The sequence below is a fragment of the Verrucosispora sp. ts21 genome (assembly GCF_002879555.1).
GTDB lineage: Bacteria > Actinomycetota > Actinomycetes > Mycobacteriales > Micromonosporaceae > Micromonospora > Micromonospora gifhornensis.
Window position 1 is genome coordinate 1 of record NZ_PNOZ01000037.1, and the last position, 57,671, is coordinate 57,671.

The 57,671-nt window shown below is 70.4% G+C and carries 52 protein-coding genes, 1 tRNA gene and 1 pseudogene (1 of these 54 running past the window's edge); 39 read left to right on the forward strand and 15 right to left on the reverse strand.

Annotated features, from left to right (window positions below; translation table 11 throughout):
* Positions 1-285: 285 nt before the first annotated feature.
* On the reverse strand, positions 286-942 hold the full coding sequence (locus tag C1A38_RS17170; RefSeq protein ID WP_102658876.1) for a 4'-phosphopantetheinyl transferase family protein: 657 nt from the start codon (positions 940-942) through the stop codon (positions 286-288).
* Between the two features lie 271 nt (positions 943-1,213).
* Here C1A38_RS17170 and C1A38_RS17175 point away from each other — a divergent pair, with 271 nt between their 5' ends.
* Entirely contained in the window at positions 1,214-1,486 is a 273-nt protein-coding gene (locus C1A38_RS17175) for a hypothetical protein (protein ID WP_102658827.1), read from the forward strand.
* A gap of 359 nt (positions 1,487-1,845) precedes the next feature.
* Here C1A38_RS17175 and C1A38_RS17180 read toward each other — a convergent pair whose 3' ends face one another.
* The gene (locus C1A38_RS17180) at positions 1,846-3,543 is read right to left on the reverse strand and encodes a dolichyl-phosphate-mannose--protein mannosyltransferase (RefSeq protein WP_377680264.1); all 1,698 of its coding nucleotides are present in this window, start codon (positions 3,541-3,543) and stop codon (positions 1,846-1,848) included.
* Between the two features lie 66 nt (positions 3,544-3,609).
* Here C1A38_RS17180 and rsmI point away from each other — a divergent pair, with 66 nt between their 5' ends.
* The gene (gene rsmI / locus C1A38_RS17185; protein WP_373306839.1) at positions 3,610-4,479 is read left to right on the forward strand and encodes a 16S rRNA (cytidine(1402)-2'-O)-methyltransferase; all 870 of its coding nucleotides are present in this window, start codon (positions 3,610-3,612) and stop codon (positions 4,477-4,479) included.
* 59 nt (positions 4,480-4,538) lie between these two features.
* Here rsmI and C1A38_RS17190 read toward each other — a convergent pair whose 3' ends face one another.
* On the reverse strand, positions 4,539-5,465 hold the full coding sequence (locus tag C1A38_RS17190; RefSeq protein ID WP_233196876.1) for a hypothetical protein: 927 nt from the start codon (positions 5,463-5,465) through the stop codon (positions 4,539-4,541).
* A 150-nt stretch (positions 5,466-5,615) separates the two neighbouring features.
* Here C1A38_RS17190 and metG point away from each other — a divergent pair, with 150 nt between their 5' ends.
* Positions 5,616-7,418: a methionine--tRNA ligase gene (gene metG, locus C1A38_RS17195; protein WP_102658831.1), complete on the forward strand. Its 1,803-nt coding sequence runs from the start codon at positions 5,616-5,618 to the stop codon at positions 7,416-7,418.
* Positions 7,419-7,473: 55 nt separating this feature from the next.
* On the opposite strand, the gene C1A38_RS17200 is transcribed toward metG, so the two are convergent.
* The 3 genes from C1A38_RS17200 to C1A38_RS31405 form a co-directional block, all read right to left on the reverse strand.
* A complete protein-coding gene (locus C1A38_RS17200; RefSeq protein ID WP_102658832.1) occupies positions 7,474-8,325 on the reverse strand; it encodes an alpha/beta fold hydrolase in 852 nt (283 codons plus the stop codon).
* A 99-nt stretch (positions 8,326-8,424) separates the two neighbouring features.
* Positions 8,425-8,709, reverse strand: coding sequence for a hypothetical protein (locus C1A38_RS17205; protein WP_233196877.1), 285 nt, complete (start codon positions 8,707-8,709; stop codon positions 8,425-8,427).
* Entirely contained in the window at positions 8,670-8,918 is a 249-nt protein-coding gene (locus tag C1A38_RS31405) for a hypothetical protein (protein WP_199180235.1), read from the reverse strand. Before C1A38_RS31405 ends, C1A38_RS17205 begins: the two co-directional genes overlap by 40 nt.
* A 169-nt stretch (positions 8,919-9,087) precedes the next feature.
* Between C1A38_RS31405 and C1A38_RS17210 the strand changes: the two genes are divergently transcribed.
* From C1A38_RS17210 to C1A38_RS17235, 6 genes are all read left to right on the forward strand, one after another.
* On the forward strand, positions 9,088-9,990 hold the full coding sequence (locus C1A38_RS17210) for a TatD family hydrolase (protein WP_102658833.1): 903 nt from the start codon (positions 9,088-9,090) through the stop codon (positions 9,988-9,990).
* Between the two features lie 79 nt (positions 9,991-10,069).
* Positions 10,070-10,942: a 16S rRNA (adenine(1518)-N(6)/adenine(1519)-N(6))-dimethyltransferase RsmA gene (gene rsmA, locus C1A38_RS17215; RefSeq protein WP_102658834.1), complete on the forward strand. Its 873-nt coding sequence runs from the start codon at positions 10,070-10,072 to the stop codon at positions 10,940-10,942.
* A gap of 96 nt (positions 10,943-11,038) precedes the next feature.
* On the forward strand, positions 11,039-11,989 hold the full coding sequence (locus C1A38_RS17220) for a 4-(cytidine 5'-diphospho)-2-C-methyl-D-erythritol kinase (protein ID WP_102658835.1): 951 nt from the start codon (positions 11,039-11,041) through the stop codon (positions 11,987-11,989).
* Positions 11,990-12,305: 316 nt separating this feature from the next.
* On the forward strand, positions 12,306-14,102 hold the full coding sequence (locus tag C1A38_RS17225; RefSeq protein ID WP_102658836.1) for an ABC-F family ATP-binding cassette domain-containing protein: 1,797 nt from the start codon (positions 12,306-12,308) through the stop codon (positions 14,100-14,102).
* A gap of 140 nt (positions 14,103-14,242) precedes the next feature.
* A complete protein-coding gene (locus tag C1A38_RS17230) occupies positions 14,243-14,698 on the forward strand; it encodes a DUF4383 domain-containing protein (protein WP_102658837.1) in 456 nt (151 codons plus the stop codon).
* A gap of 212 nt (positions 14,699-14,910) precedes the next feature.
* A complete protein-coding gene (locus C1A38_RS17235; RefSeq protein WP_102658877.1) occupies positions 14,911-15,390 on the forward strand; it encodes a DUF4383 domain-containing protein in 480 nt (159 codons plus the stop codon).
* A gap of 60 nt (positions 15,391-15,450) precedes the next feature.
* Here C1A38_RS17235 and C1A38_RS17240 read toward each other — a convergent pair whose 3' ends face one another.
* Positions 15,451-16,134: a TetR/AcrR family transcriptional regulator gene (locus C1A38_RS17240; RefSeq protein WP_102658878.1), complete on the reverse strand. Its 684-nt coding sequence runs from the start codon at positions 16,132-16,134 to the stop codon at positions 15,451-15,453.
* A gap of 114 nt (positions 16,135-16,248) precedes the next feature.
* Complete coding sequence (locus C1A38_RS17245; protein ID WP_102658838.1) at positions 16,249-17,202, reverse strand: acyl-CoA desaturase; 954 nt, start codon at positions 17,200-17,202, stop codon at positions 16,249-16,251.
* A 128-nt stretch (positions 17,203-17,330) separates the two neighbouring features.
* Here C1A38_RS17245 and C1A38_RS17250 point away from each other — a divergent pair, with 128 nt between their 5' ends.
* The 9 genes from C1A38_RS17250 (at position 17,331) to cysN (ending at position 25,893) form a co-directional block, all read left to right on the forward strand.
* Positions 17,331-18,173, forward strand: a complete 843-nt coding sequence (locus C1A38_RS17250) for a helix-turn-helix domain-containing protein (protein WP_102658839.1) — start codon at positions 17,331-17,333, stop codon at positions 18,171-18,173.
* A 37-nt stretch (positions 18,174-18,210) separates the two neighbouring features.
* Positions 18,211-18,282, forward strand: a tRNA-Gln gene (locus C1A38_RS17255).
* Between the two features lie 101 nt (positions 18,283-18,383).
* Positions 18,384-19,910, forward strand: a complete 1,527-nt coding sequence (gene glmU, locus C1A38_RS17260; RefSeq protein WP_502696942.1) for a bifunctional UDP-N-acetylglucosamine diphosphorylase/glucosamine-1-phosphate N-acetyltransferase GlmU — start codon at positions 18,384-18,386, stop codon at positions 19,908-19,910.
* Between the two features lie 63 nt (positions 19,911-19,973).
* The gene (locus C1A38_RS17265; RefSeq protein WP_013731491.1) at positions 19,974-20,954 is read left to right on the forward strand and encodes a ribose-phosphate diphosphokinase; all 981 of its coding nucleotides are present in this window, start codon (positions 19,974-19,976) and stop codon (positions 20,952-20,954) included.
* Positions 20,955-21,259: 305 nt separating this feature from the next.
* Positions 21,260-21,967 (forward strand): 50S ribosomal protein L25/general stress protein Ctc, encoded by a 708-nt coding sequence (locus tag C1A38_RS17270; RefSeq protein ID WP_102658841.1) that lies wholly within the window; start codon positions 21,260-21,262, stop codon positions 21,965-21,967.
* A 110-nt stretch (positions 21,968-22,077) separates the two neighbouring features.
* The gene (gene pth / locus C1A38_RS17275; protein WP_102658842.1) at positions 22,078-22,668 is read left to right on the forward strand and encodes an aminoacyl-tRNA hydrolase; all 591 of its coding nucleotides are present in this window, start codon (positions 22,078-22,080) and stop codon (positions 22,666-22,668) included.
* Between the two features lie 113 nt (positions 22,669-22,781).
* Entirely contained in the window at positions 22,782-23,585 is an 804-nt protein-coding gene (locus tag C1A38_RS17280; RefSeq protein WP_102658879.1) for an inositol monophosphatase family protein, read from the forward strand.
* 74 nt (positions 23,586-23,659) lie between these two features.
* On the forward strand, positions 23,660-24,571 hold the full coding sequence (gene cysD, locus C1A38_RS17285) for a sulfate adenylyltransferase subunit CysD (protein WP_102658843.1): 912 nt from the start codon (positions 23,660-23,662) through the stop codon (positions 24,569-24,571).
* Entirely contained in the window at positions 24,571-25,893 is a 1,323-nt protein-coding gene (cysN, locus tag C1A38_RS17290) for a sulfate adenylyltransferase subunit CysN (protein ID WP_102658844.1), read from the forward strand. The genes cysD and cysN overlap by 1 nt, the downstream gene beginning before the upstream one ends.
* 672 nt (positions 25,894-26,565) lie before the next feature.
* Here the strand turns inward: cysN and galK are convergent.
* Positions 26,566-27,720 carry a galactokinase gene (galK, locus tag C1A38_RS17295; protein ID WP_102658845.1) on the reverse strand — a complete coding sequence of 385 codons (1,155 nt, stop codon included), beginning with the start codon at positions 27,718-27,720 and terminating at the stop codon, positions 26,566-26,568.
* On the reverse strand, positions 27,717-28,736 hold the full coding sequence (gene galE / locus C1A38_RS17300) for a UDP-glucose 4-epimerase GalE (RefSeq protein WP_102658846.1): 1,020 nt from the start codon (positions 28,734-28,736) through the stop codon (positions 27,717-27,719). Before galE ends, galK begins: the two co-directional genes overlap by 4 nt.
* Positions 28,737-28,782: 46 nt before the next feature.
* Here galE and C1A38_RS17305 point away from each other — a divergent pair, with 46 nt between their 5' ends.
* Genes C1A38_RS17305 through C1A38_RS17325 form a run of 5 tightly spaced genes read left to right on the forward strand, consistent with a single transcriptional unit; the run spans position 28,783 to position 32,905 of the window.
* The gene (locus C1A38_RS17305) at positions 28,783-29,775 is read left to right on the forward strand and encodes a hemolysin family protein (protein WP_233196878.1); all 993 of its coding nucleotides are present in this window, start codon (positions 28,783-28,785) and stop codon (positions 29,773-29,775) included.
* A 33-nt stretch (positions 29,776-29,808) separates the two neighbouring features.
* Positions 29,809-30,834, forward strand: coding sequence for a tryptophan--tRNA ligase (gene trpS / locus C1A38_RS17310; RefSeq protein ID WP_102658848.1), 1,026 nt, complete (start codon positions 29,809-29,811; stop codon positions 30,832-30,834).
* Between the two features lie 35 nt (positions 30,835-30,869).
* Positions 30,870-31,439, forward strand: a complete 570-nt coding sequence (locus C1A38_RS17315) for a 2'-5' RNA ligase family protein (protein ID WP_102658849.1) — start codon at positions 30,870-30,872, stop codon at positions 31,437-31,439.
* 57 nt (positions 31,440-31,496) lie between these two features.
* Positions 31,497-32,417, forward strand: coding sequence for a YihY/virulence factor BrkB family protein (locus C1A38_RS17320; RefSeq protein WP_102658850.1), 921 nt, complete (start codon positions 31,497-31,499; stop codon positions 32,415-32,417).
* A 56-nt stretch (positions 32,418-32,473) separates the two neighbouring features.
* Positions 32,474-32,905 carry a hypothetical protein gene (locus tag C1A38_RS17325; RefSeq protein WP_102658851.1) on the forward strand — a complete coding sequence of 144 codons (432 nt, stop codon included), beginning with the start codon at positions 32,474-32,476 and terminating at the stop codon, positions 32,903-32,905.
* A 129-nt stretch (positions 32,906-33,034) separates the two neighbouring features.
* Here the strand turns inward: C1A38_RS17325 and C1A38_RS17330 are convergent, their stop codons facing one another.
* Positions 33,035-34,666 (reverse strand): glycoside hydrolase family 13 protein, encoded by a 1,632-nt coding sequence (locus C1A38_RS17330; RefSeq protein WP_102658852.1) that lies wholly within the window; start codon positions 34,664-34,666, stop codon positions 33,035-33,037.
* Positions 34,667-34,816: 150 nt separating this feature from the next.
* Positions 34,817-35,896, reverse strand: coding sequence for a LacI family DNA-binding transcriptional regulator (locus C1A38_RS17335; protein WP_199180233.1), 1,080 nt, complete (start codon positions 35,894-35,896; stop codon positions 34,817-34,819).
* Positions 35,897-36,214: 318 nt separating this feature from the next.
* Here C1A38_RS17335 and C1A38_RS17340 point away from each other — a divergent pair, with 318 nt between their 5' ends.
* From C1A38_RS17340 to C1A38_RS17390, 11 genes are all read left to right on the forward strand, one after another.
* On the forward strand, positions 36,215-37,516 hold the full coding sequence (locus C1A38_RS17340; protein WP_102658853.1) for an extracellular solute-binding protein: 1,302 nt from the start codon (positions 36,215-36,217) through the stop codon (positions 37,514-37,516).
* A gap of 141 nt (positions 37,517-37,657) precedes the next feature.
* On the forward strand, positions 37,658-38,674 hold the full coding sequence (locus tag C1A38_RS17345; protein ID WP_102658854.1) for a carbohydrate ABC transporter permease: 1,017 nt from the start codon (positions 37,658-37,660) through the stop codon (positions 38,672-38,674).
* Positions 38,674-39,528 (forward strand): sugar ABC transporter permease, encoded by an 855-nt coding sequence (locus C1A38_RS17350; protein ID WP_102658855.1) that lies wholly within the window; start codon positions 38,674-38,676, stop codon positions 39,526-39,528. The genes C1A38_RS17345 and C1A38_RS17350 overlap by 1 nt, the downstream gene beginning before the upstream one ends.
* A 47-nt stretch (positions 39,529-39,575) precedes the next feature.
* A complete protein-coding gene (locus C1A38_RS17355; protein ID WP_102658856.1) occupies positions 39,576-39,917 on the forward strand; it encodes a hypothetical protein in 342 nt (113 codons plus the stop codon).
* Positions 39,918-40,579: 662 nt separating this feature from the next.
* Positions 40,580-41,647, forward strand: a complete 1,068-nt coding sequence (locus C1A38_RS17360; RefSeq protein WP_102658857.1) for a BMP family lipoprotein — start codon at positions 40,580-40,582, stop codon at positions 41,645-41,647.
* Between the two features lie 249 nt (positions 41,648-41,896).
* Positions 41,897-43,423, forward strand: a complete 1,527-nt coding sequence (locus C1A38_RS17365) for an ABC transporter ATP-binding protein (protein ID WP_353505519.1) — start codon at positions 41,897-41,899, stop codon at positions 43,421-43,423.
* Positions 43,420-44,742: an ABC transporter permease gene (locus C1A38_RS17370; protein WP_102658859.1), complete on the forward strand. Its 1,323-nt coding sequence runs from the start codon at positions 43,420-43,422 to the stop codon at positions 44,740-44,742. The genes C1A38_RS17365 and C1A38_RS17370 overlap by 4 nt, the downstream gene beginning before the upstream one ends.
* A 3-nt stretch (positions 44,743-44,745) precedes the next feature.
* On the forward strand, positions 44,746-46,026 hold the full coding sequence (locus C1A38_RS17375; RefSeq protein ID WP_102658860.1) for an ABC transporter permease: 1,281 nt from the start codon (positions 44,746-44,748) through the stop codon (positions 46,024-46,026).
* A gap of 16 nt (positions 46,027-46,042) precedes the next feature.
* Complete coding sequence (locus tag C1A38_RS17380) at positions 46,043-46,747, forward strand: cytidine deaminase (RefSeq protein WP_102658861.1); 705 nt, start codon at positions 46,043-46,045, stop codon at positions 46,745-46,747.
* Positions 46,748-46,882: 135 nt separating this feature from the next.
* Entirely contained in the window at positions 46,883-48,163 is a 1,281-nt protein-coding gene (locus tag C1A38_RS17385; protein ID WP_102658862.1) for a thymidine phosphorylase, read from the forward strand.
* A gap of 108 nt (positions 48,164-48,271) precedes the next feature.
* Positions 48,272-48,952 (forward strand): DUF4272 domain-containing protein, encoded by a 681-nt coding sequence (locus C1A38_RS17390; protein WP_102658863.1) that lies wholly within the window; start codon positions 48,272-48,274, stop codon positions 48,950-48,952.
* A 22-nt stretch (positions 48,953-48,974) separates the two neighbouring features.
* Here the strand turns inward: C1A38_RS17390 and C1A38_RS17395 are convergent, their stop codons facing one another.
* Positions 48,975-49,961, reverse strand: coding sequence for a putative RNA methyltransferase (locus tag C1A38_RS17395; protein WP_102658864.1), 987 nt, complete (start codon positions 49,959-49,961; stop codon positions 48,975-48,977).
* A 59-nt stretch (positions 49,962-50,020) separates the two neighbouring features.
* Between C1A38_RS17395 and C1A38_RS17400 the strand changes: the two genes are divergently transcribed.
* The gene (locus tag C1A38_RS17400; RefSeq protein ID WP_102658865.1) at positions 50,021-51,100 is read left to right on the forward strand and encodes an adenosine deaminase; all 1,080 of its coding nucleotides are present in this window, start codon (positions 50,021-50,023) and stop codon (positions 51,098-51,100) included.
* 19 nt (positions 51,101-51,119) lie between these two features.
* Here the strand turns inward: C1A38_RS17400 and C1A38_RS17405 are convergent, their stop codons facing one another.
* Positions 51,120-51,725: a uridine kinase family protein gene (locus C1A38_RS17405; RefSeq protein WP_102658866.1), complete on the reverse strand. Its 606-nt coding sequence runs from the start codon at positions 51,723-51,725 to the stop codon at positions 51,120-51,122.
* Between the two features lie 193 nt (positions 51,726-51,918).
* On the opposite strand from C1A38_RS17405, the gene C1A38_RS17410 reads away from it, so the two are divergent.
* From C1A38_RS17410 to C1A38_RS17425, 4 genes are all read left to right on the forward strand, one after another.
* Entirely contained in the window at positions 51,919-55,362 is a 3,444-nt protein-coding gene (locus C1A38_RS17410) for a sensor histidine kinase (RefSeq protein ID WP_102658867.1), read from the forward strand.
* Positions 55,359-55,763, forward strand: coding sequence for a roadblock/LC7 domain-containing protein (locus C1A38_RS17415; protein WP_013731521.1), 405 nt, complete (start codon positions 55,359-55,361; stop codon positions 55,761-55,763). The genes C1A38_RS17410 and C1A38_RS17415 overlap by 4 nt, the downstream gene beginning before the upstream one ends.
* 100 nt (positions 55,764-55,863) lie before the next feature.
* Entirely contained in the window at positions 55,864-56,238 is a 375-nt protein-coding gene (locus C1A38_RS17420) for a DUF742 domain-containing protein (protein WP_013731522.1), read from the forward strand.
* Position 56,239: 1 nt separating this feature from the next.
* The gene (locus tag C1A38_RS17425; protein ID WP_013731523.1) at positions 56,240-56,833 is read left to right on the forward strand and encodes a GTP-binding protein; all 594 of its coding nucleotides are present in this window, start codon (positions 56,240-56,242) and stop codon (positions 56,831-56,833) included.
* Positions 56,834-57,669: 836 nt separating this feature from the next.
* Here C1A38_RS17425 and C1A38_RS17430 read toward each other — a convergent pair.
* A pseudogene (locus C1A38_RS17430) lies at positions 57,670-57,671 on the reverse strand (transposase); its annotated part runs 1,819 nt beyond the window's last position; the annotation flags it as partial.

Here is a 57,671-nt window from a genome sequence, read left to right on the forward strand (position 1 = left end):
GCTCGGCGGCTGCGGGGTCGGCCACGAGCCGCCCGGGTCGGCCGGTGGGGGAGGCGACCAGGTGCCGTCCTGCGGCGCGCCGCCCGTCGACCCGGCCGCAGGCGGTGGTGCCCACGGGTCGCTGGGCTGGGGTTGGTAGGGGTCCTGCGGTCCACCTGGGGGCTGGGGGTAGCTCACCGTACTCCTCGGGCACCTGATACCGACGTGAACCGCTTGACGCTACCGCGTACCGGCAACACCGATCGGCCAGCGTCATCGTCCGATCGGCGGCTGCCGGGCGGAGTCCTAGCGTGGCGGCAGGACCGCAGCGGTACGGACCAGATTCGCGTCCACCGCGAAGCGTCCGGTGATCACCGAGGGCGGGTGGGTGGACCCGGCGGCGTCGATCCGGGCCGGTGCGATCCGGGCGGTGAACGTCGCGGTGGCCGGATCCAGCTCCACAAGCGCGTCGTGAAAACCGAGCCAGTCGCCGACGATCGGATGCCAGATCTTGTAGACGGTCTCCTTGGCGCTGAACACCACCGTCGACCAGGCGACGCCGGAGGGCAGCCTGTCGTGTTGCTCCTCCTCCTCGGGCAGGCAGATCAGCCGGCTCACCTCCGCACCGAGCACTCGGTGCTGCTCGGCGTCCATGCCGACCGCCCGGATCTCGCTGGTGCGTCCCACTGCGGCGGCGCAGTAGCCCCTGGTGTGGGTGATGGTGCCGACGGTGCCCGGCGGCCAGACCGGCGACCGGTCGGCGCCGGCGGGGACGGCGACGGCGGGCAGGCCCAGCATGGCCATGGCCCGACGGGCACAGACCCGGCCGGCGGTGAAGTCGCGGCGGCGGCTGTCCACCGCCCGTTCGCCGAGGCAGGCGGCCTCCACGGCGTACAGCTCGCCGGTCCAGTCAGCGGGCTCGGCGACCGCCACCGCGACGGCCGGAGGCAACAGATCACGCACCGCCGACTCCCGATCGCAGGGATCGACCCGTCCGCCCGGTAGCATCGGCGGGCGCTGATTCGTCGATCGGGTGCGGGCAGCGGTGATGGTGGGTGGCGGCCATGGCTCGTGAACGTACCGCAACGATGTAACGCCGCAGCGTTCCCAGGCGCTGTTGGTTCTGCGCGGGGATCACGGTTGCGGTCGATGATCGACGGCGGGTTCGCCTGCCGTCCGAGACGAGGCGGAAGGGAGCGCGATGACGGGTGTTGCGGATCGCTCGGATGTCGGGGTGACTCAGGCGGACACCGGCGCGGTCGCGGTGGTGCCGGACGAGCACGCCCCGCTGACACCCGACTGGACGTGCGGCACCTGTGGCGCGCAATGGCCGTGTGAGTCGAAGCGGGACCAACTGCTCTCCGAGTACGTGACCGATCGCGCGATGCTCAGCGTCTACCTGGGTGCCTGTCTGGCCGCCGCCGCCGAGGACCTGCACCTGTCCGGGTCGACCTCCCTGCAGGATCGCTTCCTCGGTTGGTTGCCCCGCCGCCCCAGACGGTTCTGAAAGTTGATCGCCGCCCCGGTGTGATCAGTGACGCACCGGTCACCGCGGGAAGTTTGGGGCGCCATCGCCGTCTCGTCGGAAAACTGACCCGTGCCGCCCCGTTGTGCCGCTGGTCATGGGTGGTTAAGCTGCTGGTGCGCGCCCCAATCGCCCGCTTCCCCCGTGGCAGGCGATCGGGGCGCGTCCTATTTCCTGCTCAGGCACGACCTGCCTCCGCAAGCCGCGAGGGCTCCGGACGACTGCACCGGCCTGCACGCCAGACGTGCAGGCCTTTTGCGTAGGGCCTCCTCATGCCGATGGCGGCGGACCGGGTCCACGCCGGGAGTCCCGGACACCGGCCCGGGACTCCGCTCACGCGGTCAGATCCAGCGATTGCCCAGCCACATCCGCGCCGACCACTCGGCGTACGGGATGTTCAGGCCCACGAAGATCGGATAGAAGTACGCGAAGCAGATCACCACGAGCGCCACGTAGGCCCCGGCGATCACCGTGCCGATCATCCGGCGATCTCGGCTCGCCTCGGCGTCGGCGCCGTCGACGGGCAGAGTCCCGCTCATTCCGGCCGGTGACGCGATCGCGCCCAGCACGTAGACCACCGCCAGGACGAGGAACGGCACGGCCGGTGCGGCGTAGAAGAAGAACATCGTCCGGCCGTCGAGGGCGAACCAGAACCAGGGCAGCAGCCCGGCGGCCACGGTCAGCAGGATCGCGCCGGCCCGCCAGTCCCGCCTGGCCAGACCCAGCCAGACCAGCGCCACCAGCGCCGGTAGGAACGACCACCACAGCAGTGGCGTACCGAGCAGCAGAATCTCCTCGGCGCATCCTGCTGCTGCCCCGCAGCCACCCTGGGGCTGCACCCAGTGGAACGCCACCGGCCGGCCCAACAGCAGCCACTGCCACGGCCACGACTGGTACTTGTGCGGGTCGTCGAGCTGGCTGTGGAAGCCCAGCGCGGCCTGGTGGTACTGCACCAGGTTCCACAGCGGGCCGATGATCGGGGTGTCGCTGAGCCCGGCCTGCGGATAGCGCTCGGCGAGCCGGTAGTAGCCCTCATTGCTGAGCAGCCAACCCGACCAGCTGACCACGTAGGTGACCGCCATCAGCACACCGGCGAGCACCATCCAGGGAAAACCGTCGAGCATGGTGGCCCGCCAGGGCCGCGGCACCCCGGCCGAGCGGCGGGCACCGACGTCCCACAGCAGCATCAGCAGGGCGAACACCGGCACGAAGAACAGCGCACTCCACTTCACCGCGAACGCGCAGCCGAGCAGCACCCCGGTCGCCAGCCGCCACCACGGCCAGTTCCGCCAGCCACCCGGCGGTCGGCCGGCGCGGCCCCGCAGGGTCGGGTCGAGCCCGGCCTCCAGCGCCCGGGCCCACCGTCGGCGGGTGGCGTCCCGGTCGAGCACCAGCGCGCCGAACGCGGCGAGCACGAAGAAGAGCAGGAAGATGTCGAGCAACGCGGTACGCGACAACACCAGGTGGTACCCGTCGACCGCGAGCAGCAGACCGGCGGCGCAGCCGAGCACCGTGGAGCCGAACAGGCGGCGGCCGATGCGGATCAGCAGCAGCACCGACAGGGTGCCGATGAGCGCCGCCGAGAAGCGCCAGCCGAACTCGGGCGCGGTGGTGAACAGCTGGCCGGGCACCGAGATGCCGTGCTCGGCGTCGGAGTAGCCGAAGGCCCACTCGCCCAGGCCGATCAACCACTTGCCGAGCGGCGGGTGGACCACGTACGACGGGCCGCCGTCCTTGTAGTTCCACTCCACGCCCTTGTCGACAAGGGCCCAGGCGTCCCGCGCGTAGTAGATCTCGTCGAAGATCTTGCCTGGCGGGTGGCTGAGGTTGGCGAACCTGAGGATCGCCGCGATCGCCACCACCACCGCCGTGGCCAGCCAGGACCGGCTGTCCAACCGGGTCTCGACGGTGGCCAGCCGGCGACGGACCATCGCCGGTACGCCGCTGTCGGTCCGATCGGTCGAACCGGTCGTGGCGGATCCGGCATCCGGCTGCGGCTGGTCGGCGCTCGCACTGTGTGCTGTCGACGCACTCGTCACCCGGCGATCGTAGGCTGCCAACGGGGTCGGTGGCGTACATCGTCCCCGAATCCGGTACGACCGTCGATGAAGGAGCGCGCAAACGTGGGTGAAATGTCCGACCTGGGGCGCCTGATTCTGCTCGGGGCTCCCCTCGGCAACCCCGCCGACGCCTCCGCCCGCCTGCGCGACGTGCTCGCCACCGCCGACGTGGTCGCCGCCGAGGACACCCGCCGACTGGGCCGACTGGCCCGCGACCTGGACGTGACGGTCGCCGGGCGGATCATTTCCTACTTCGAGGGCAACGAGGAGCGTCGTACCCCCGAACTGGTCGACGAGCTGACCGCCGGAAGGGTCGTCGCCCTGGTCACCGACGGTGGGATGCCGAGCGTCTCCGATCCCGGTTACCGGCTGGTCCGGGCCGCCCTGGAGGCCGGGATCCCGGTCACCGCCGCGCCCGGGCCGAGCGCGGTGACGACCGCGCTGGCGCTGTCCGGGCTGCCCTCCGACCGGTTCTGCTTCGAAGGGTTCCTGCCCCGCAGTCCGAGCGGTCGTCGGTCCCGGCTGCGTGCCCTGGCCGACGAGGAACGGACCCTTGTCATCTTCGAGGCACCGCACCGGGTCACCGCCGCCCTCGCCGATCTGGCCGACACGTTCGGCGCCGACCGGCCCGCCGCGCTGTGCCGGGAGCTGACCAAGACGTACGAGGAGGTGGTGCGCCGGCCGCTGGGAGAGCTGGCCCGGTGGGCGGCCGAGGGTGACCCGCGTGGCGAGATCACCCTCGTGGTGGCCGGTGCCCCGGCGACACCCGCGACCCGCCCCGACGACGACACGCTGCGCGCCGCGGTGGCCGAACGGGAAGCTGCCGGCCTGACCCGCCGCGATGCGATCACCGAGGTGGCGAGCACCTTCGGCCTGCGCCGACGCGACGTCTACACAATCGTGCACCAGGTGTAAGGAAGGGCCCCTTGTTAACGCCTCAGGTATAGGAAGGGCCCCCTGTTAACGGGCCAGATTCACCAGGCGGCGACGAGGAAGCCAATGGTGATCACCAGTGGGCCGGTGAACGCGGCGGCCACCGCCCAGCGTCGGTCCACCGGGTCGGAGAACCGGGTCGCACCGGTCCACCGGGCGATGCCGGCGGCACAGCCCAGCACCCCCAGCAGGCCGAGCAGCCAGCGCAGGTGGGCACCGACGCCCCCGTCGGCGTACGCGATGTCGGCGGTCGGGCCGGTGACCCGGGCGGGCAGCACCGCGCCCGCGGTGGCCCGCCGCTCGGGCACCCCGCTGACCCGGATGCCGTAGCTGCGGAACCGATCCTCGGCAGCGGCGAAGTTGCCCCGGCAGCGCTGGGACAAGCCGCCGCCGGTGCAGTCGGTCACCACCACGCTGCCCGAGGTGGCATGCCCGACCGCGAGCCAGAGCGGGCCGGCGCTGACCCAGGCGAAGAAGGCCGTGGCCAGGCTCAACCCGACAAGTGCGGCCAACCCGGCCAGCGGGTCCGGTGGACGGTTGGACCGTTTCCGGCCACGCCGCAGCGGCCAGGTGGGTCGCCACCAGGTGCGGGAGGTGCGCGACGCGTCCTGCCGTACCGGTGTGCCGTCCCAGTGCACCTGCTCGATCGGCGCCCAGAACGCCTCCTCCGTACCGTCGTCGGTCCGGCGGCCCCGACGCCCGGCGGACCGCAACGGCACCCGACGCGGCAGCGCGTCGACCGGCGCTCCGGTGGTGGGTTCCACCTCCACCCCGGGCGGCGCGGGGTCGGTGGGCGTCGCGCCGTCGGGCGGCACCGTCCGTGGTTGCGGTGCCACCGCAGACGTACGCGCGGCCGCCGGCACCTCCGACCACGGAGTACGCGCACCTGTGCCCGGATCGGGCCGGGCGTCCGTGGGAAGGCCGTCGTCGTGGTCGCGGGCGGCTCTGCTGCCAGTCACGCGGTTCATTTGACACTGGCACAACTGTCACAGAGGGCAGCTCAGGCAGCGTGTCGGCGACAAATCGGACGACTGGCCGGGTCGAAGTGGTCCGCTTCATCGACCCGGCACCCCCATTGGTTCGCGGCCACCCTCGACGGGTCACTAGGCTTGCTCGTCATGAGTCACGTTCTCGCGGCAGTGGCCTGGCCGTACGCCAACGGCCCCCGCCATATCGGCCACGTCTCCGGTTTCGGCGTTCCCTCCGACGTCTTCTCCCGGTACATGCGGATGGCCGGTCACGACGTGCTCATGGTCTCCGGCACCGACGAGCACGGCACGCCCATCCAGGTGCAGGCCGACGCCGAGGGGTTGACCCCGCGGGAACTGGCCGACCGGTACAACCGGGTGATCGTGGAGGACCTGCACGGCCTCGGTCTCTCCTACGACCTGTTCACCCGCACCACCACCCGCAACCACTACGCGGTGGTGCAGGAGTTGTTCGAGGGGATGTACCGCAACGGCTACATCGTGCCGAAGACCACGATGGGAGCGATCTCCCCGTCGACCGGCCGGACCCTGCCCGACCGGTACATCGAGGGCACCTGCCCGATCTGCGGCTACAGCAGCGCCCGCGGCGACCAGTGCGACAACTGCGGCAACCAGCTCGACCCGATCGACCTGATCGACCCCAAGTCGAAGATCAACGGGGAGACGCCCAAGTTCGTCGAGACCGAGCACTTCTTCCTCGACCTGCCGGCCCTGGCCGACGTGCTCCGCCAGTGGCTGGACACCCGGGAGGGCTGGCGTCCCAACGTGCTGCGGTTCTCCAAGAACCTGCTGGCCGACCTGCAGCCCCGGGCCATCACCCGTGACCTGGAATGGGGCGTACCGATCCCGCTCGACGACTGGCGGGAGCGCACCGACAAGCGGATCTACGTCTGGTTCGACGCGGTGATCGGCTACCTCTCCGCCTCCATCGAGTGGGCCCGCCGCTCCGGCGACCCGGAAGCCTGGCGCAGGTGGTGGTCCACCGACGGGGCCGGGAAGGACGCCCAGGCGTACTACTTCATGGGCAAGGACAACATCGTCTTCCACTCGGTCATCTGGCCGGCGCTGCTCGCCGGCTACTCCGGCGAGGGCAGCAGGGACGGCGAGCCCGGCCAGCTCGGGCGACTCAACCTGCCCACCGAGGTGGTATCCAGCGAGTTCCTGACCATGGAGGGACGCAAGTTCTCCTCCTCCCGCCGGGTCGTCATCTACGTGCGGGACTTCCTCGAACGCTACGACGCCGACGCGCTGCGCTACTTCATCGCCGTCGCCGGGCCGGAGAGCAACGACACCGACTTCACCTGGGCCGAGTTCCTCCGCCGCAACAACGACGAACTGGTCGCCGGGTGGGGCAACCTGGTCAACCGGTCGATCTCGATGGCGGCGAAGAACTTCGGCCAGATTCCGGCGGTCGACCCGAACGGGCTCACCGAGGCCGACGAGGCGCTGCTCGCGGTGGCCCGCGCCGGCTTCACCACGGTCGGTGACCTGATCGCCCGGCACCGGCAGAAGCAGGCCATCGGCGAGGCGATGAAGGTGGTCGCCGAGGCCAACAAGTACCTCTCCGACCAGGCGCCGTGGAAGCTCAAGGACGAGGCGGACAAGCCCCGGATGGGCACCATCCTGCACGTCGCCCTTCAGGTGGTCAGCGACGCCAACACGCTGCTCACCCCGTTCCTGCCGCACTCCGCGCAGAAGGTCCACGAGCTGCTCGGCGGCACCGGGGTGCACGCCCCGATGCCGGTCATCGAGCAGGTCGAGGACCTCGACGGCGGGCCGGCGTACCCGGTGCTGACCGGCGACTACACGCAGGGCGCGCGGTGGGAGTCCGTACCCCTGGAGGTGGGGCGACCGCTCGCGGCGCCCAAGCCGATCTTCCGCAAGCTCGACCCGTCGATCGTGGACGAGGAACTGGCCCGACTCGAGGGCTGAACGGCGCGACGGGCGCGACCCCCGCACCGGGGTCGCGCCCGCGTCCGTGGTGCGGTCAGGCCCGGGCCATCGCCGGCGCCCCGATGAACTCCATGATCGCCTTGAGCACGTCGTCGGCGTTCGTCCACGGAGTGCCGTGCGGCGCGCCCTTGAGGGTGACCAGCCGGCTGTCCGACAGCATCGGCTGCAACCGCTGGCCGGTCTTCGGGTACGGCAACACCATGTCCTTGTCGCCCTGCACGATCAGCACCGGTACGTCGATGCGGGACACGTCGCCCCGGAAATCGGTGCCCCAGGCGTCCACGCTGTCGTGCGTGCCGATCGCCGAGGCCCGCGCGCCGATCTCCCAGTGCGCCCGGTACGCCTCCTCGCTGACCAGCTTGCCCCGGTTCTCGTCGTAGTTGAAGAAGTTGTTGCAGAACTGGGTGAGGTAGGCGAACCGGTCGTCAATGATCGCCTGCTTGAAGCCTTCGAACAGGTTCGGGTCGACACCCTCCGGGTTGTCCGGCGCCTGCTTCAGGTACGGCGCCAGGGGTGCCAGCAGCACCGCCCGGTCCACCCGGTCCGAGCCGTACGCGCCCAGGTAACGGGTCACCTCGCCGGTGCCCATCGAATGGCCGACCAGGATCGTGTTACGCAGATCCAGTTCGGTCATCAGCACGTCGAGATCGGCGGAGAAGGTGTCGTAGTCGTACCCGAGGGCCGGCTGCGCCGAATTGCCGAAACCACGGCGGTCGTACGTGATCACCCGGTACCCGGCCGCGAGCAGCGGCCCGGAGATCTTCTCCCAGGTCGCCCCGTTGAACGGGAACCCGTGGATCAGCACGATCGGCTGACCGGAACCGTGATCCTCGTAGTACAGGTCGATGGGTGCGGAGTTCTCCGTACCGACGGTGATGAAGGGCATCTCACTCTCCTGCGGTCGGACGACATGGTCACCCGCCGCATTCCCGAGCCACCGGCTGATATGCGTGACCCCGGCCCAGACCCGGCGGTGTCCGGTTCGTCAGAGGACGTACGGATGATCGACCACCCGGTCGTCGGTGACCTCGTTGCCGGGCACCCAGGTCTCGTAGACACCCCGTTCGTGACACTGCGCACCGGTCACGTCCACCGCGTCCGGATTCGGATGCCGCAGCCGCAACCGCAGCCACTCCGCCTCCTCGCCGAGCACCAGGCAGGGCACGCCGCGCCAGGTCGCCTGCCGCAGCAGGCGGGACACCCCGTCGACCGGGTAGTGGGCGGCCCGGGTCAGCGCCAACACCCGGAACCCGCCCGGCCGATCCGCCACCGCAGCGCGTACGTCACCTCCGCCGCGTCCCGGCCACCCCCGCCATCGGTACGCAACATCGTGGTGGCCGCAGCGGCACCAGCAGCGGCGCCTCCGGCTCCTCCGCCGGCTCGGTCGGGCAAGTGCACCGCACCGACCTCGGTGACGTGCACGAACCGCCGCCACGGCAACGCCGAGTTGGATCGGGGCACCCACTGGAAACCCGGCACCGCCGTACGCCACCCGCAGCCCGGTCTGCTCCGGCGCCGCGCCCTCGGCGCGAGGGGTGATGCTCACGGCCTCACCTCGCTTCCTGCGGTCACCGCCGCGACGGTAGGACCGCCTGGCGTAGTCGAGGTGAACACCGGGTGGCGGACGGGTGGACCGACCGCGTGTGTGATGCTGTCGCTGATGAGCCAGCCGACCGAGTCCCGCAGCCAGCGCGCCGCGCGCCGCGCCGGTGAGTTCCCGCCCGCACCCGAACCGTTGCCCCGGCCGGTGCTCGACAGCCACACCCACCTGGACATCACCGTCAGCGAGGTCGGGGTGCCGGGTGCCGGTGACGCCGCCGACCCGGTCACCGCGGCGATCGACGTGGCCACCGCCGTGGGCGTCGACCGGCTGGTCCAGGTCGGCGTCGACGTGGAATCCTCCCGCTGGGGCGCCGACGTGGCCGACCGGCATCCCGCCGTACTGGCCACCGTGGCGCTGCACCCCAACGAGGCGCCCCGGCTGGCCGACCTCGACGCCGCGCTGCGGGAGATCGAGTCGCTGGCCGCCCGGGGCCGGGTACGCGGCGTCGGCGAAACCGGAATGGACTTCTTCCGCACCGGCGACGACGGCCGCGCCGCCCAGGAGGAGAGCTTCCGGGCCCACATCGCCATCGCCAAGCGGTACGCCAAGACCCTTGTCATCCACGACCGCGACGCCCACGCCGACGTGCTGCGCATCCTCGACGACGAGGGCGCACCCGACACTGTGGTGATGCACTGCTTCTCCGGCGACGCGCAGTTCGCCGCCGAGTGCGTCCGCCGCGGATACCTGCTCAGCTTCGCCGGGACGGTCACCTTCGCCAGCGCCGGATCGCTGCGTGAGGCCGCCGCGCTGACCCCGCTGGACCAGATCCTCGTCGAGACCGACGCGCCGTACCTCACCCCGATGCCGTACCGGGGGCGGCCGAACGCGTCGTACCTCATCCCGCTGACCGTGCGGGCCCTGGCCGACGCCACCGGCGCCGACCTCGACGACCTCTGCGCCGCGATCTCCGCCACCGGCGAGCGGGCCTTCGGCCCCTGGCGCTGATCGCTGACGTTAAGAAGGGGCCCTTGCTATACACGAGGCGTTAAAAGAGGGCCCTTCCTTACCCGTAGGCTGTCGGGCTATGGCCGCAGACCTGCTCGGACCGGCGGAGATCCGGGACCTCGCCGCCCGGCTCGGTGTCGCTCCCACCAAGCGGCTCGGGCAGAACTTCGTGCACGACCCGAACACCGTGCGCCGGATCGTCACCACCGCCGGGCTCACCGGCGACGACGTGGCGCTGGAGGTGGGACCGGGGCTCGGCTCGCTGACCCTCGCCCTGCTGCCCGTCGCCGCCCACGTACACGCCGTGGAGATCGATCCGACGCTGGCCGCGGCGTTGCCCGACACCGCCGCCCGGCACGCCGGCCCGCACGCCGCGCGGCTCACCGTGCACCACGCCGACGCGCTGCGGATCACCGGCGCCGAACTGGCCGACCCGGCACCCACCGCGCTGGTGGCGAACCTGCCCTACAACGTCGCCGTACCGGTGGTGCTGCACCTGCTGGCCGTACTGCCCAGCCTCCGCCACGGACTGGTCATGGTGCAGAAGGAGGTCGCCGACCGGCTCGTCGCCGGCCCCGGCTCCAAGGTGTACGGCATCCCGTCGGTCAAACTCGCCTGGTACGCCCACGCCCGCGCCGCCGGCAAGGTGCCACCCAACGTGTTCTGGCCGGTGCCCAACGTCGACTCCGGTCTGGTCGCCTTCACCCGCCGCGAACCACCCCGCACTGACGTACCCCGGGAACAGGTCTTCGCCGTGGTGGACGCGGCGTTCGCGCAGCGCCGCAAGACACTGCGGGCCGCTCTGGCCGGCTGGGCCGGCGGCGCCGACCGGGCCGCCGCGGCGCTCACCGCAGCCGGGGTCGACCCCGGCGCACGGGGGGAGTCACTCACCGTCGAGCAGTTCGCCGCGGTGGCCGCGTCGGCCCGAGGCGGTACGTCCGCAGCGCAGTAGGCTGACGCGGACGCGGGACCGGCCGCCTGACACCGTCGAGGAGCTGATCGTGGAGAAGTCGTTCGACATCCCGTCGTGCGGACGGGGTGGCATCCGGTGACCGAGGCCTGGCGACCGGGGGACGACGACGAACGGCGCGGGGCCACCGGACCGGTCCGGGTCCGGGTGCCCGCCAAGGTCAACCTGCACCTGGGGGTCGGACCGTTGCGGCGGGACGGCTACCACGAGCTGAACACCGTCTACCACGCGATCTCGATCTACGACGAGCTGACCGCGCGGCGCGGCGACACCCTCACCCTCACCATGGAGGGCGAAGGCACCGGGGAACTCGCCCTCGACGACTCGAACCTGGTCATCCGGGCCGCCCACGCGCTCGCCGGATACGCCGGTGTGATGCCGCACGCCCGCCTGCACCTGCGCAAACAGATCCCCCTCGCCGGCGGCCTCGCCGGAGGCAGCGCGGACGCCGCCGCCACGCTGGTGGCCTGCGACGCGCTCTGGGGCACCGGCCTGTCCCGCGACGAACTGGCCGGCATCGCCGCCGACCTCGGCTCGGACGTGCCGTTCCTGATCCACGGCGGCACCGCCCTCGGCACCGGCCGGGGCGAGGCGATCAGCCCCGTCCTGGCCCGCCCCACCTCCTGGCACTGGGTGGTGGCCATCGCCGACGGCGGCCTGTCCACCCCCCAGGCGTACCGCGAACTCGACCGGCTGCGGGAGACCGGGGCCGCGGGACCGGCGCTCGGCAGCACCGACGCCCTGCTTGGCGCGTTGCGCCAGCGCGACCCCCGGGTGCTGGCCCGGACCCTCGGCAACGACCTGCAGGACGCCGCCCTGTCCCTGCGCCCCTCCCTGGCGGCCACCCTGAAGGCCGGGGAGGCGGCCGGCGCCCTGGCCGGCATCGTCTCCGGCTCCGGCCCCACCTGCGTCTTCCTCACCGCCGATGCGGCCGACGCCGAGCGGGTCGCCGCCGAGTTGGCCGCGGCCGAGGTGTGCCGGCAGGTCCGCACCGCTCACGGCCCGGTCCACGGCGCCCGCATCACCTGACCACCACGCCCGCTGGTCGCCCAGACCGGTCCGACCATCACGCCCGCTGGCCGCCAGACCGCCCCGACCACCGCGCCGCCTTTGGCAAGATCGCGCTCGATCCGGGATCGAGTGGCCTTATCGCGGGCACTGAGCCACTCGATCCCAGATCGAGCGTGACCTTGGCTGTGTTCCCTGGCTGCGCAGGCTGTGTTCCCTGGCTGCGCGGGCGACGGGGCGCTGCCGGCAGGCGGAGCGCTGCTCCGCGTACCCTGAAAGCCAGGCGTCCCCAGGTGCCCGCCGGCACCGGGACGCCTTGATCATGAGAGGTGGGTTCGTGGCCAACATCGTCAACCTGGACCGGGTGTCCAAGGGCTACGGCGCCGCCGGGCCGCTGCTCACCGACGTCTCGCTCGGCCTCGACGACGCCGACCGGATCGGCGTGGTCGGGCTCAACGGCGCCGGTAAGTCGACGCTGCTGCGGCTGCTCACCCGCGCCGAGGAACCCGACGACGGCCGCGTCACCCACCGCCGTGACCTGCGGGTCGCCTGGCTGCCCCAGAACCTCACCCTCAGCCCCGACGCCACCGTCCGCGACGTCGTGCTCGGCACCGAATGGCTCGCCGAGAGCATGGGCGCCGAGCACGAATGGGCCGGCGACGCGGGCGTACGCGCCATTCTCGACGGGCTCGGCATGCCCTACCTCGGCCTCGACACCCCGGTCGGACCGATGTCCGGCGGCGAACGCCGCCGCGTCGCGCTGGCCGCCCTGCTGGTCCGCGAAGCCGACCTGCTCATCCTCGACGAGCCCACCAACCACCTCGACGTGGGCGGCGTCGACTGGCTGGCCCGGCACCTGCTCGGCCGCAAGGGCGCCCTCGTCGTGGTCACCCACGACCGCTGGTTCCTCGACGCGGTCTGCACCACCACCTGGGAAGTGGCCGACCAGACCGTCCGCGCCTACGAGGGCGGCTACGCGGCCTGGACCCTGGCCCGCGTCGAACGCGAACGGGTCGCCGCCGCCACCGAGGCCCGCCGGCAGAACCTGCTCCGCAAGGAGATCGCCTGGCTGCGCCGAGGCGCACCGGCCCGGACCTCCAAGCCGAAGTTCCGCATCGACGCGGCAAACGCGCTCATCGCCGACGTGCCACCCCCGCGCGACACCACCTCCCTGCAACGCCTGGCCACCGCCCGGCTCGGCAAGCAGGTGTACGACCTGGAGCACGTCCGACTGCACGCCGGCCCCAAGACCATCCTCGAAGACGCCACCTGGCAGGTCGGCCCCGGCGACCGGGTCGCCATCCTCGGCGCGAACGGCGCCGGCAAGACCACGCTGCTGCGGATGCTCGCCGGCATCACCCACCCCGACGGCGGTCGGCTGATCACCGGCTCCACCGTACGGCCCGCGTTCCTCTCCCAGGAACTGCGCGAACTCCCCAGCGAGCTGCGCGTCCTCGAAGCCGTCGAGGAGGTCGCCCGGCGGGTACGCCTCGGCGACCGGGAGATCTCCGCAGCCCAACTCGCCGAGGTCTTCGGCTTCGACGACCGGCGGCTATGGACCCCCGTCGGCGACCTGTCCGGTGGTGAGCGTCGCCGGTTGCAGATGCTGCGCCTGCTCGCCGGCGAACCGAACGTGCTGCTACTCGACGAGCCCACAAACGACCTCGACACCGACACCCTCGCCGCCCTGGAGGACCTGCTCGACTCCTGGCCCGGAACCATCGTGGTGGCCAGCCACGACCGCTACCTCATCGAGCGGGTGGCCGACACGGCGTACGGGATGTTCGGCGACGGGCGGCTGGTGCACCTGCCCGGCGGTGTCGAGGAGTACCTCAGCCGAGCCGCCAACCGGCCCGGCCTCAACGCCGCACCGACCACCGCCGCGGCCACCGCCGCCACCAGCGGGATGAGCGCCGCCGAGGCCCGACAGGCCCGCAAGGAACTGACCCGGTTGGAACGGCAGGTCAGCAAGCTGGAGCAGAAGGAAGCCACGCTGCTCGACCAGCTCGCCGCCAACGCCACCGACTACAACAAGGTCGCCGAGCTGGACGCCCAGCTCAACCAGGTACGGGCGGAACGGGAGCAGATCGAGGAGACCTGGCTCGCCCTGGCCGACGAGATCCCCGCCGGCTGAACTGATTGCCCCTCCTCGACGATGCGCCGACGCCGGGCGGCGACGTCCCGACCTGCCGGGGACCCCGTGTGCGGCGTCACACCGTGGGGTACGGGACAATCCCCGGAAGACCCTGACCCAACGGCGTTGGAGACACAGAAATGGCCCACACCCCCGTCAACCACCCCGCGCGGCCGATCTACCGGGCGCTCGGCGGGCTGATCGGTCTGTACCTGGTGCTCTTCGGTCTGCTCGGCTTCTTCGCCAGCACCGGCGACCCGTTCTTCGGTCAGGGCGACACTCAGGTGCTCGGGCAGGGGACCAACCTCGGCTTCTCGCTGCTGAGCATCGTGATCGGCGCCGTCGTGCTGGCCGGTACGGCCATCGGCCGCAACCTGGACGTGCTGATCAACCAGTGGAGCGCGTACCTGATCATGGTGGTGAGCCTGGGCGGGCTCGCCTTCCTGCGTACCGACGCCAACATCTTCAACCTCAGCGTGGCCACCGTCATCGTGCTCATGCTCCTCAGCCTCGCGCTGCTGATGTCCGGCATGTACAGCAAGGTCGGCACGGACGAGGAGCACGAGGCCTGGCAGAAGGCTCGGCTCGTGCTCTGAGCTGGTTGCGGTGGGGTTTCGCCAGCGCCCGACCCGCTCCGGGCGGCCAGGCTTGATCCCTGCGCGGGTCGGGCTCCGGCGAAACCCTTCGTGGTTGCGCATCGTTCTGGCTGCACGGCCGGAGTGTGGGTGATCCTTGGGGGAACGGCTGACGCCGGTGGGGGTGGTGGGGGACAATTGTCCGGATTGTTCCCGGTGGCGTGGAGGGGTCGATGCCACACTTTCCCATCAACCATCCGGCGCGGCCGATCTACCGGGTGCTGTCCGGCCTGATCGGGCTCTACATCCTGGCGTTCGGCGTCTGGGGCACCGTGTCGACCTGGGGTGAACCGCTGTTCGCCCGCGACGGGAGTTGGGCCCTCGGACTCCGGACCAACCTGGCCTTCTCGCTGGCCTCGGTGATCTTCGGAGCCGTGCTCATCGTCGGCGCGTCCCGGCGCGGCAACCTGGGCCACTACATGAACCTGACCGCCGGAGTCGTCTTCCTGGTCACCAGCATCCTGATGATGTCGTTCCTGCAGACCCGCGCCAACTTCCTGAACTTCTCGATGTCGACGGTGGTCGTGTCGATGCTCTTCGGGCTGATCCTGCTCGGCACCGGCCTCTACGACAAGGTGGGCCCACCCGAGCACGCCGAGGCCGAGCGGGAGCGCCGCTACCACCCCGTCGCCGAGATCCACCGCCGCCGCTGACCCCCCGACGAGCAACGGCTGGCGATCAACCGCTTGCGGCGATCGACCAGCCTGCGGTGATCAGCGGCCGGCGGTGATCAACCCCGGCTTCGCCTCCAGATGCGACAGGCCGTTCCAGGACAGGTTCACCAGGTGCGCGGCCACCGTCTCCTTGCGTGGCTTGCGTACCTCCAACCACCAGCGGCCGGTCAACGCGACCATGCCCACCAGCGCCTGCGCGTACAACTCGGCAAGCTTCGGGTCGTACCCCCGGCTGGAGAACTCCGCGCCCAGGATGTGCTCCACCTGGTGCGCCACGTCGTTCATCACGCTGCTGAAATTGCCGCTCGCGGAGAGCACCGGCGACTCCCGCACCAGCACCCGGAACCCGCTCGTCTCCTCCTCGATGTAGCCGAGCAGCGCCAACGCCGCCTGCTCCAGCAACTCGCGCGGATGGCCGGCGGTCAACGCGGTGGTGATCCGATCCAGCAGGGCGCGGACCTCCCGGTCCACCACCACCGCGTAGAGCCCTTCCTTGCCGCCGAAGTGCTCGTAGACAACCGGCTTGGAGACCTTGGCGCGCGATGCCACCTCCTCGATGGAGGTGGCATCGAAGCCGCGCTCGGCGAAGATCTGCCGGCCGATCGAGATCAGCTGTTCGCGACGTTGAGCAGCCGACATGCGTACCCGTGGGGTCGGCTTGGCCGACGCGGTGCGCACGGTACGACGCCGCTTGTCGCTTCCCTCGCTGGGAACCTCGGCCATCGCGTCACCTCGTTGGCGCTCGGTGACGCCCTGTTGGGGAATGCTGCCTGTCTCTTGCCCGGTCATCCCGAACATACTGCCAGGTAACTTGCCGGTGGACTGTCGACTTCCTCGTCAAGCCGCCTGGTCCGTCGGCTTGACCCGTTTCGCCGCGAGGCGTTCCGGCTTCGGCCAGCGCACGTCCCACGCCGCGCCGACCTTCTCGAACAGCCAGATCACCCGGGCCGAAATGTCGATCTGACCCCGCAGAACCCCGTGCCGGGCACTCGTCGGGTCGGCGTGATGCAGGTTGTGCCAGCTCTCGCCGAACGACACAAGCGCCAACGGCCAGAAGTTCGACGCCCGGTCACCGTGACGCATCATGAACGGCCGCTCGCCGTACACGTGACACACCGAGTTGATCGACCAGGTGACGTGGTGCAGCAGCGAGATGCGAACCAGGCCACCCCAGAACAACGCGGTCAACGCACCCTGCCACGACCAGGTCAGCAGCCCACCCATCAACGCCGGGCCGAGCACCGAGACGATCACGAGTACGGGGAAGAGCCCGCTCACCCGCCGGATGTCCCGATCGTTGAGCAGATCCGGGGCGAAACGCTCCCGGTTGGACAGTTCACGACCGAACAGCCAACCGACGTGCGCGTGGAACAGCCCCTTGGTCAGGCCCCAGAGGGTGGGACCGAACCGCCACGGGGAGTGCGGGTCACCCTCCAGATCGGAGAACGCGTGGTGGCGACGGTGATCCGCCACCCACTGGATGATGTCGCCCTGCACGGCGAGCGAGCCGGAAACGGCCAGGCCCACCCGCAGCCACCGCTTCGCCTTGAACGAGCCGTGGGTGAAGTAACGGTGGTAGCCCACAGTGATGCCCAGGCCGGACACCACGTACCAGAACGCGGCGACGCCCACGTCGACCCAACTGAGCCAGCCACCCCAGGCCACCGGCACGGCGGCGACAATTGCGGCGAACGGGATCACCACGAAAGCCCACAGCGCGACGAGGATTCCGCGTGACTGGGCACCCTGAGTGAGTGGTTTCGGGCCGGGATCGAGTAGGGCGGTGGACATGGCACCTCACACAGCGGTAATGCGAATCTACGGCTACGTCACCGTAACTTAAGGGTCCGGTAGATCGCATCAGACAGCGAAGCGAATCGATGACAAAGTTGTCGTACACCGGTCCTAACCTGCGTCGCATGACCGACCCGCACGGCGACGAGGTGCGCCGCCTGCGCACCGAGGAACACCTCTCCGTCCGCGAGATCCGGGCCCGCACCGGCCTCGGTCGCAACCGGGTGTACGAGCTGCTGCGCGGTGTGCCGCCGCCGGAGCGGACCCGACGCCCCAACGCCAGGGACGACCTGCGGGCCGAGGCGGTCGCGCTGCGCTCGACGGGGCACTCCGTCCCGGAGATCGCGCAGCGGCTGGGCGTCAGCAGGTCGACGGCGTACCTCTGGGTGCGCCACCTTCCGCTGCACCGCGACCCGGAGCAGGAACAGCAACGCCGCCGAGCCCACTCCAAGACCATGACCGAGGGGAGGTGGGCGACGCACCGCCAGGAGCGCGACAAAGCCCAAGCGGCGGTGCACGACCTGGCTGCCCGTGTTGTCGGCGAGCTCGACGACCGGGACGTGCTGTTGCTCGGAGCGGTCAGCTACTGGTGTGAGGGCACCAAATCCAAGCCTTGGCGTCGCGACGACCATGTGCAGTTCGTCAACAGTGACCCGCGGCTGCTGTTGCTCTTCCTTCGATTCCTGGAGGTCTGCGGAGTCGGCCGCGCTGCGCCGAGCTATCGGGTGAGCATTCACGAGAGCGCCGACGCCGAGGCTGCCGCCGACTGGTGGGCGGAGGAACTGGCGTTGCCTCGTGACCGGTTTCAGCGTCCGACGCTGAAGAAACACAAGGTCACTACGGCTCGTCGAAACGTGGGCGATGCTTATCGAGGGTGTCTTGTGATCAACGTGCCGGGCAGCCGCGAGCTCTACTGGCGGATTGAAGGTATGATCGCCGGGCTGTTCGAGTCCGTGCGGCACGTCTGAGCACTGGTTGACGTGGCGTTACGGGTTGACATGTCAATGGGGTGTGGGGTAACGGCAACCCGCAGGCCTTTGGAGCCTTGAGCTCCTGGTTCGAATCCAGGCACCCCAGCACGGGCGGAAGTGCTGCCGATCCTCGTGGCCATGCCAATCGCAACGGATTGTCTGGTTAGCATGGCCGCGAGACTGTCCGCGTCCGACGGGAGCCACGTCGTGCCCGAGCCCCACCTCCGTACCGTCGTCGTGCTCGCCGCCGGTGAGGGCAAACGGATGAAGTCCTCCCTGCCCAAGGTGTTGCATCCCCTGCTGGGTCGCACCCTGCTCGGGCATGTGCTGAGCGCCGCCGAGCCGCTGGCGGCGCAGCGGACGATGGTGGTGGTGGGGCACGGCGCGGATCAGGTCCGAGCGCACCTGGCCGAGGTGGCGCCGGAGGCCGTCGCGGTGCACCAGGCTGAGCAGCTCGGCACCGGGCACGCGGTGCGGATCGCGTTGGAGGCGGCGCCGGAGGCCACCGGCACGGTGGTCGTCCTCAACGGTGACGTGCCGCTGTTGCGTCCGGAGACGGTCGCCGCGCTGGTGGCGGCGCACGAGGGCGAGCGGGCGGCGGCAACGGTGCTGGCCGCCGAGGTGCCGGATCCGACCGGGCTGGGTCGGATCGTGCGTGACGCGGCTGGCCGGCTGGAGCAGATCGTCGAGCAGCGCGACGCCACCGCGGACCAGTTGGCGATCCGGGAGATCAACGCCGGGATCTACGCGTTCGACGCGGCCCGCCTGCGGGACGTGCTGGGCAAGCTGTCCACCGACAACGACCAGGGCGAGGAGTACCTGACCGACGTCTTCGGGCTGCTGGGCTCGGCCGGGGAGCCGGTGGCGGTGCACCTGGCCGGCGACCACACCGAGACGCTCGGCTGCAACGACCGGGTGGAGCTGGCGGGGCTGCGGCGGCTGCTGCGGGACCGGGTGAACGAGCGCTGGATGCGTGCCGGGGTGAGCCTGCTCGACCCGGCCACGACCTGGATCGACGTGACGGTGGCGCTGGACCGGGACGCGGTGGTGGACCAGAACACCCAGCTGCGCGGCGGTTCGGTGGTGGGTAGTGGCGCGGTGGTCGGCCCGGACGTGACGTTGATCGACACGGTGGTGCACGCCGGTGCGACGGTGCTGCGTAGCCACGCGATCGGTGCGGAGGTCGGCCCGGGGGCCAGCGTCGGGCCGTACGCCTATCTGCGGCCGGACGCCCGGTTGGCGGAGAAGTCGAAGGTCGGCACGTTCGTCGAGGTGAAGAACTCCGAGTTGGGTGCGGGTGCCAAGGTGCCGCACCTGTCGTACGTGGGTGACGCGACGATCGGGGCGCGGGCGAACATCGGCGCGGCGACGATCTTCGTGAACTACGACGGGGTCAACAAGAGCCGCACCGTGGTCGGCGAGGGCGCGTTCGTGGGCTGTGACACGAATCTGATCGCGCCGGTCGAGGTGGGTGCGGGGGCGTACGTGGCGGCGGGCAGTGCGATCAGCACGGATGTGCCGCCGGGTGCCCTCGGGGTGACCCGGGCGCCGCAGCGCAACATCGAGGGGTGGGTGGCGCGTAAGCGGCCGGGAACGGTGTCGGCGCAGGCGGCCGAGCGGGCGTTGCAGGGTGGATCGTCCCAGGTGCCGGCCGCAAGTGAAGGTGAGGCAATCCACGGCACTGCCGAGTCGGTGGGCGCGGCGACCGAGGCGGGAGATACTGCAACCGAATAGTCCCCGGCCAGCTACCACCTCCAGGCCGGGTACCACCGACCAAATACGGGAGCAGACGGGCCCATGGGCAGCATCGTCGCCGAAAACCGCAAGAGCCTGATGCTCTTTTCCGGACGTGGCTTTCCGGAGCTGGCCAAGGAGATCGGCGAGGTGCTCGGCGTCGCGCCGACGCCGGCCGACGCGTACGAATTCGCCAATGGCGAGATTTTCGTACGGTTCAAGGACTCGGTGCGTGGTTCGGACGCCTTCGTGGTGCAGTCCGTCACGCATGGGGTGAACACGTGGGTCATGGAGACCCTGATCATGGTGGACGCGTTGAAGCGGGGTTCCGCCAAGCGCATCACCGTGGTTCTGCCGTTCTATCCGTACTCGCGGCAGGACAAGAAGCACCGTGGCCGGGAGCCGATCTCGGCGCGGCTGGTGGCCGACCTGTTGAAGACGGCGGGGGCCAACCGGATCCTCACCGTGGATCTGCACACCGCGCAGATCCAGGGGTTCTTCGACGGGCCGGTGGATCACCTCTTCGCGATGGACATCCTGGCCGAGTACGTGGAGCGCAGGTACGCGGGGCGGCCGATGACGGTGGTCGCCCCGGATTCGGGTCGGGTACGGGTGGCCGAGCGGTGGACCGACCGGTTGGGCGGCTGCCCGCTGGCGTTCATCCACAAGACCCGGGATCCGTTGAAGCCGAATCAGGTGGTGGCGAACCGGGTGGTCGGTGAGGTCGAGGGTCGGGTCTGCCTGATCGTCGACGACATGATCGACACCGGCGGCACGATCTGCAAGGCGGCGGACATCCTGAAGGAGTCCGGTGCGGCGGATGTGATCGTGGCGTCCACCCACGCGTTGCTCTCCGACCCGGCGACGGAGCGGTTGAAGAACAGCCCGATCAGCGAGGTGGTGGTGACCAACACGTTGCCGTTGCCGCCGGAGAAGCAGCTCGACAAGCTGACCGTGCTGTCCATCGCGCCGCTGCTGGCGCGGGCCATCCGCGAGGTGTTCGACGACGGTTCGGTGACCACCCTGTTCGGTGGTCTGAGCTGATCGACGGGATCCGGACGGGTCGGTCGACTCGTCCGGATTCATCCTGGACCGATGCCTGCGGAAAAGGGCTGCGGGTCGGTCGGTGGCGGTGGTACGGGGACTGCCGGAACTTCGGGATTCCGCTCGGGTAGACTGGTGCGGTTGCCACGGCGAGGGTGCCCTGCGGGCCGCTGAAAAGCGCCGCACGGAGGCACCGTGATCGACGCGGTGCTCCGGGCAGTCTGCTGACGCATGAGCCCCTGCGAGCCCCCCGCCCAGCACCGCCAGACGACAAGCTGCCGCAGCGAAGCATCAGGAGTTTTCCCGTGTCCGAGGTAAAGATCAGCGCCGAGCCCCGCACCGAGTTCGGCAAGGGTGGTGCCCGTCGTACCCGCCGGGCCGGCAAGGTGCCCGCCGTGCTGTACGGGCACGGTGAGAAGCCCAAGCACATCGCGCTGCCGGCCCGTGAGTTCGCGGCGGCCATCCGTAAGGGCGGCGCGAACCAGCTGTTCGCGATCGAGGTGAGCGACGGCACCCAGGCGCTGGCGCTGCCGAAGGCGATTCAGCGTGACCCGATCAAGGACACCTTCGAGCACGTCGACCTGCTGCTGGTGCGTCGGGGCGAGAAGGTCACCGTCGAGGTGCCGGTCGAGCTGACCGGTGAGGCCGCGAAGGACACCCTGATCGTGCACGACCACGACACGGTGTCGGTGACCGCCGAGGCGACCAAGGTGCCGGATCACCTGGAGGCCTCGATCGAGGGTGCCGAGCCGGGTGCCCAGGTCACCGCCGCGGACGTCGAGCTGCCGGCTGGCGTGGAGCTGGCCGGTGACCCGGAGCAGGCGGTCGCCACGGTGACCGCTGCGCCGACCGCCGAGCAGCTCGAGGCGACGCTGCCCGAGGTCGAGGTGGCCGACGCCGAGGTCGAGGCCGGGGTCGGCGAGGAGGGTGCCGAGTCGTCCGAGGGTGCCGAGGCCGGTGAGCCGGCGGCTGCGGGTGGCGAGGAGACCGCCGAGGCGAAGACCGAGGCCTGATCGGTTCGTAGGCTGTGCGACAGGCGTCCCCGGTTCTCCGGGGGCGCCTGTCGGCGTACCGGGCTCGCCTGCGGCTTCGCCACGGGCGACGATGACGGAGGGAACGGGCGGTGACGGACGAGACCGGGCCGTGGCTGGTGGTCGGGCTGGGCAACCCGGGTCGGGAGTACGCGGGCAACCGGCACAACGTCGGGTTCATGGTGGCCGATCTGCTGGCTGACCGGTTGGGTGTGAAGTTCGGCCGGTACAAGCGGGCGATGGCGGATGTGGCCGAGGCGCGGCTGGGTTTCGGCGGGCCGAAGCTGGTGCTGCTCAAGCCGTTGACGTACATGAACCTCTCAGGTGGTCCGGTGGCCAGCCTGGCGCAGTTCTTCAAGGTGCCGGCGGCTCAGGTGGTCGCCGTGCACGACGAGCTGGACATCGAGTACGGCCAGGTGCGGGTGAAGTTCGGCGGCGGTGAGGGCGGGCACAACGGGCTGCGCTCGATGTCGAAGTCGCTTGCCACAAAGGACTATGTGCGGGTGCGGTTCGGCATCGGTCGTCCGCCGGGGCGGCAGGATCCGGCGGACTATGTGCTGTCGGATTTCAGCGCGGCGGAGCGCAAGGAGTTGGACTTCCTGGTGGACCGGGCCGCCGATGTGGTGGAGTCGGTGATCACCCGGGGTGTGGAGCCGACGCAGAATCTGTACCACGGCTCCTGAGGACGGCCGGCCGGGCGGCTGGTCGATAGGGTGCGGGTTCGCGGCCGAGCGGGGCGGCTGCTCGGCGTAGACGGAGTGCGACGGGAGCGCGGGGCATGAGCAGCAGTCCTCCGATGGTGGACGGGGAGTTTGCCCGCTGGTTGGCGGCCCGGGCGGGTGAGGCGCTGGTGGGCCTGCGGGCGGAGCTGGGGTTCGACGATCCCGCCGCGTTGAAGGCGGCCGGGGACAAGCTCTCGCATGATCTGATCCGGGCCGAGTTGGCGAGGTGGCGTCCGGGTGACGCGGTGCTCTCCGAGGAGGACGAGGGGTCCCGTCAGGCGTCCGCGGCGCAGGGCGATGCGGGGGCCGGGTCGCGGTTGACCGCCGACCGGGTGTGGATCATCGACCCGTTGGACGGTACGCGGGAATTCAGCGAGCAGGGGCGTACGGACTGGGCGGTGCACGTGGCGCTGTGGGCGCGGGACGCCTCGGCGTCCCACGGTCTGGTCGCGGGTGCTGTCGGGTTGCCGGCACAGCAGCGGGTGTTGGCGACGGACCAGCCGCCCGCGTACCCGTCGGTGTCGGTCGGTGGTGCGGGCCGGTTGCGCCTGGCGGCCAGTCGGAGCCGGCCGCCGGCGTTCCTGACCGACCTGGCCGAGGAGGTCGGGGCGCAGTTGGTGCCGATGGGATCGGCCGGCGCGAAGATCGCCGCGGTGGTGACCGGTGAGGTGGACGCGTACATCCACGCGGGCGGGCAGTACGAGTGGGATTCGGCGGCGCCGGTGGCTGTGGCGACGGCCACCGGACTGCACGCTTCCCGGATCGACGGTTCTGCGCTGAAATACAACGAGGCGGACCCCCGTCTGCCTGATCTGTTGGTGTGCCGCAAGGATCTCGCCAGCCGGTTACTTGCAGCGCTGCGCCGGCATGGCGGGTAGCCTGGCGCTACTTTCTGACATCCCCGACCGGAAAGGTCTGGAAAGCGGATGAGCGAGCGAATCGAGTCGGTGTCATGACCGCGACCGCGGCCTACCAGGTCACCCATCTCGACGCCCTGGAGGCGGAGAGCATCTTCGTGATGCGTGAAGTGGTCGCCGAGATGGAGCGACCGGTGCTGCTCTTCTCCGGCGGCAAGGACTCGATCGTCATGCTCCGGCTGGCGCAGAAGGCGTTCGCCCCGGCGCAGATCCCGTTCCCGGTGATGCACGTGGACACCGGCCACAACTTCCCCGAGGTGCTGGACTACCGCGACCGTCGGGTCGCCGAGCTGGGCCTGCAACTGGTGGTGGCCAGCGTGCCGGAGGCCCTGGCCAGCGGGCTGGTCCGGGAGTCGGCGGACGGGATGCGTAACCGGATCCAGACGCCGGTGCTGCTGGACGCGGTGGAGAAGCACCGCTTCGACGCGCTCTTCGGCGGGGCTCGCCGGGACGAGGAGAAGGCCCGCGCCAAGGAGCGGGTGTTCAGCTTCCGCGACGAGTTCGGCCAGTGGGACCCGAAGAACCAGCGACCGGAGCTGTGGTCGCTGTACAACGGGCGGCACCACCCGGGCGAGTCGATCCGGGTGTTCCCGCTGTCCAACTGGACCGAGCTGGACGTGTGGCACTACATCGCCCGGGAGCGGATCGAGCTTCCGTCGATCTACTACGCGCACGAGCGTGAGGTGGTCGAGCGCGACGGGATGCTCTACGCGGTAAACGAGTTCCTGCCGGCCCGTGCCGGCGAGGACCGGTTCAAGGCCCGGGTGCGGTACCGGACGGTCGGCGACGCCTCCTGCACGGCGGCGGTCCGCTCGGACGCGGACACCGTCGAGAAGGTCATCGAGGAGGTCGCCGCGACCCGGATCACCGAGCGCGGGGCCACCCGGGGTGACGACCGGGTCAGTGAGGCCGCGATGGAGGACCGCAAGCGAGAGGGCTACTTCTGATGACCACCGAGACGCTCGCGCCGGGCGACGCGGCGGACCCGACCCGCGCCGTGGCGGAGGCCCGCCCGATGGATCTGCTGCGGTTCGCCACGGCCGGCAGTGTGGACGACGGCAAGTCGACCCTGATCGGTCGGCTGCTGTACGACACCAAGTCGCTGTTCACCGACCAGTTGGCCGCGGTGGAAGCGGTCAGCGCGGCCCGGGGCGACGAGTACACAAACCTGGCGTTGCTCACCGACGGTCTGCGGGCCGAGCGGGAGCAGGGCATCACCATCGACGTCGCGTACCGCTACTTCGCCACGCCGCGTCGCAAGTTCATCATCGCCGACACCCCCGGGCACATCCAGTACACCCGGAACATGGTCACCGGCGCCTCCACCGCCGACCTGGCGTTGATCCTGGTGGACGCCCGTAAGGGCCTGGTGGAGCAGTCGCGCCGGCACGCCTTCCTCTGCTCCCTGCTGCGGGTGCCGCACCTGGTGCTCTGCGTGAACAAGATGGATCTGGTCGACTACTCGCAGGAGGTCTTCGACCGGATCGCCGACGAGTTCACCGCGTTCGCGGCGAAGCTGGACGTGCCGGACCTGACCGTGGTGCCGATCTCCGCGCTCAAGGGTGACAACATCGTCACCCGCTCGGAGAGCATGCCCTGGTACGAAGGCCCGGCGCTGCTGCACCACCTGGAGCGGGTGCACATCGCCAGCGACCGGAACCTGGTCGACGTCCGCTTCCCGGTGCAGTACGTCATCCGCCCGCAGTCGACCACGGTCACCGACTACCGGGGTTACGCCGGTCAGGTGGCCTCCGGCGTGCTCAAGCCGGGCGACGAGGTGATGGTGCTGCCGTCCGGCTTCACCAGCCGGATCTCGTCGGTGGAGACCGCCGACGGCCCGGTCGCGGAGGCGTTCCCGCCGATGTCGGTGACGGTACGGCTGGAAGACGAGATCGACATCTCCCGGGGCGACATGATCTGTCGTCCGAACAACGCGCCCGCGGTCGCGCAGGACATCGAGGCGATGGTCTGCTGGATGGACGAGACCCGTCCGTTGCAGGTCGGCGGCAAGTACGCGATCAAGCACACCACCCGTGCGGCCCGGGCGATCGTCCGTGGCCTGCACTACCGCCTGGACATCAACTCGCTGCACCGGGACGAGTCGGCGAGCGAGCTGCGGCTCAACGAGATCGGTCGGGTCCGCCTGCGGACCACCGTCCCGCTGCTCGCCGACGAGTACCGCCGCAACCGCACCACCGGCGGCTTCGTCATCATCGACGAGAGCACCAACCGCACGGTCGGTGCCGGCATGATCGTCGAAGCCGGCTGAGCCGCGCCGGCCGGCACCTCCGGCCGGCCCCGCTGCCCCCTGACCCTGCCCAACCTCCCTCGTCAACCCGACTCGTCGTGACGGCCCGCGCCGCATCCGTGCCGCGCGGGCCACACCCGCCTCCGGGCCACGCACCCGCTTCCGGACACACTGGCCTGCTTCCGGTCCGCGCGCCTGCTTCTGGCTCGCGCGACTGCTTACCTGCATCACGCGCCCGATGCGCGGGAGGTGCGGTGACCGAACTCGTAAGCTGTGCGCAGGCCTCGGCCTGATCGCGGGGGTGTCGGCGCAGGGCTCAGCGCGCCCTGGCTTCCGTGCCCGCACGCCAGCGACCGGGACCACGGGCCTGCTTCCGGGCCGCGCCGTACCCAGGGGAGCGGATGTCTTCCCGGAGTTGGCGAAGGTGCGTGGGCGTGCGTTCCAGCGTCCAGAGTGCGGTTGCCTCAGCGTTCCGGGCGGCGTGTGCCCGGCACTCGAAGGTTCCGCGCCATTCAAGGCGCGCGGCGCGGGCGAGTCGGGGCGCACCACGCCGATCGCATCCGCGCTCCTGCCGGCATTTCACACTGAGATCGTGCTCGATCTGGGATCGAGTGGCTTCCGAGCGCGCAGCGCGCGGGGCGTTGGGCGTGGGCAGCGTGCAGCGGGGCTTGAGCAAGCGAGGGCGGGAGCGGGTCAGTCGAGGCGGGTGGCGCCGGTGGCGGGGGTGACGGTGGTGTGGGTGGGGGCGGTGAACCCCCGTCGGGCGTACGCGCCGGTGACGGCGTTCGCGACCGTGTCGGAGTGGTCGGCTTCGACCAGGGCGAGTACGCAGCCACCGAAGCCGCCACCGGTCATCCGGGCACCGAGTGCCCCGGCGGCGAGGGCTGCCTCGACGGCGGTGTCGACCTCGGGAACGGTGATGGCGAAGTCGTCGCGCATGGAGGTGTGTGAGGCGACGAGCAGCGGGCCGATCTGCTGGATCTGTCGGGCGCGCAGCAGCTCGACGGTGTCGCGCACCCGCTGGTTCTCCGTGACCACGTGTCGGACCCGGCGGCGGGTCTCGTCGTCGGGGAGTCGGGCCAGCGTGTCGTCGAGGCCGTCGGTCGGGACGTCCCGCAGCGCGGGTACGTCGAGCAGGGCGGCGGCCTTCTCGCAGCTGTTGCGGCGGGCCGCGTACTCGCCGTCGACGTGGCGGTGCGGGGCGTTGCTGTCGATCACGAGGATGGCGAGACCTGCGGCGTTCAGGTCGAACGGGATGTGTTCCACCTGTTCGGTGCGGCAGTCGAGGAACAGTGCGTGCCCGGCGCGGCAGCGGATCGCCGCCGACTGGTCCATGATTCCGGTGGGTGCGCCGACGTAGTGGTTCTCGGCGCGCTGAGCCAGCCGGGGCTGGGCCTCGGCGGGCAGGTCGAGGCCACCGAGGTCGACCAGGGCGGCGAGCACGGCGGCCTCCAGCGCGGCGGAGGAGGACAGGCCGGCGCCGAGCGGCACGTCGGAGGCGATCGCCAGTCGGGCGCCGGGCACCTGGTAACCGGCCTCGCGCAGCGCCCAGACGATGCCCGCCACGTAGCCGGCCCAGCCGGTGACCCGGCCGGCGCCGGTCACTTCGGCGGCACCGAAGTCGACCGTCTCGCCGGTCAGCTCGGACCAGACCGTCCAGGTCTCGCCGGGCTGCGGCGCGGCGGCGGCGACGGTACGCAGAGGGAGCGCGAAGGGCAGCACGAAGCCGTCGTTGTAGTCGGTGTGCTCGCCGATCAGGTTGACCCGTCCGGGAGCCGCCCAGCGGCCGGCGGGCGGCTGGGCGTACACCTGGTGGAAGCCGGCAGCGGCGCGGTCGGCGACGGTCACGGTTGGGCCAGTCGTTGCGTGCGGTAGAAGGCCCAGGCGTCGGTGATCATGTCGTGCAGGGTCGGCTTCTGCGGCTCCCAGCCGAGTTCGGCGCGGGCCAGCGCGGCGGAGGCGACCAACTCGGCCGGGTCACCTTCGCGGCGGGGCGCCATCTCGACCGGAACGGGATGGCCGGTGACCTCGCGGACCACCTCGACCACCTGCCGGTTGGTGAAGCCGTTGCCGTTGCCGAGGTTGTAGATGCGGTGCTGCCCGGGGACGGCCGCGCCGAGGGCGAGCAGGTGGGCCCGGGCCAGGTCGGCGACGTGGATGTAGTCGCGTACGCAGGTGCCGTCGATCGTGGGGTAGTCGTCGCCGAACAGTTGCAGCTTGTCCCGCCGGTCGGCGGCCACCTCCAGCGCGATCGGGATGAGGTGGGTCTCCGGGTCGTGGCGTTCGCCGAGGGCGGTGTCACCGTCGAGGTACGCCCCGGCGACGTTGAAGTAGCGCAGCGAGACGGCGGCCAGGCCGTGCCCGATCGCCTCGGAGGTGAGCGCCATGTCGACGGCGAGTTTGGTCGCCCCGTACGTGTTGGTGGGGGCCTTGATGGCGGTCTCGACGATGGGCAGCTCGACCGGGTTGCCGTAGACGGCGGCGGTGGAGGAGAAGACCAGCCGGGGTACGCCGGCGGCGCGGACCGCGTCGAGCAGGGCCAGCGATCCGACTGTGTTGTTGTGCCAGTACCGCTCCGGGGCGACCATCGACTCACCGGCGGCGATCAGCGCGGCGAAGTGCAACACGCCGTCGAAGCCGGCCTCTGGGGTGAGCACCCGCGCCGCGTCGTGGATGCCTGCCTCGACGAATGTGGCGTCGGGGGCGAGGGCTTCCCGGTGACCGGTCCGTAGATCGTCCAGGACGACGACCTGGTGACCCGCGTCGAGCAGCATCCGGGTCACCACGCTGCCGATGAAGCCGGCGCCGCCGGTGACGAGCAGTTTCACCTCGGTCCTCCTGCCTGGCCCGTTCGGTGTGGCCATGTGGTGAGGACAGCCTACGGCGGCCGTGCTGACTACCATCACTGTCATGCGGGCAGCGCGTCGGCGCGGATCCCGGCGGCGGTGGCCATCCCAGCCCCGCCGCGAGCCTGGGCGGCTCGCCCGGGCGGTGGCCCGGGTGGTGGTCCGGGCGGTCGACGGTGGGTTGCGGCTGGTCACGGCGTTGCTGGGCACGGGCCCGGCCGCCGGTCGGGAGCGGATCAGCGAGGCGGAGCTACGCGACCTGGTCGCCGCGAACACGGTGCTCGATCCGGTGGGCCGGCGCATCATCGACGAGGTGTTGGTGGCCGGGGCGAGTCTGGTGCGTGAGGTGATGATGCCCCGCACCGAGGTGGTGTTCCTGTCGGCGGCGTTGACCCTCGCCGAGGCCGAGCCGCTGGTCCGGGCCGGCATGCACACCCGTTATCCGGTGGTCGACGGCACCCATGACGATGTGGTCGGCTTCGTGCACCTGCGCGACGTGCTGTGGCATCCGGACCGCGATCCGGGCACCACTGTCGGTGCCCTGGTCCGGGAGGTCAAGCGGTTGCCGGCCAGCAAGCGGGTGCTCGCCGCGTTGACCGAGATGCGGCGGGAGGGGCACCACCTGGCCGTGGTGATCGACGAGTACGGCGGTACGGCGGGCATCGTCACCTGCGAGGATCTGATCGAGGAACTGGTCGGGGAGATCCACGACGAGTACGCCGAGGTGCCGGAGCCGGAGCTGGCCGGGCTGCCGGCGGTGGTGGAGGGGCGGCTGAATCTCGCCGATTTCGCCGAACGCACCTCTGTGGTGTTGCCCGTCGGGCCGTACGAGACGGTGGGCGGGTTCGTGATGGCCGCGCTCGGGCGGCTGCCCATGCCGGGTGACGAGGTTCCGGTGCCCGATCCGTCCGGGATCGGCGGGGGTTGGCTGCTGCGGGTGCTGACGCTCGACGGGCGTCGGGTGGCTCGGCTCGCGGTCACCGCCGGCCGCCTGCCCGAACAACGGCGGACGGTGGGCCGATCCGCCAGCCCGACCGGACCGGCCAGCCCGTCATGACGTACGCCGGGTGATGCTGACAGAATTGCCGGCATGTCCGACGTACCTGCCCGCCCGCGCGTCTTCTCCGGCATCCAGCCGACGGCCGACTCGTTCCACCTCGGCAACTACCTGGGTGCGGTGCGGCACTGGGTGGCGTTGCAGGAGTCGCACGACGCCGTCTACTGCGTGGTCGACCTGCATGCCATCACCGCCGGGCACGACCCGAAGGTGCTGCATCAGCGCAGCCGGGTGGCCGCCGCGCAGCTGCTCGCCGTCGGCCTGGACCCGGAGCGGTGCACGCTGTTCGTGCAGTCGCAGGTGCCCGAGCACGCGCAGCTGGCCTGGGTGCTGGGTTGCCTCACCGGGTTCGGTGAGGCCAGCCGGATGACGCAGTTCAAGGACAAGTCGCAGAAGCAGGGCAACGAGCGGGCCAGCGTGGGCCTGTTCACGTACCCGATCCTGCAGGCCGCCGACATCCTGCTCTACCAGGCCAACGCGGTGCCGGTGGGCGAGGACCAGCGTCAGCACCTGGAGCTGTCCCGGGATCTGGCGCAGCGGTTCAACAGCCACTTCGGGCCGACCTTCACGGTGCCCGCCCCACACATCGTCAAGGCCACCGCGAAGATCACCGATCTGCAGGACCCGACGGCGAAGATGTCCAAGTCGTCGTCCTCTCCGGCGGGCATCGTCGACCTGCTGGAGGATCCGGCCCGCTCGGCCAAGAAGATCCGCTCGGCGGTCACCGACACCGGTCGGGAGATCGTCTTCGACGAGGAGACCAAGCCGGGCATCTCCAACCTGCTGACCATCTACTCCGCGCTGAGCGGGCGCGGGATCGACGACTTGGTCGCGGCGTACGACGGCAAGGGCTACGGCGATCTGAAGAAGGATCTCGCCGAGGTGGTCCGGGAGTTCGTCACGCCGATCCAGGCGCGGACCCGCTCCTACCTGGAGGACCCGGCCCAGCTGGACAAGCTGCTCGCCGCCGGGGCGGAGAAGGCGCGGCGGCTGGCGGTGCCGACACTGCTCAAGGCGTACGAACGGGTGGGCTTCTTCCCGCCGGTACGCGGCGAGTAGCTGTTCGCGGCAGCGCGAGCGGTCCGGACAGGTCGGTGGCCGAAGGAGTGGCGCGGAACGTGGATCATGGGAGCGGGGCGCCGGATGCCGGCGACACCATCCAGATCGGCATCGCGGTGGACATCCCCGAGCCGTGGGGCGGCACGCTGACCCGGCGTCGGTTGGCGTCCGGCGACCTGAACACGGTGCCGGCACATGTGACCCTGCTCGGGCCGACCGAGATCCCGGTGTCCGCGCTGCCCGCGGTGGAGCGGCACCTCGTCCAGGTCGCCGCCGCCCACCTGCCGTTCACCCTGCATCTGCGGGGTACCGGCACGTTCCGGCCGGTGACCCAGGTGGTTTTCGTCGCGGTCGCCGCCGGCATCAGCGAGTGCGAACTGCTGGCCGCGGCGATCAACGCCGCTCCCGAGTTGCAGCGGGAACTGCGCTTCCCCTACCACCCGCACGTGACGGTGGCGCAGGATGTCGCGCCGGAGGCCCTGGATCAGGCGTACGAGGATCTGGCGGACTTCTCGGCGATGTTCGAGGTGGAGCATTTCACGCTTTTCTCGCACAGTGGTGAGGCCCGGTTCCAGCCCCGCCGGGACTTCCGGCTGGGCGGTTGATCCTCCGGCCGTGCCGAGGAGCGAGCGCGGTGACGAGGAAGCGGCGAGGATGACGAGGTGAACCTCCTGGGGCGGGTCGAGGCGGGCATCGACCGCCGACTCAGCGCCGCCCGGCACCGCTGGCCGGCCTTCGGGCATCTGTGGCGGGCCGGGGTGCGCTACACCGATCTTCAGGGTGGTCGGCTGGCCGCCGCGATCGCGTACTACGGCTTCTTCGCGGTCTTCGCGCTCGCGCTCGTGGCGTACGCGGCGTTCGGTGCCCTCCTCGACGACAACGACGAGGTACGCGCGGCGGCGGAGGAGTTCCTCGGGGAGAATCTGCCGTTCCTCGATCCGGCCCAGGTCGCCGAGAGCAGCGGCACGGTCGGGGTGGTGGGTCTGCTGATCCTGATCCTGACCGGGATCGGCTGGGTCGAGGCGATCCGTTCCTCGCAGCGGCTGATCCACGGTCTCCACCAGCATCCGGGCAACCTGGTCGTCCGCCGGCTCGTCGATCTCGGGGTGCTGCTCGTGGTCTTCGTGCTGCTCGGCGCCTCGGTGGCGGCGGTGGACGCGCTGGAGTCGCTGCTGCGCTTCCTGCTGCGCAGCACCGGATCGGTCGGGTTGACCACGGTCAGCGCGGTGCTCAGCGTGCTTGTCAACGCGGTGTTGGCCACCCTGATGCTGATCGTGGTGCCTCGGGTGCAGATGAGTCGGGCGCGGCTGCGGCCGATCGTGCTGCTGGTCGCGATCGGCATCACCCTGCTCAACACGGTCGGCCGGTTCTGGGTGGGGCGGGTCGAGCACAACCCGGCGTACACCGTGGTGGCCACCGCCGTGGGCCTGCTGGTCTACCTGTACCTGCTCAACCAGTTGGTGCTCTTCGGCGCGGCGTTGGCGGCGACCAGCCGGCGCGGCCGGGTGGTGGACCTGGCGGGTGGCCGGCGCTCCGATCTCGATTCGGACACCGATCCGGGTACCCCGGGCGGGGCTGGTTGATCCGGTGATGTGCCGAACCTTCCGCGGGAGGTTCGGGCAGCGGCGATGATGGGCCGGTGGGGGCACTCGTGACGTTGGACCTGCCGAGCGACTCGCCGTTGAGCGAGCTGCCGTGGATCATCACGTTCGGTCCGCTCGGTGACGACGAGTGGGAGCCGGTGGTCTGTGGTCCGTACGAGCGACCGCACGCGCTGGCCCTGGCCGAGGCGCTGGTCGCCGACGACGAGCTGATGGCGGTGGTCGAGCCGCTGATACCTGCGGTCTCCGTGGACCAGATCCGGGGCGAGATCGCCGCCGCCCAACTCGCTGCCGCGGACGAGACGGTCCAGGTGGAGCGGGCCGACCTCTACGGCGACTACGAGGACACCATCGACGAGGAGGAGCTGGCGGCCGAGGACGACCACGTCACCGGCCCGCTGCCGGTGCCGGACGTGACCGAGCTGCGTGCCGGTTTTGCCCGGATCGCCGCCCAGTTGACCGACGGTTGACCGGCGGTTGGCCTGGTGCGCCACCGGCAGCGAGCCGGGTGTCGGTAGGCGTCGGCCGGGGAGGTTCAGCCCCAGTCGTCCGGCGGCGCGCAGCACGCCGGACGACCAGGTTGCTGATGGACTACCCGTTCAGCGCCGTTCGAACCAGGCGGCCGCGTCGACGGGGAGCACGTGGCCATCGTGCTGCTCGGTGAGCGCCTCGCTGGCCACCAGCGGGGTGCCGTACCCGTCGATCCGTGCCGGGGTGTCGCCGGTGTTGACCACGCAGGTCAGCACCGTGTCGCCGGCGGACCGGCTGAAGGCGAGCACGCCGGGCGCGGTCTCCTGCCAGGTGATGCCGCCGGTGCCGGCGAGGGCGGGGTGGGTGTGGCGGATCCGCAGGGCCGCCCGGTACAGCTCCAGGGTCGAACCGGGCACGCCGCTCTGGGCGGCCACCGACAGCGCACGCCAGGTGGCCGGGGCCGGCAGCCAGCTCAGCTCGCTGCCGACCGGCCCGAAGCCGTACGGGGCCACCTCGCCGCTCCACGGGATGGGCACCCGGCAGCCGTCCCGGCTCTCGCCGGTACGCAGGAAGGCCGGGTCCTGGCGCAGCTCGTCGGGCAGGTCGAGCACCTCCGGCAGCCCCAGTTCCTCACCCTGGTAAAGGTAGGCGCAGCCGGGCAGGGCGAGCATCATCAGCGCGGCGGCGCGAGCCCGGCGCAAGCCGACCTCACCGTCGCCGTAGCGGGTGACGTGCCGCTGACGGTCGTGGTTGGACAGCACCCAGGTGGTCGGGGCACCGACGATCGTCGACTCGGCAAGCGCGGTGTCGACCACCTTGCGGAACGAGTCGGCCGACCAGGTGGCGTCGAGGAAGTCGAAGCTGAACGCCTGGTGCAGCTCGTCCGGTCCGATGTAGCGGGCCAGCCGCTGCGGGGTCTCGGCCCAGGCCTCGGCCACCGCCATCCGGCCGCCGGGGTAGCTGTCCAGGATGGGCCGCCAGGCGCGGTAGATGTCGTGCACCTCGTCCTGGTCGAAGTAGGGCAGCCGGCCCTTGCCGAGCAGTTCGGACTGACGGCGGCCGGTGGTCATCGAGTTGAAGCCGACGTCCGGCAGCCCTTCGGCCTTGATCATGCCGTGGGCCACGTCGATGCGGAACCCGTCGACCCCACGGTCCAGCCAGAACCGCAGGATGTCCTCGAACTCGGCGCGTACCTGCGGGTTGCGCCAGTTCAGGTCGGGCTGGGCGGGATCGAACAGGTGCAGGTACCACTGGCCGTCCGGCACCCGGGTCCAGGCCGGGCCGCCGAAGATGCTCTCCCAGTCGTTGGGCGGCAGTTCGCCGTCGGTGCCCTTGCCGTCGGCGAACAGGTAACGCTCGCGTTCGGGTGAGCCGGGCCCGGCCGCCAACGCCGCCTGGAACCAGGGGTGCTGGTCGGAGGTGTGGTTGGGCACGATGTCGACGATGATCCGCAGGCCGAGTGCGTGGGCGTCGGTGATCATCGCCTCGAAGTCGCCGAGCGTGCCGAACATCGGGTCGACGTCCCGGTAGTCGGCGACGTCGTAGCCGCCGTCGACCATCGGGGAGGTGTAGAAGGGGGTCAGCCAGAGCGCATCCACGCCCAGGTCGCGCAGGTACGGCAGGCGTTCCCGGATGCCCGGCAGGTCGCCGATGCCGTCCCCGTTGGCGTCGGCGAAGCTGCGGACGTAGACCTGGTAGACGACGGCGGACCGCCACCAGTCGGCGTCGGAGGTCAGCGGCGAGGGGTTGCTGACGGTCATCGGGTGTTCCCCGTTCTGTGGCGCGGGACGGCGGCACCCGGCGTGGCATCGGTGGGACGCGGGTGTCTGAGAAGAATGCCGGGCCAGCGCTGCAAGAGTCAAGCAGACCTTGCGCAAGAAATCCCTACGGCCGCCGGAGTGCGGCTGATGTCACGCCGGAACCGCGAACGCCGGTGGCGTGGGGCGCTGCGAACCGCCCTGCGCGGGCGGGGTGTCCGTCCGGGCCACCGCCGTCGAGCCGCGTACCACCAGTTCAGGCCGGAACAGGTACTCCGAGTGCGGGGCACCGTGCCCGTTGATCTCGTCGACCAGCGCCCGGACGGCGGCGACCGCCATCGCGGCCACCGGCTGCCGCATGGTGGTCAGCGGTGGGTCGGTGAAGGCCATCAGCGGTGAGTCGTCGTACCCGACCACGGAGAGGTCACCCGGCACGGAGAGTCCGCGCTGCCGGGCGGCCCGGATCGCGCCGAGCGCCATCAGGTCGGAGCCGCAGACGATGCCGGTGACGCCGCGCTCGATCAGCCGACCGGCTGCCGCCTCGCCACCCTCCACACCGAACAGCGACAGCTCGGTCAGGTCGGCCAACTCGTCCTCGGGGATGTCGGTGAGGCGCTGCATGGCCGTCTTGTATCCGCTGACCTTGCGCAGCACCGGCACGAACCGGTCCGGGCCGGTGATCAGGCCGATCCGACGGTGGCCCAGGGCCACCAGGTGCGCGACCGCCAGCTCCGCCGCCTCCCGGTCGTCGCAGGAGACGAACGGTGCGCCGAGCCCGGGGGCGTACCCGTTGATCATGACGATGGGCAGTGGTCGGGCGATCAGGGTCCGGTACCGGTCGTGGTCGGCGGCGGTGTCGGCGTGCAGGCCGGAGACGAAGACGATGCCGGAGACCTGCCGGTCGAGCAGCATCTCGACGTACTCGTCCTCGCGGACACCGCCGGGAGTCTGGGTGCACAGCACCGGGGTGTAGCCGGTGGGCGCCAGGGCCGACTCGATGATCTGGGCGAAGGCCGGGAAGATCGGGTTGTCCAGCTCCGGCACCACCAGCCCGACCAGCCCGGCGCTGCGTTTGCGCAGCCGGGCGGGGCGTTCGTAGCCGAGCACGTCGAGGGCGGTCAGGACGGCCTGCCGGGTCTCGGGCGCCACGCCGGGGCGGTCGTTGAGCACCCGCGACACCGTGGCCTCACTGACGTCGGCCTGCTGGGCGATGTCGGACAAGCGAGCGCGCATGGCGGCACTGTAGCTCACGGCCAAGTTCTTGCGCAGTAGGCAGCAAGAACTTGCACAATCGAGCAGCGGGTGCCGAAAAAGGTGCCCGCCGAGCTTGCGCATCCCCACGTGAGCGTGGGCTGTACGTGGACTCCTGCTCACCTTGGGTGAGGTGTCCCCGCCCCGGCGGGCGGGGAAATGCCCAGTTGGCGACACTTGTCGACGATTGACGTTGCGGATGGGGCACGGTTGTTGCAGGGATGTTCGCAAGGGGTTTCGAGTTACGAAAACTCTTGCTACTGTCCCCGCCGTTACCCGGCAGGCAATTTAGGAGCGAACATGCGTCGCACAGCCAGGGGGATCGCCGTACTCGCCTCCGCCAGTCTCGCCCTCACCGTCGCCGCGTGCGGCGGCGAGGACAAGGCGGCCGAGGAGCAGCCCAAGGCAGACCCCGCTTCCCTCACCGCGGAACTGACCTGGTGGGACACCTCCGACCCGCAGAACGAGGGCCCGGCGTTCAAGGAGTTGATCGCCAAGTTCAACCAGACCCACCCGAACGTGAAGATCAACTACCAGTCGGTCCCGTTCGGCGAGGCCCAGAACAAGTTCAAGACCGCCGCGCAGGCCAAGAGCGGCGCGCCGGACATCCTGCGGGCCGAGGTCGCCTGGGTGCCCGAGTTCGCCTCGCTCGGCTACCTCTACGCGCTCGACGGCTCGGAGCTGCTCAGCGACGCGACCGACTTCCTGGCGACCCCGCTCGCCTCCAACAAGTACGACGGCAAGACCTACGGCATCCCGCAGGTCACCGACAGCCTCGCGCTGATGTACAACAAGGAACTGCTCACCAAGGCCGGCATCAGCGCGCCGCCGAAGACCTGGGCCGAGCTGAAGTCCGCCTCGCAGACCATCAAGGACTCAACCGGCGCCGAGGGCGTGTACGTCAACCCGGCCGGCTATTTCATGTTGCCCTTCATGTACGGCGAGGGCGGTGACCTGGTCGACCCCGAGGCCAAGAAGATCATCGTCAACTCCGAGCAGAACGCCGCCGGGCTGGCCATCGCCAAGGACCTGATCGACAGCGGCGCCGCCGCCAAGCCGTCCGCCAACGACGCGTACGGCACCATGATGACCCTGTTCAAGGAGCAGAAGGTCGCCATGATCATCAACGGGCCGTGGGAGGTCAACAACGTCTCCTCGGCACCGGACTTCGGCGGTCTGGAGAACCTGGGCATCGCCCCGGTGCCGGCCGGCTCGGCCCGCGCCGGTGGCCCGGTCGGCGGCCACAACTACGTGATCTGGTCCGGCATGCCGCAGGAGAAGATCGACGCCGCCGTCGCGTTCGTGAAGTTCATGGCCTCCGCCGAGTCGCAGGCGTTCCTGTCGGAGAAGCTCGGCCTGCTGCCCACCCGCACCTCCGCGTACCAGGTCGACGCGGTCAAGAACAACCCCGTGGTGGCCGCCTTCCAGGCGGTGAACGAGGCGGCCGTGGGTCGCCCGTGGATCCCCGAGGCCGGCCAGTTCTTCGGCCCGCTCGACCAGATGGCCACCGAGGTCCTGATCCAGAACAAGGACCCCAAGGCCGCGCTGGACGGCGTCGCCAAGAAGTACAAGGCCGAGGTCGTTCCCGGCTACGGGCTCTGAGTCCCACCGTCGGCGGGCCGGCGCGGTAGGCCCGCCTCCGTACACCGGTGACACGCCGGTGAACCTTCGGCACCCGGCAGCGGGTCGGCGACCGTCACGGTCGCCGACCCGGCCGGACCCTCTGCTCTGGAGCGCAGCTGGATGACCACCGTGACTGCCGACCCGGCGCCGCCGTCGACGCCGCCCGGCCGACCTGCTCGTCCCTCCCGGCTGCGCCGCAGCTGGGAGAAGCACTGGTACGCCTGGGCGATGGTGCTGCCCGTCGTCATCGTCCTGGCAGTTCTGATCTTCTACCCGCTGTTCCGCGGGGTCTGGCTCTCCTTCACCAACCTCACCGAGGCCAACCAGGTCGCCGAGATCTGCACCAGGTCGATCACCGGCGGCGAGGTCTGCACCGACAACCCCAACAAGTGGGAGTTCGTCGGGCTGGACAACTACGTGCGGGTGCTCACCGGCGAGGTCGGCGAGTTCTGGCAGTGGACCGGTGTCACGCTGATCTGGACGTTCGTCTGCGTGGCCTGTCACTTCGGCCTGGGCCTGGGTCTGGCCAACATGCTCAACCGCCCGATGCGGGCGCGCGGGTTCTACCGGGTGGTGCTGGTGCTGCCCTGGGCGGTGCCGGCCTTCGTCAGCGCGTTCGCCTGGAAGTTCATCTTCAACGAGCGCTTCGGCCTGGCCAACGCGCTGCTCACCGCCCTCGGCATCGACCCGGTCTCGTGGTTCGCCGACCGGTGGACGGCCCTGCTCACCGCCATCGTCACAAACGTCTGGCTGGGTGTGCCGTTCATGATGGTGGCCCTGCTCGGCGGCATGCAGACCATCCCGAGTGAGCTGTACGAGGCGGCCGAGATCGACGGCGCGTCGGCCTGGCAGCGGTTCAGGAACATCACCCTGCCCGGGCTGCGTCCGGTCAGCATGACGGTGGTGCTGCTCGGCACCATCTGGACCTTCAACATGTTCCCGATCATCTTCCTGGTGACCGAGGGGCAGCCGGCCGGGCAGAGCGAGATCCTGGTGACCGGTGCGTACCGGGCCGCCTTCGAAGGCATCCGCAACTACTCGCTGGCGTCGACGTACGGCGTACTGATCCTGTCGATCCTGCTGGTCTTCTCGGTGTTCTACCGGCGGGTGCTGCGCAAGCAAGGCGAGGTGTGGTGATGAGCAAGGTGACGCGCCGTGGGCACCGGCGACGTAGTCCGGCGATGTCCGTCCTGCTGCACGGCACGTTGATCCTGGCCTCGCTGATCGCGATCGGCCCGATCGCCTGGGTGCTGCTCTCCTCGCTCAAGCCCGGGTACGCGATCCAGAGCAGCGAGTTGACCCTGTTCCGGGACACCACGCTTGCCAACTACCGCTACGTGCTGACCGAGACGAACTTCCCGCGCTGGTTCCTCAACTCGGTGATCGTCGCGGCCTTCACCATGACCATCGGCATCTTCCTGTCCGCCACCACCGGCTACGCGGTGTCCCGGTTCAACTTCCCGGGCCGCCGGCCGCTGATGATGGTCTTCCTGGTCACCCAGATGTTCCCGGTGGCCATCCTGATCGTGCCGATCTACACGATCCTGGCCCGGCTGGGCCTGATCAACACCATGCCCGCGCTGATCGTCGCGTACCTGACCATCGCGGTGCCGTTCTGCGCCTGGATGTTGAAGGGCTACTTCGACTCCATCCCGACCTCGCTGGACGAGGCGGCGGCGCTGGACGGCTGCGGGCCGTTCGCCACCTTCTGGAGGGTGGTGCTGCCGCTGGCCCGCCCCGCCGTGGCGGTCACCGCCTTCTACACCTTCCTCACCGCCTGGGGTGAGGTGGCGTACGCCTCGGCGTTCATCCAGACCGACAACAAGTTCACCCTGGCGTACGGGCTCCAGCAGTTCGTGCCGCAGTTCAACCCGCAGTGGGAGTACCTGACGGCCGCCGCCGTCCTGGTAACCATCCCGGCCGGGCTGGTCTTCTTCTTCGCCCAGAAGCACCTGGTGTCCGGCTTGACGGCCGGTGGCACGAAGGGCTGACCGGGTGGCTCTACTACGATCCGTCGTTGATAGGGCAGGATAGGCGGATGGAAGCACTCCGACTCATCCTTCTCTACATCCACCTCATCGGGTTCGCGCTGCTGCTGGGTGGTGCGATCGTGCAATACATCAGCGGCAAGCTCCGGATCAACGCCGCCATGCTCTGGGGCGCGGTGATCCAGCTGTTGAGTGGCACCGGCCTGGCGGCCCCGCTGCGGGACGGTGACGAGCCGGATCCGGCGAAGCTCGTCGTCAAGTTCCTCATCTCCCTGGCGATCTTCGTGATGGTCTTCTTCTCCCGGAAGCGGGACGAGGTCAACCGAGGCCACTTCCTCGCTATCATCGGGCTGACGCTTGTCAATGCGGCGGTGGCGGTTTTCTGGCGGTGACCGGCGAATTCGCACCATGATTGTGTGAATCCGGTTTGATTTCCAGAGGTCGATGGGTCGGGCGGGGCCGCGAAAGGCCTCGCCTGACCCTGTGTGCTGCTCGGCGCGGTGGAGCGGGTATCCGCTGGCCGTGCCGCAGTTGATTGCGAAAGCCGATTTGCGTCGGGCTCTGTTGTGGTGGCGCAAATCGTACGGCGACCCTCGGTGATGTCTCGGGGCGGTGCGGCGATGGGGATTTCCCGGCGTGGATGACCGTGACCGCGACCGCGATCCCGGGCTGCGGGGTAGTCGTTTTCGCTGGCCCCGGCGTGCGGAATGCAAGATCGAAAATGTGGTCGACGATGAGCGGTATGGGGGCGACCGTCAGCGCGATGACCGGTATTCGACGGAATGCCGGATCCGCAATCGCGGTGGCTCGATCCGGTAGGTGATCAAACCTGACAAAGCGTTACGAGAGCGTGAGCTTCCCCACCGTAAGCATTACGTACGGGTAACAGGCCTCCAACAGTCCTGCACGCTTGTCGTTGGTCAGATGGACGCGGGCGTACGCTCGGCGTCCGTAACGTGGGAGACCGGCGGCAAGGCGCAGGCCGGTTCAAGGGCAGCCACCGCAACCACGCGGTGTGCAATGGAAGGGAGACGTCTTGCGCTCGGTGCGTGGGATGCGGATTGCCTCGATGATCGCGGCGGGTGGGCTCGTACTGAGCGCTGCCGCCTGTGGCGAGGCGCCGGATGAGGACAACAACGCCGGCTCCGGCGGCGAGAAGTACAGCGCCTGTATGGTCACCGACGTCGGCGGCATCGACGACAAGTCGTTCAACGCCTCCGCCTGGAAGGGCCTTGAGGCCGCCAAGGCCGAGAACAGCAACATCGACATCAAGTACGTCGCCTCGCGGGCCGAGGCCGACTACGAGCCCAACCTTTCCGCGTACGTCAACCAGGACTGCGACTTCATCCTGGCCGTCGGCGGCCTGATGGGCGAATCCACCAAGAAGATCGCCGAGGCGAACCCGAACCAGCAGTTCGCGATCGTCGACGCCAACCCCGGCGTGGCCAACGTCTACCCGATGGAGTTCGACACCGCGCAGGCCGGCTTCCTCGCCGGTTACGTGGCCGCCGGCATGAGCGAGAGCGGCAAGGTCGGCACCTACGGCGGCATGAAGATCCCGCCGGTGACCATCTTCATGGACGGCTTCGTCGACGGCGTGGCCCACTACAACCAGGCCAAGGGCGCCAAGGTCCAGGCCCTCGGTTGGAACAAGGAGACCCAGAACGGCTCCTTCACCAACGACTTCGTCAAGCAGGACGAGGGCAAGAAGGTCAGCGACGCGCTGGTCGCCCAGGGTGCGGACATCGTCATGCCGGTCGCCGGCGGCGCCGGCCTCGGCACCACCGGTGCGGCCAAGGCCTCCGGTGGCAAGTACAACACCATCTGGGTGGACGTCGACGGCTGCGAGAGCACGCCGGACTGCTCGGCGATCATCACCACCGTGGTGAAGAACATCCCGGGTGCGGTCAAGGAGGCCGTGCTGAAGGCCGCCGGTGGCGAGAAGCTCAGCGCCGAGCAGGGCTTCGTCGGCACCCTGGCCAACGACGGCGTCTCGCTCGCCCCGTACCACGAGTTCGACAGCAAGGTCCCGGCCGAGCTCAAGGCCGAGGTCGACAAGCTGAAGGCGGACATCGCCGCCGGCACCGTCAAGGTCGAGTCGGCCGCCCAGCCGAAGAGTTGAGCCCTGCACCGCCCGCCTGCGATGCGACGATCACCGTAGGCGGGCGGTGGGTACGCCACACCATGAACCGGCCGCCCCGCAGCGGGGAGTCCCGCTGCGGGGCGGTGGCGCACCCCGGCCGGGTCGGCGCCGTGCCCCGTCCGCCAGCGGCTACGCTGCACCATCGCTTCGCACTCCCAGGAGGTTGCGCTGAGACTCGAACTGCGCGGCATCACCAAGCGGTTCGGTGATCTGGTCGCCAACGACCACATCGACCTGACGGTGGAGCCTGGAGAGATTCACGCCCTGCTCGGCGAGAACGGTGCTGGCAAGTCGACCCTGATGAACGTGCTCTACGGGCTCTACCAGCCCGACGAGGGCGAGATCCTGGTCGACGGCGAGCCGCTGAAGCTGCGCGGGCCGTCCGACGCCATCGCGGCCGGCATCGGCATGGTGCACCAGCACTTCATGCTCGTACCGGTCTTCACCGTCACCGAGAACATCATGCTCGGTGCCGAGCAGGTGCGCGGCGGCATCGCCGGGTTCCTGGACCGGCGGCGGGCCCGCCGCGAGGTCGCCGAGGTGTCGCAGCGGTACAACCTGCGGGTCGACCCGGACGCGATGATCGAGGACCTGCCGGTCGGCATCCAGCAGCGGGTGGAGATCGTCAAGGCCCTCACCCGGGACGTCGACCTGCTCATCCTGGACGAGCCGACGGCGGTGCTCACCCCGCAGGAGACCGAGGACCTGCTCGCGGTGATGCGGTCGCTCAAGGCCGCCGGCAAGTCGATCGTCTTCATCACCCACAAGCTCGGCGAGGTCAAGGCGATCGCCGACCGGATCACCGTGATCCGGCGCGGCAGGACCGTGGGCACGGCCTCGCCGCAGGCCAGCCGCGACGAACTGGCCGCGCTGATGGTCGGCCGTACCGTCCGGCTGACCGTGGACAAGACCCCCGCCACCCCGGGCGAGCCGGTCCTGGAGGTCGCCGGGCTGGTCGTCGACGACGACCGGCAGGTCCGCGCGGTGGACGGCGTCGACCTGACCGTACGCGCGGGCGAGGTGCTCGGCATCGCGGGCGTACAGGGCAACGGCCAGACCGAGCTGATCGAGGCGATCATGGGGCTGCGCCCGTTGCTCGCCGGCACGGTCACCCTCGACGGGCAGCGCATCGACGGCTGGTCGACCAAGAAGGTGCTCCGGGCCGGCGTCGGCTACGTCCCGGAGGACCGCAGCGTGGACGGGCTGGTCAAGGAGTTCTCCGTGGCGGAGAACCTGGTCCTGGACATCTACGACCGGCCGCCGTTCGGCCGGGGCCTGTCGATCAGGCCGGACGCGATCGCCAGATCGGCCAAGGAGCGGATCGAGCAGTTCGACGTACGCACCTCTTCGGCGCAGGCGCCGGTGGGCACCCTCTCCGGCGGTAACCAGCAGAAGGTGATCGTGGCCCGGGAGCTGTCCCGGCCGCTGAAGCTCTTCATCGCCGCCCAGCCCACCCGGGGCGTGGACGTCGGCTCGATCGAGTTCATCCACAGCCGGATCATCCGCGAGCGCGACGTCGGCACCGCCGTGCTGGTGGTCTCCAGCGAACTCGACGAGGTGATCGGGCTGGCCGACCGGATCGCGGTGATGTACCGCGGTCAGATCATCGGCATCGTCGGCCCGGACACCCCCCGCGAGGAGATCGGCCTGCTGATGGCGGGCATCACCCCCGATTCGACGGGCGACGCCCCGGCGACCACCGACGGCGTGGCGTCAGGTCCCGAGGGGCCAGGCAGCAAGGACGAGAAGGCATGACCGACAACCTTCAGCCGGGCTCCCCGGACAAGGAGCCGGCGAGCGAGGAACAGGCCGCCCAGGTCACGCTCGGCAACACCGAGCAGGCCGAGGCCGCCACCACGCCGACCGCACCGCACCAGCGCCCCACCCTGGGACGGCTGTTCCTGGAGAACCTGTGGGCCGCCAACACCTTCACGGTGACCCTGTTGTCGCTGGTGCTGGCCATGGTCGTCGGTGCCGTCCTGATGATCATCTCTGATCCGGACGTGCTGGCCACCTACGCCTACATCACGGCCCGTCCGTCGGACGCGATCAACGCCAGTTGGACCCTGGTCAGTGAGGCGTACGCGAACCTGTTCAAGGGCTCGGTCTTCGACCCGGGCGCGACCACCCTCACCGCCGCGCTGAGCCCGATCTCGGAGACGCTCACGTACACCGCGCCGCTGGTCTTCACCGGCCTGTCGGTGGCGCTTGCCTTCCGGGGCGGTCTGTTCAACATCGGCGCCCAGGGGCAGGCCATCATGGGCGTCATCCTGGCGGCGCTGGCCGGCTTCCTGCTGCCGCTGCCCCCCGTGGTCCACCTGCTGGTCGCGGTGCTGGCCGGGGCCCTCGGTGGCGCCGTCTGGGGTTTCATCCCGGGCATCCTCAAGGCGCGGACCGGCGCCCACGAGGTGATCAACACGATCATGCTCAACTACATCGCGGTCTACTTCCTGACCTGGCTCATCGTGCAGAAGGGCGTGCAGGACCCGAACCGCACCGATGCGATCAGCCGGCCGGTGGACGCCTCGGCCCAACTGCCGCGCCTGTTCGGCGAACCGCTGCGGGCGCACGGCGGCATCCTCCTCGCCGTACTGGCCACCTGGGCGGTCGCCTGGCTGCTCAACCGCTCCACCCTGGGGTTCGAGCTGCGGGCGGTGGGCGCCAACCCGGACGCGGCCCGCACCGCGGGCATCAGCGTCACCCGGACGTACGTCCTGATCATGGTCTTCGCCGGGGCGCTGGCCGGGCTCGGCGGCTCGCAGATGGTGCTCGGCACCACGGCCGCCGCGCTGACCCCGCTGGTGATCGCCCAGATCGGTTTCGACGGCATCCTGGTCGCCCTGCTCGGCCGGGTGAAACCGTGGGGGGTGGCCATGGCCGCGCTGCTGTTCGGCGCGTTGCAGGCCGGCGGCAACCGGATGCAGTCGTACTCGGGGATCTCGTTGGAACTGGTCACCGTGCTGCAGGCGCTGATCGTCATCTTCATCGCCGCACCGGCCCTGGTGAAGGCGATCTTCCAACTCCGGGCCGCGCGGGCCGCCCGGCTGCAGACGAGCCTCGCGAAGGGTTGGTGAGGCATGTCCACCATGGCTGTTCCCGACGTCGCCGTCGCCGCGGTCGACGAGGGCTACTGGACCCGTACCCGCAAGGTGGGCCTGGTGCTGCTGGCGCTCGGCCTGCTCGCCACGGTGCTGTTCGGCGCGCTCGCCACCGGCGAGCAGGCCCGCTTCACGCTCAGTGAGAACGCCGCCGGGGCCGCGCTGGAGGTCAACGGCACGGTCGGGGCGATTCTCTTCGGGCTGATCACGCTCGCTGCGGGTGCGGTGATGCTGGCCCGGCTGCCGAAGCGCTGGTTCATCCCGGTGCTCGCGGTGGGTCTGGTCGCCTTCGTGCTCTCCTTCCTGTGCTGGCAGGTCTCCGCCGCGCCGGACGGGCAGAACTTCATGCCACTCGTCAACATCGTGCGCGGCACCTTCCTGCTCGCCCTGCCGCTGATCTTCGGGTCGCTGGCCGGTGTGCTCTGCGAACGCTCGGGCGTGGTCAACGTGGCCATCGAGGGGCAGTTGCTGATGGGCGCGTTCAGTGGCGCGCTGTTCGGCAGCATCAGCGGCAGCGTCTGGGTGGGTCTGGTCGCCGCCGCGATCGGCGGCTCGTTCATCTCGCTGCTGCTCGCCGTGTTCTCCATCAAGTACCTGGTCGACCAGGTGGTCATGGGCATCGTGCTCAACCTGTTGGCGCTCGGCATCACCGGCTTCCTCTACGAGCGGCTGATGCAGACGAACGCGGAGCGCTACAACAGCGCCCCCCGGTTCAGTAACTGGGAGATTCCGCTGCTGTCGGACATCCCGGTGCTGGGGCCTGCACTGTTCCGGGGCAACATCTTCCTCTACCTCGCCCTGGTGCTGGTACTGGTGATCCACATCGCGTTGTTCCGGACCCGGTGGGGGCTGCGGACCCGGTCGGTCGGCGAGCACCCGACGGCGGCGGACACCCTCGGCGTGAAGGTGCTCGGGCTGCGCTACCGCAACGTGATCATGGCGGGTGCGATCGCCGGTATCGGCGGTGCGTCGTACACGCTGGCGCTCTTCTCGTTCACCAAGAACATGATCGGCGGTAAGGGCTTCATCGCTCTGGCCGCGCTGATCTTCGGGCGCTGGAGCCCCACCGGAGCGCTGCTCGCTGCGCTCTTCTTCGGCTTCGCCGACCAACTGGCCACCTACCTGGGCGCGATCAACAGTGTGATCCCCGGCCAGTTCCTGGCCATGCTGCCGTACCTGGCGACGATCCTGGCGGTGGCCGGGCTGGTCGGTCGGGTGCGGGCGCCGGCCGCCGATGGTAAGCCGTACATCAAGGGCTGAGCCGGGGGAGCAGACCATGGAGATCGACTGGGAGCGGCTGCGGGCCGCGGCCACCGAGGTGATGCGGCACGCGTACGTGCCGTACTCGAAGTTTCCGGTGGGGGCGGCGGCACTCGTCGACGACGGCCGGATGGTGGTCGGCTGCAACGTCGAGAACGCCGCGTACGGTGTCGTGCTCTGTGCCGAGTGCGGCGTGGTCTCCTCGCTGCACGCCACCGGCGGCGGCCGGATCGTGGCGCTGTCCTGCGTCGACGCCACCGGTGAGCCGTTGATGCCGTGCGGGCGTTGCCGGCAGTTGCTCTGGGAGAACGGCGGCCCGGAATGTCTGATCGAGGCCAAGGGCGGCCCGCTGCGGATGGCCGAGCTGCTGCCGCACGCTTTCGACGTCGCCGACCTCGACGCGGTGACCGGCGAACACCCGGTGCCGGTGGTACCCGACCGGCTGGCCGCCTGGCGTGGCCGGGGAACGGTATTCGTGCACCCGGACCTCTCCGCCGGGCAGCAGGTCTGGACTGCGTACTGGGAGCGGTCGTCCGGCGACGACGCGGGCGCCGAGACCGGGGTGCTGGAGGAGGGGCCGAGCTGGGACGATCCGGCTGAGGCGATCAGCTGGGGTCTGGCGCGGACGCCTCGGGTCGTGGTGGTGGACGCGTCCGGCACCATCTTCTGGGCCGGTGAGGGTGAGCCTCCTGCGGAGATTCCGGTTCGCTGGGGTGGCTGAGCTTGGGGGATGGGCCGACCGGGCCCGGCTCCGGGCGGTCAGGCTTGATCCCTCCGCCGGGCCCGGTCGGCCCATCCCCTCGGTTGGCGCGGTGGGCGAACCGGTATCGCCATGGGACTAGGGAAGAGCTGTCTGATGAGTGGTTTTGCGGCGGTTGATGTTATTCGGGTGAAGCGGGACGGCGGGGTGTTGTCCGACTCGCAGATCGACTGGGTGGTGGACGCGTACACCCGGGGGGTGGTGGCCGACGAGCAGATGTCGGCGCTGGCCATGGCGATCCTGCTCAACGGGATGACGGCGCCGGAGATCGCCCGGTGGACGGCCGCGATGATCGCCAGTGGGGAGCGGCTGGATCTGTCGTCGGTGGCTCGGCCGACCGTCGACAAGCATTCGACCGGCGGGGTCGGCGACAAGATCACTCTGCCGTTGACGCCGCTGGTGGCGGCGTGCGGCGCGGCGGTGCCGCAGCTGTCCGGGCGCGGGCTCGGACACACCGGCGGCACGCTGGACAAGCTGGAGTCCATCCCCGGCTGGCGGGCCGCGCTGAGCAACCAGGAGTTCATCGCGCAGCTGAGCGACATCGGCGCGGTGATCTGCGCCGCCGGGTCCGGGCTGGCCCCGGCCGACCGCAAGCTGTACGCGCTGCGCGACGTCACCGGCACCGTCGAGGCGATTCCGCTGATCGCCAGTTCGATCATGAGCAAGAAGATCGCCGAGGGGACCGGCGCGCTGGTGCTCGACGTGAAGGTCGGCTCCGGCGCGTTCATGAAGTCCGTCGACGACGCCCGTGAGCTGGCCCGGACCATGGTGGAGCTGGGTGGCGCGCACGGGGTGAAGACCGTGGCCCTGCTCACCGACATGTCCACCCCGCTCGGCCTGACCATCGGCAACGGGGTCGAGGTGACCGAGTCCGTCGAGGTGCTCGCCGGTGGCGGCCCCGCCGACGTGGTGGAGCTGACCCTGGCACTGGCCCGGGAGATGCTCGACGCGGCCGGGCTGACCGACGCCGACCCGGCCGCCGCGCTGCGCGACGGGCGGGCGATGGACGTGTGGCGGTCGATGATCCGGGCGCAGGGTGGTGACCCGGACGCACCGATGCCGCAGGCACCCGAGGTCGAGGTGGTGCGGGCGGACGCCGACGGCTACGTGGCGGGAGTCGACGCGTACGCCATGGGGGTTGCCGCCTGGCGGCTCGGCGCCGGGCGGGCCCGCAAGGAGGACCCGGTGAGCGTCCCCGCGGGTGTGGTGCTGCACAAACGCCCCGGTGATCCGGTGCGGGCCGGCGAACCCCTGTACGAGCTGCGGGCCGAGCGGGCCGAGACGATCCCGGCGGCGTTGGCGGAGGCGGCGTCGGCGGTGACCATCGCGGCGCGGCCACCGGCGGCGACCCCGTTGGTGATCGAACGCGTCGAGTGAACCAACCGGGTCCGTCGACCCCATGGTGCCCGACCATTCGGGCGGCTATTGTCGCAGGCCAGGGGGGAACATCGGCGTGAGACGCCGTGAGCAGACAGGGATGTTGCTGTGATCGTTCCTGCCCCGGACCCCCGGGAAGTGCGTGAGGCGAGCCTGGAGGAGCTGGCCCGGTTGCGGCTACCGCTGCCACCTCCGCAGTTCCCGCTGGTCTGGGAGCCGGGCGACCGGATCGAGTTGCGTCCCACCGCGGAGATCGAGGCGCGGATCGCGGTGCTGCACCTGATCCTGGCCCGCTGCTTCGGCATGCCGCCGCAGGCGGCGATGAGCTGGCTGCTCGCCTCGCACCTGGTGGAGATGGTCACCCCGCCGGAGTTCCAGTTCGTCACCGGCGCCAAGGGTGACCACCGCTCGTTCGTCCTGCACCATGACGCGCTGTTCTCGCTGGCCTGGGTGCTCGGCCTGACCAAGCTGCTCGACCCCACGATGGCCGTGGACGAGCGGCTGGTGGAGCGGCTGCCGAACATCGTCGAGGGCGAGACCTTCCCGCAGTGGCGCTCCCGCATCCTGGCCGCGCCGCAGCACCCGGCGGACGCGGCGGCCCTGCTCGACCTGCACTACTGCCTGGACTGGTCGTACCTGGAGGTGGACCGCTCCGGCGGACGGCTGCCCGGCCTGGTCGACGCCAACGCGATCGGTCAGCGGCGGTGGGCCCTGGAGTGGGCGGTGATCCTGCGCGGGCCGTACCACGACGAACCGCCGGGCTGGGAAGAGGTCGACCTCTCCACCTAGGCCGGTACGCCCCGAGCCGGACCTAGCGGGGCCGGTACACGCCGAGTCGGACCGCCACGGTCACCCGGACCGGTTCGCCGAGGGCGGTGATCCGGGCGGCCAACCCCGCGGGATCGGTGTGCCAGGCGCTCGGACCCATGCCGACCAGGGTGGTCACCTCCGGGCCGGACAACGTCAACTCCTGCCGGTGCAGGGTGGTCGACTCCTCGGTGAAGTGCCCGCCGAGGCTGGTCGCCACCCGGTCCGCCTTGGCCGGGTCGACCCGCAGCAGGCCGAGCGCGTCGACCAGCTCGGTGAGGTGGTCGGCGGCGGGGGTCACCACCAGCAGCCGCCCGGACGGGGCGAGGACCCGGCGGAATTCTGCTCCGTTGCGGGGCGCGAAGACATTGAGCAGCAGCGCCGCCGAGGCGTCCGCGAGCGGCAGCCGCTGCCAGGTGTCGGCCAGTGCCGCGGTCACCCGCGGGTGCACCCGCGCGGCCCGACGCACCGCTGGCTTGGCGATGTCCAGCGCCAGGCCGACCGCCGCGGGCACCGCCGCCAGCACCGCCGCCAGGTGCCGGCCGGTGCCGGCACCCGCCTCCACCACCAGCGGGTACGCCTCAGCCGCCGCACCGTCGACGGCCGGGACACTGTGGTCCGCCCCCTTTGCTCTGCTTACCTCGACGCAACGCTTCCGGCCGGTTTCCGGTGCGTCGGTTGAAGCAGAGCAAAGGGCGTGCGGGGTGGTCAGGTGGTGCGCGGCGGCCTCGGCCAGGGCGGTGGAGATGGTGTCGTAGTGGCCCGCCTCCAGGAACTGCGCGCGGGCGGCGACCATCTCCGCCGTGTCGCCGCCGTGCGGGGCACGCCCGGTGAGCAGGTTGACGTAGCCCTGCCGGGCGATGTCGAAGCTGTGCCGGCGGGGGCAGCGCAGCGCGTCGGCGGTGCCGGCGGTGGCGGTGGTCAGCCCTTCGCCGCAGACCGGGCAACGCAGGCGGTCGACGACCCGGGGGTCCGGTCCAGGTGCGGTCACCAGGCCATTGTCCCCGGCGTCGGGTGGGGACGGTCGGCGGTGGGGACTAGGGTCAGACCATGGCCACGACTCTGCGCTACGAGGACATTGTCAAGGCACCGAAGGCGCTGCTGCACGACCACCTGGACGGCGGCCTGCGACCTTCGACGATCATCGAGTTGGGCGCCGAGGTCGGGCATCCGCTGCCCACCACCGACCCGCAGGAGTTGGCGCGCTGGTTCGTGGCGGCGGCCGACTCCGGGTCGCTGGAGCGTTACCTGGAGACCTTCGCGCACACCGTCGCCGTGATGCAGACCGCCTCGTCGCTGCGTCGGGTCGCCCGGGAGTGTGCGTTGGACCTGGCCGCCGACGGGGTGGTCTACGCCGAGGTGCGGTTCGCCCCGGAGCAGCACCTGGAACGGGATCTGAGCCTGGACGAGGTGGTCGAGGCGGTGCTGGCCGGGTTCGTCGAGGGCAGCGCGCTGGCCGCCGAGGCCGGTACGCCGATCCGGGTCGGCACACTGCTCACCGCGATGCGGCACGCGGCCCGGTCGCAGGAGATCGCCGAGTTGGCCGTGCGGCACCGCGACCACGGTGTGGTGGGTTTCGACATCGCCGGCGCGGAGGCGGGCTTCCCGCCCACCCGGCACCTGGACGCCTTCGAGTACCTCCAGCGGGAGAACTTCCACTTCACCATCCACGCCGGCGAGGCCTTCGGGCTGCCGTCGATCTGGCAGGCCATCCAGTGGTGCGGGGCGGACCGCCTCGGTCACGGCGTACGCATCGTCGACGACATCACGCCGGGTCCCGAGCCGGTGCTCGGTCGGCTGGCCGCGTACGTGCGGGACAAGCGGATCCCGCTGGAGCTGTGCCCGTCGTCCAACGTGCAGACCGGTGCCGCCCCCTCGATCGCCGAGCACCCCATCGGGCTGCTGCGTGACCTGCGGTTCCGGGTCACCGTCAACACCGACAACCGGCTGATGAGCGGCACCTCGGTCTCCCGCGAGATGGCCCTGCTCTGCGACGCCTTCGGCTACGGCTGGCGCGAGGTGCAGTGGTTCACCATCAACGCGATGAAGAGCGCGTTCATCCCGTTCGACGAGCGGCTTCAGATCATCGACGAGGTGATCAAGCCGGCGTACGCGAAGCTGCTGGCGTGACGGCCGGGCCGGGCGGGGCTCACCGCGCGGGCGGATGACCGGCGAGCAGGTGGGCCACCCGGCGCAGCACCTCCCGGCCGCGGGCGGCCTCCGCGCCGAGTCCGGTCTGCCGGCGCAGCACCGCCGGCTCGGCGCGCAGCAGCGCCACGCCGCGACTCAACAGCACCCGGGGGCCCTTGCGCTGCTCGGCGAGATCCCGGCTCAACCGTCGGAGGAAGGTCGCGCTCCGGGGCCGCCGCAGGGCGTACGCCCCGGCGAGTAGATCGCGTCGGCGGCATTCCTCGACGATCTCCGCAGCGAAAATCCCTTCGGCCACGAAAAGTGGCGCATCGGCCAGATCAAATCGTCGGGTGGCCACCCGACGATCCTCATTTATGGCATAGACGGGTACGTCTGCCTTGCCGTCCCGGACGAGTTGCGCAATGACCTCGACAGCGTTCTCGGCGTCCCAGGAAGCGGGTGACTCCCAGTCGATCTGCCCGTTCCGTCGAGGTAACGTAGGGTCATCGCCGTCCTTGTAGAAGTCGTCCAAGCAGAGGACCGGAAGACCGGTTTGTCGCGCTATGTACGACTTTCCGGAGCCGGAAGGGCCAGCAAGCAGGATGACTCGGCGCTGGGTGATCATTACTCTGAGTGACTCCGGGCAGACGGACTGCGATCAAATTGCATCAACATCTCATCACACCGCCAGCTGGGGCCAACCTGGGCTTTCTCTTTGCCGACGAGCGTGATGGAATCTCGGATGGTCCGACCCGCCGGGTCGGCCGCTGGGCGTTGCCCGGGAGCAACGCCGACGCAGCAATCACGAGGGCGGTGACGTGAGCAAACGGCCGAAGACGGCAGGCTCCTTCCTGTCGCGCCTGCGCCGGCCGGTCGGTCGGCTCCGCGACATGCCGATCTGGTCAAAGCTCGGTCTCATCATGATCGTGCCGACCATCGCCACGGTCGTCGTGGGCACCAGCGGCCTGTTCGACCACCTGGACTCGCTCAACGACGCCAACCGGGCCGGTGACCTCGCCGAGCTCATCGGCTACTCCGGCGAGTTGGTGGACGGCCTCCAGGACGAGCGGACCGCGGCGGTGCTGCTCCTGGGGGTGCCGCCCCAGCAGGCGGGTCAGCCCGAGCCGGAGGCGAAGAAGAAGTACTCCGCCCTCTACAACGAGGTTGCGAAGCGGGTCGACGACGACAAGGGCCCCTACTCGCAGCAGCGTTCCCAGCTGACCGACCTGCCTGTCAGCCTCGCCGGGCTGCTCGACCAGATCGACGGTCGGCTGGCCGACCTGCCGGGCACCCGCAGTCAGGTGTTCAACGGCAAGTTCAAGATCACTGACGCGCTCCAGTCGTACGACGAGCTGATCAACCAGATGCTCACCATCCGCGACTCGGCCAGCCAGCTCGCCGGCGACAACGAGCTCAGCGACCGGATGCGGGCGGCAGCCGCCGTGGCCCGGGAGAAGGAGTGGCTCTCCGTACGCCGGGTGGTGGTGCACCGGGCGCTCCAGCGGGGCATGAGTTCCGCGCTGCGCACGGACTACATCGCCAGCGAGACCGGCCAGCAGCAGGCGCAGCAGAGCTTCACCTCCGTCGCCACGGAGGAGGAGGCGGAGTTCCACGCCCAGACCATCGGCGGTGGTGACCGCCGGCAGGCGACCATCTACATCAGCCAGGTCAACGCCGACACCTCGCCGGATCTCTCCGGCGTCTCCTTCAACGCCGACCAGTGGGACGCGGCGCTGGTCGCCAACGGCAAGCTGATCCGTACGGTCGAGGCGAAGTTCGACGCCGACGTGCAGGACCAGGCCGCCGAGCTCCGCTCCGACGTGCAGCGTCAGGTGTTCCTGGAGACCGGCCTGCTGCTGACCATGCTGCTGCTGGCCGTCATCCTGGCGTACCTGGTGGCTCGCTCGATGGCCCGCTCCCTGCGCGAGCTGCGCCAGGGCGCGCTCTCCATCGCCCAGTACGGGCTGCCCCAGGCGGTCGCCCGGCTGCGTGACCCGCAGGTCACCGGGCAGCTCTCCCCGGTGCAGCTGGCCAATCAGATCGCCGAGCCACTGCCGGTACGCAGCCGCGACGAGTTCGGTCAGGTGACCGAGGCGTTCAACGCGGTCCACCTGGAGGCGGTCCGTACCGCCGCCGAACAGGCCGCCCTGCGGGCCTCGGTCGCGACCATGTTCGTCAACCTGGCCCGCCGGTCCCAGATCCTGGTCGACCGGTTGATCGGGCACCTCGACCGGCTGGAGCGCGGCGAGGAGGACCCGGACCGGCTGGCCGAGCTGTTCCAGCTGGACCACCTCGCCACCCGGATGCGCCGCAACGACGAGAACCTGCTGGTCCTCGCCGGTGCCGACTCGACCCGGGTGCAGCGCGAGCCGGCCGCCCTGATCGACGTGTTGCGGGCCGCGCAGTCCGAGGTCGAGCACTACACCCGGATCGAGTTCGGGGTGATCGACCGGGACATCGAGGTCGCCGCGCACGCGGTCAACGACCTGGTCCACCTGGTCGCCGAGCTGTTCGACAACGCCACCGCGTTCTCGCCGCCGGACTCGCAGGTGCTGGTCGAGGCCCGCCGGGTCGGCGACCGTGCCTCGCTGTACGTGGAGGACCGGGGCATCGGGATCAGCCCTGAGCAGCTGACCGACCTCAACGAGCGGCTGGCCACGCCGCCGCAGGTGGATGTGGCCGTGTCCCGGATGATGGGCCTGGTCGTGGTCGCCCGGCTGGCGTCCCGACACGCGGTCAAGGTCGAGCTGCGTCCCGGCACTGATCGGGGCACGGTGGCCGATGTCACGCTGCCGCCGACGGTGCTGGTGCCCCGGGCGCTCTCCGGTCGGGGTCCGCATCCCGCCGCCCTGCCCGCCCCGGCCGCACCGCTGCCCGGGCCGAGCCCGGCCTTCGGTGCCCTGCCCGCCCTCGGCAACGGTCCGAGTGCGCCGACCACGCCCTCGGTGCCGGCGCAACGATCCGGTGGCTCGGGTAACCAGGTGACCCTCGGCGGGCGGCCCTTCGAGCCGGCCAACCGCAACGGTTCGGGCACCCCGGCGAGTGCGGGCAACCTGCCCGCCTGGTCGGACCTGACCGGCGCGAGCGGCGTCACCGGCGGCAACAGCTTCACCCCGCGCTCCACGGGCGGCCCGTCGACCGATCCACTGCCGCAGCGGCGGGCAGCCGACGAGCAGACCGGTAGCCAGCCGACCATTCCACGTCAGTTGTCGAGCAGCCCCGAGGCCGCGCCGTACGCGCCGCCCGCGGTGTCGGCACCACCGATTCCGCCGGTCTCGTCGCCGCCGGTTTCGGGCACCCCGTACTCGGCCCCGCCGGTCTCCGCCGCCCCGGTCTCCGGGCAGCCGGTTTCCGGGCAGCCGATCTCGACGCCGCCGGGCAACCCGCTGCCGCAGCGGCCGGTGTCCGCGGGACCGGCCGGCCCCGCGACCCCGGCACCACCGGCCTGGCCCCCGGTCGCCGCAGAGCAGGCCGCTCCGGCGGTGCCCGAGCGGCTGGCCGCCGCGCTGGACATGACCACCGAGCTGCCTCGGGTGCCCCGTCCGGCCGCACAGCCGACCAGGCCGGCTCAGCCGACCGTGCCCACGCCGCCGCAGGCGCAGAACCGGCAGCGGTACGCGGATGAGACGATGGAGCTGCCGATCTTCCGGGAGCTCGAGTCGGCGTGGTTCCGCACCCGCCGTTCCGGCCCGGAGGAGTCCGCAGGTGCCCGCCAACCGGCGGCGAACGGGGCACCTACCCAGCAGTTCTCCGCGGTCGACCCGGTCGGTCGGCCCAGCACGCAGAACCAGACCGGAACGACAGGTAACGCACCGATGGCAGAGACTCCGACAGCCGCAGGCGGGAACGGCGCTGCGGCGAACGGCGGCCCTCGCCCGGGCAGCGCCGATCCCCGGCCCACCTACCGTCCGCCATCGCCGGAGAGTGTGTGGCAGACTGCGGCCGACGACGGCTGGCGGGCGGCTTCCGCCGCCAGTCAGGCGCCGGCCGCCGGCACCACCCAGACCGGGCTGCCCAAGCGCACGCCGATGGCGCAACTCGTTCCGGGCGCGGTGGAGAAGCCCACCAACTCGGTGCAGCGACGTAACCCGGAGTCGGTGCGCGGACTGCTCTCCGCCTACCACCGGGGTGTCCAGCGGGGGCGCAGCCACCCGTCGGACGGCAACCCGACCGGCCCGGAGGGGATTCCGGGCGGACAGCAATCCTCGCAGTCTGGCTCAGGCCCGGTGGCCGGGAGCAGGCAGAAGGAGCAAGAAGGATGACTAGTACGCAGGACCTCGGTTGGCTGCTGGCCAACTTCGCCGATCGGGTACCCGGTGTCGCGCACGCGGTCGCCGTCTCCGCGGACGGTCTGCTCCTGGCGTCGTCACGAGACCTTCCGCGGGACCGTGCGGACCAGCTGGCGGCGATCGCCTCCGGCCTGGTCAGCCTGACCCAGGGCGCGGCCCGGTGTTTCGAGGGCGGTGCCGTGTTGCAGACCGTTGTCGAGATGGACAATGGCTTCCTGTTCCTGATGTCGATCTCCGACGGTTCGTCGTTCGCGGTGCTCGCCGCACGCAGCTGCGACGTGGGACAGGTGGGCTACGAGATGGCCCTGCTCGTAGACCGGGTGGGCGACGCCCTGACCCCGCAGCCACGTACGGCTGTGGGGATGATGGGCTGATCGTCGCGCCAGCCGGTGGGGCGGGCGGGGCGACAACACTGCAAACGACGGGTAGCACCGGTGGGTTCCGGTGCCGGGTACGAAGGAGGTGAGCGGCGACATGGATCGTGACGAGCCGACCGGTGCGTTGGTCCGTCCATACGCCGTTACCCGCGGTCGTACCCGACCCCGCCTCGACATCGCCCTGGAGGCGTTGGTCGAGACGACGGTGCGCGGTCGTGCCGTTGCCACTGGCAACGGCGGTCAAGGCCGTGAACACCAGTACATCGCCGCGCTGTGTGACGGACGCGTGCAGTCGCTCGCCGAGATCGCGGCGCGGATGCAGCTTCCGCTCGGCGTGGCCCGGGTGCTCATCGCCGACATGGCGACGGACGGCCTGGTCGCGGTCCACGAGCCGACCATCCTGGACGACTCGGACGACGCGGTGGGCACTGAACTGCTGGAGAGGGTGCTGAGTGGACTTCGCAGGCTCTGACATGTCGCACCGGCCGCCGGCCCCGAGCGGGCGCGTGACGTCGGCGAAGATCGTGATCGCCGGCGGATTCGGCGTCGGCAAGACGACGCTCGTCGGCTCGGTCTCGGAGATCACGCCGCTGACCACCGAGGCCATCATGACTTCCGCCGGGGTGGGTGTCGACGACACCCGGCAGGTGCCGGGAAAGACGACCACCACGGTCGCCATGGACTTCGGCCGCATCTCGATCGACCGCGACCTGATCCTGTACCTGTTCGGTACGCCGGGTCAGACCCGCTTCTGGTTCATGTGGGATGAACTGGTCCGGGGCGCGATCGGCGCGGTCGTGCTGGTGGACACCCGCCGGCTGGCCGACTGTTTCGCGGCGATCGACTTCTTCGAGCACCGGCGGCTGCCGTACCTGGTGGCCATCAACTGCTTCGACGGCATGCAGTACCACGACCCGCAGGACGTCCGGGAGGCCCTCGCGATCTCCAACGACGTGCCGGTGGTGGCCTGCGACGCCCGGAACCGGGAGTCGACGAAGCACGTGCTGATCTCGCTTGTCGAGTATGTGCTCACCATGCGTCGCTCGCGGGCTGTCGCCCCGGCCTGAGCGCCGCCGCAGCGCCCGGTGACGGTCTGACGTCGACACCGGGCGCTGGTTGCTGTCCGTATGCCGGTTCGCGTAGGCATCCGAGCGCGGCCGCCGAGTGCGCGTGTGGCGGTTCGGGGCGTCCCTACCCGACCCCGAGTCGGCATCCACACCGGATGGAGCGGCTACGGCCGTCTGACGGCGTGCCTGAGGCCTTCGGTGAGTCCGGTCAGGACGTACCGTGTGGACGCCGCAAGGCATCCACACGGCGTCACGTGGTCGGGTTGTGCACCGGAAGCGACAGGCCGACCCGGCCGGTCTCAGGAACGGTAGCCGGCGGAGCGGTACTCGTACTCCCGGTCGTCGTCACGGTCACCGGTGTCCCGGCTGAAGTCCCAGCCGCCGGCCGCCTCGCGACCCGGGCGGCCACCGACGGCGAACCCGCCGATCTCCTGGCCGCGACGCCAGCCGCGGAAGTAGCCGGTGGTGTTCTCGGCCAGGCTGGCCGCGTCGCGCACGATCCGCAGTGGACGCTCCTCGCGCAGCGGTGAGCCGGGCACGAGGTTGGCCTGCGGTACGCGCTTGGGCAGGCCGGCGTTCGTCTCCGCACCCACGGCGGGGCGGGCGGCCTGCTCGGCAGCCTGCCATCCGGTGTCGGCCGTGCTCGACCAGTCCAGGGCGGCGTCCTCGCCGTGCCCGACGAACCAGGCTGACTTGGCCTGCGCGAAGATCAGCAGGTCACCGTCGCCCTCGTCGGAGATCGGCGACGGCCGGTGCTCGACGGGCGGTGCCGGTCGACGCGGCAGCAGTGGGGGATCCAGCCGCTCGGCGGAATGCCCGCGCTGCTCCTCGTGAGCCC

Coding starts and splice junctions, on each gene's coding strand:
- C1A38_RS17340 (WP_102658853.1), top strand. CDS start 36,215: ATGCGTCGCACAGCCAGGGGGATCGCCGTACTCGCCTCCGCCAGTCTC.
- C1A38_RS17330 (WP_102658852.1), bottom strand. CDS start 34,666: ATGACCGTCAGCAACCCCTCGCCGCTGACCTCCGACGCCGACTGGTGG.
- C1A38_RS17370 (WP_102658859.1), top strand. CDS start 43,420: ATGACCGACAACCTTCAGCCGGGCTCCCCGGACAAGGAGCCGGCGAGC.
- C1A38_RS17400 (WP_102658865.1), top strand. CDS start 50,021: ATGGCCACGACTCTGCGCTACGAGGACATTGTCAAGGCACCGAAGGCG.
- rsmI (WP_373306839.1), top strand. CDS start 3,610: ATGAAGGAGCGCGCAAACGTGGGTGAAATGTCCGACCTGGGGCGCCTG.
- C1A38_RS17235 (WP_102658877.1), top strand. CDS start 14,911: ATGCCACACTTTCCCATCAACCATCCGGCGCGGCCGATCTACCGGGTG.
- cysN (WP_102658844.1), top strand. CDS start 24,571: ATGACCACCGAGACGCTCGCGCCGGGCGACGCGGCGGACCCGACCCGC.
- trpS (WP_102658848.1), top strand. CDS start 29,809: ATGTCCGACGTACCTGCCCGCCCGCGCGTCTTCTCCGGCATCCAGCCG.
- C1A38_RS17425 (WP_013731523.1), top strand. CDS start 56,240: ATGTCGCACCGGCCGCCGGCCCCGAGCGGGCGCGTGACGTCGGCGAAG.
- C1A38_RS17350 (WP_102658855.1), top strand. CDS start 38,674: ATGAGCAAGGTGACGCGCCGTGGGCACCGGCGACGTAGTCCGGCGATG.
- C1A38_RS17265 (WP_013731491.1), top strand. CDS start 19,974: ATGGGCAGCATCGTCGCCGAAAACCGCAAGAGCCTGATGCTCTTTTCC.
- C1A38_RS17360 (WP_102658857.1), top strand. CDS start 40,580: ATGCGGATTGCCTCGATGATCGCGGCGGGTGGGCTCGTACTGAGCGCT.
- C1A38_RS17375 (WP_102658860.1), top strand. CDS start 44,746: ATGTCCACCATGGCTGTTCCCGACGTCGCCGTCGCCGCGGTCGACGAG.
- C1A38_RS17335 (WP_199180233.1), bottom strand. CDS start 35,896: ATGCGCGCTCGCTTGTCCGACATCGCCCAGCAGGCCGACGTCAGTGAG.
- C1A38_RS17190 (WP_233196876.1), bottom strand. CDS start 5,465: ATGAACCGCGTGACTGGCAGCAGAGCCGCCCGCGACCACGACGACGGC.
- C1A38_RS17200 (WP_102658832.1), bottom strand. CDS start 8,325: ATGCCCTTCATCACCGTCGGTACGGAGAACTCCGCACCCATCGACCTG.
- galE (WP_102658846.1), bottom strand. CDS start 28,736: ATGGCCACACCGAACGGGCCAGGCAGGAGGACCGAGGTGAAACTGCTC.
- C1A38_RS17380 (WP_102658861.1), top strand. CDS start 46,043: ATGGAGATCGACTGGGAGCGGCTGCGGGCCGCGGCCACCGAGGTGATG.
- C1A38_RS17245 (WP_102658838.1), bottom strand. CDS start 17,202: ATGTCCACCGCCCTACTCGATCCCGGCCCGAAACCACTCACTCAGGGT.
- C1A38_RS17385 (WP_102658862.1), top strand. CDS start 46,883: ATGAGTGGTTTTGCGGCGGTTGATGTTATTCGGGTGAAGCGGGACGGC.
- C1A38_RS17305 (WP_233196878.1), top strand. CDS start 28,783: ATGCGGGCAGCGCGTCGGCGCGGATCCCGGCGGCGGTGGCCATCCCAG.
- C1A38_RS17405 (WP_102658866.1), bottom strand. CDS start 51,725: ATGATCACCCAGCGCCGAGTCATCCTGCTTGCTGGCCCTTCCGGCTCC.
- rsmA (WP_102658834.1), top strand. CDS start 10,070: ATGGCCGCAGACCTGCTCGGACCGGCGGAGATCCGGGACCTCGCCGCC.
- cysD (WP_102658843.1), top strand. CDS start 23,660: ATGACCGCGACCGCGGCCTACCAGGTCACCCATCTCGACGCCCTGGAG.
- C1A38_RS17415 (WP_013731521.1), top strand. CDS start 55,359: ATGACTAGTACGCAGGACCTCGGTTGGCTGCTGGCCAACTTCGCCGAT.
- C1A38_RS17355 (WP_102658856.1), top strand. CDS start 39,576: ATGGAAGCACTCCGACTCATCCTTCTCTACATCCACCTCATCGGGTTC.
- C1A38_RS17210 (WP_102658833.1), top strand. CDS start 9,088: ATGCTGTCGCTGATGAGCCAGCCGACCGAGTCCCGCAGCCAGCGCGCC.
- C1A38_RS17280 (WP_102658879.1), top strand. CDS start 22,782: ATGGTGGACGGGGAGTTTGCCCGCTGGTTGGCGGCCCGGGCGGGTGAG.
- C1A38_RS17420 (WP_013731522.1), top strand. CDS start 55,864: ATGGATCGTGACGAGCCGACCGGTGCGTTGGTCCGTCCATACGCCGTT.
- metG (WP_102658831.1), top strand. CDS start 5,616: ATGAGTCACGTTCTCGCGGCAGTGGCCTGGCCGTACGCCAACGGCCCC.
- C1A38_RS17240 (WP_102658878.1), bottom strand. CDS start 16,134: ATGGCCGAGGTTCCCAGCGAGGGAAGCGACAAGCGGCGTCGTACCGTG.
- C1A38_RS17250 (WP_102658839.1), top strand. CDS start 17,331: ATGACCGACCCGCACGGCGACGAGGTGCGCCGCCTGCGCACCGAGGAA.
- C1A38_RS17345 (WP_102658854.1), top strand. CDS start 37,658: ATGACCACCGTGACTGCCGACCCGGCGCCGCCGTCGACGCCGCCCGGC.
- C1A38_RS17230 (WP_102658837.1), top strand. CDS start 14,243: ATGGCCCACACCCCCGTCAACCACCCCGCGCGGCCGATCTACCGGGCG.